This window comes from Afipia sp. DC4300-2b1 (assembly GCF_049895725.1).
Taxonomy (GTDB): domain Bacteria; phylum Pseudomonadota; class Alphaproteobacteria; order Rhizobiales; family Xanthobacteraceae; genus Afipia; species Afipia broomeae.
In genome coordinates this window covers 223,326-279,509 of the sequence record NZ_JAFCSX010000003.1, presented here as the reverse complement: position 1 = coordinate 279,509, position 56,184 = coordinate 223,326, and the positions used below count along the sequence as shown (strand labels likewise).

The following is a 56,184-nucleotide window of genomic DNA, read 5'->3' as shown; positions in this document are numbered from 1 at the left end:
GGCAAGGTGCTGGTGGCGTTTCTCGCCGAGACCTTGAGAGAGCCCTGCGCCGTCATCACCGAAAAGAGCGCCACGCGAATTTCCGGTCACATCGTGCGCGGCGACGCGCCGGTGGATGAAGATCAGCGCACCCGGCGTGCGTCTGTGGTGTCGCTGGTGCGCGATATCATCGCGGCGTTTAACTCTCCGAGCGATGGATTGCTCGGGCTGTTCGGCGCCTTCGCCTACGATCTTGTGTTCCAGTTCGAGGACCTCGTGCAGAAGCGCGCGCGCGAGAAGGACCAGCGCGACATCGTTCTCTACATTCCCGACCGCATTCTGGCCTATGACCGCGCCACCGGACGCGGTGTGATCCTGAGCTATGAGTTTGCGTTCGGCGGTCAGTCCACCAAGGGCCTCGACCGCGAGACCTCTGAGAGCGTTTACGCCAAGACCAAGCGCGAGGGTTTTGCCGATCATGCACCCGGCGTCTATCAGGAAACCGTCGAGATCGCCCGCAAGGCGTTTGCACGAGGCGATCTGTTTGAAGCGGTGCCGGGCCAATTGTTCGCCGAGCCTTGCGAGCGGACGCCGGCGGAAGTGTTCCAGCGCCTGTGCAAGATCAATCCGTCGCCTTACGGCGCCCTGATCAATCTCGGCGACGGTGAATTTCTGGTGGCGGCGTCGCCGGAAATGTTCGTCCGCTCCGACGGCAAGCGGATCGAGACCTGTCCGATCTCGGGCACCATCGCGCGCGGCGTCGACGCCATCAGCGACGCCAAGCAGATTCAGGAACTGCTCAATTCGCAGAAGGACGAATTTGAACTCAATATGTGCACCGACGTCGACCGCAACGACAAGGCGCGGGTATGCGAGCCGGGCACCATCAAGGTGCTGGCGCGGCGGCAGATCGAGACCTACTCGAAGCTATTCCACACCGTCGACCACGTCGAAGGCATGCTGCGTCCGGGCTTCGACGCGCTGGACGGCTTCCTGACTCACGCTTGGGCCGTCACCGTCACCGGTGCGCCCAAGCTGTGGGCGATGCAATTCGTCGAGGACAATGAGCGCTCGTCGCGGCGCTGGTATGCCGGCGCGCTCGGCTTCCTCGGCTTCGACGGCAGCATCAATACGGGCCTGACCATCCGCACCATCCGCATGAAGGACGGTCTTGCGGAAGTCCGCGTCGGCGCGACCCTGCTGTTCGATAGCGATCCCGTTGCCGAAGAAAAGGAATGCCAGACCAAGGCGGCAGCGCTGTTTCAGGCGCTGCGCGGCGATCCGGCGAAACCTCTGTCCGCCTTCGCGCCGGATGCCACCGGTTCCGGCAAGAAGGTGCTGCTGATCGATCATGAAGACTCGTTCGTGCACATGCTGGCGGATTATTTCCGGCAGGTCGGCGCGACGGTCAGCGTCACGCGGCACAATCACGCGCTCGATGTGCTGAAGAACAACGAATACGATCTTCTGGTGCTGTCGCCAGGCCCCGGCCGCCCCGAAGATTTCGGTATCTCGAAATTCATCGGCGCGGCGCTGGAGAAGAAGCTTCCGGTGTTCGGCGTCTGTCTCGGCGTGCAGGCCATCGGGGAGTATTTCGGCGGCAAGCTCGGGCAGTTGTCCACGCCTGCGCATGGCCGTCCCTCGCGCGTTCAGGTGCGCGGCGGCACGCTGATGGGCAACCTGCCGAATGAAGTCGTGATCGGGCGCTATCACTCGCTGTATGTCGATCGCGACGGTATGCCGGACGTGCTGCAGGTGACTGCCAGCACCGAGGACGGCATCGCCATGGCGATCGAGCACAAGACGCTGCCGGTGGGCGGCGTGCAGTTTCATCCCGAGTCGCTGATGTCGCTCGAAGGCAATGTCGGACTGCGGATCGTGGAAAACGCCTTCAGGCTGGGGCAACCCGGTTAGAACGTCATTGCGAGGAGCGCCAGCGACTAAGCAATCCATGCGTTGCGACCCAATAATGGATTGCTTCGCTTCGTTCGCAATGACGAAAATGATTTTGTGGGATTAGCATCCGATGACTCTCTCTGATGATTTGAAGGCCACCGTCCGCGCCATTCAGGACTACCCGAAGCCTGGCATTGTTTTCCGCGACATCACGACATTGCTTGGCAACGCGTGGGCGTTCCGCCGTGCGGTCGATGAACTGGTGCAGCCCTGGGCCGGCTCCAAGATCGACAAGGTCGCCGGCATGGAAGCGCGCGGCTTCATTCTCGGCGGCGCGGTGGCGCATCAGGTCTCGGCAGGCTTCGTGCCGATCCGCAAGAAGGGCAAGCTGCCGCACACCACGGTGCGCATTGCCTATTCGCTGGAATATGGCCTTGATGAAATGGAAATGCACGCCGATGCCATCAAGCCCGGCGAGCGCGTCATCCTGATCGACGATCTGATCGCGACCGGCGGCACGGCGGAAGGCGCGGTGAAGCTGCTTCGCCAGATCGGCGCCGATGTGGTGGCGGCCTGCTTTATCATCGATCTGCCGGAACTCGGCGGTGCGGCCAAGCTGCGCGCCATGAATGTCCCGGTGCGAACACTGATGACCTTCGACGGTCACTGACAGATCGATCTTCAGCTACCAGAATGTGAATGAATTCAGATTTGTCTATTTACGTCATTGCGAGCGAAGCGAAGCAATCCACCTTTGAGGAGAATGGCTTGCTTTGTCGCAAAATGCTCCTCGCAATGAAAATTTCAACAAACTCGATTATCTAAAATGGAATAATCCTGATCTATCCCAGCTTGTGCAGGATCAGGTTCAGTTCCAGCTCGCGGAAGCGGGTGTAGTTGTTGCGTACCCATTGATGCAGCTCCGACGACTGGTCCTTGTTGTCGCGCAGATAGTGCGTGAACGAGAAGTTCAGGCGTCCGATAATTGATTTCAGGAATGCGGGCAGGGCCGCGACCCTGAACGGCCGTACGCGGCCGAACGCTGCGGGCAATTCGCCCCACAGCACATGCTCGTTTTCGACAGGCACGATCGCCGCATTCGGAAACGTCTCGCGCAGCATGGTCCAGGCGACGATGGACGCGCGGTCGCGATCGGGAATGAAAAGAACGATCGGATCGACGCCGCGGCGGTCCGCTTCCTTCATGAAGCCGATTTCCGCGATCATTTTGAAGAAATCGTCGAAGGCATGAAAGCCGAGATCGACGACCTTCGGCACGTTGTCGTTGACGATCAGCCGGTCCATCAGCGCCATCTGCCCGAAGGTGTCGCTGATCGCCGCGGTCTCGGTGATGCGAGGCAGATAGTTGAGCAGCGAGGGCTCGCGCAGGTTGATGTCGAAGGCGATCACCTTGCCGCGCTGAAGCACCAGAAATTCGGTCAGCGCCCGCGCGATCAGCGTTTTTCCCACCGCGGGGCGGGGGGAACAGACGATATAGACAGGCGTGCGGCGCATCGGCGCGATGTCCGGCTGGTGTCTTGAATCCGGCGTCAGATCTCGCTGGTCGGCGCCCGAGACGTATTGGACTTGTCCTTCGAGCCGACGATCTCGGTCAGCTTGATGCGGTCGAATTCGCCCCACACATTGCCGAGCCAGTGGCGGACATAGCCGCGCAGCACGAACGAGTAATTCGCGGGCTCGTCCTTGGTGCCCTTGTTGGCGACGAACTTCAGGAACGGCACCGAAGCGACTTCGACCTGCTCGTAGGCCATCTCGTTGAGCTTCGGAATCGTGATCTCGGTCGCATTCTTGATGCGGTGGAAATACGAATTGTAGGTTGCCTGGTCCCACTCGAAGAAGCTGGTGTTGTTGATGAAGTTCTTCACCAGGAAGTACTTCGCGCCGTCCATGAAGTTCGCGGTCTCGGCGATTTCATCCAGCGAGGCGATCGACGGGCCGAGGATATGGAACACGGCAAAAGTGATCTGGCCGGAGCGGGCGGCATCCAGAAAGCCGATGTCGCGAAGCGCCGCGAGGGTCGGGGACAGCAGTCCTGCGCGGACGTCGATGACGGTGACGCTGGTGCCCGACGAGTTCAGCGTATCGAAAATCTTCATCTGATCGGACGTCGAGGTGACGTCGACGATCTGGGTGATGTCGGGATGAAAGCGCATCAGCGTACCGCGCGGCGATTCGGTATCGAAGGCGCGGGTCGGGATGTTGTTTGCGTTGAAATAGTCGAGGACGGTGCGCGAAACGGTGGTTTTACCGACCCCACCCTTGTCCGCGCCCACTACGATCACTGCCGGTTTCGCCATAAGACCTCTTTAACCCACCAAGCACGTCGAATTGACGACGCAGCTTAGCCTGCTTTCCGCCGGACCATGGCAGAATCGAGGGATAATTCAATTCTTGACCGGGCAGTTATGCTGAATAACCAACGGCTTCTTAACGGCGGGGGTTACCTGCGGCCCCATGGTCCGGGAATCGGGCCTGCCGGGGACGGCGCTGGCTGGGGGGAACTGCCCCACGGCCCCGCATGGGGCGCTTCGGGCCGGGTATCCGGGCTGGAATCCGCCGAGGGGCCGCCGCCATCACCGGCTTCCGCGCCGCTGCCGGGCAGAGGCAATGGGCCCGGGTCGCGCCCGCCGGCATATTTCACCAGCGCCTTGACCCGCGAATCGACCGACGGGTGGGTGGCGAACAGGTCCGCGAAGCCTTCGCGCGGATTGTCGATGCACATTTCCATGACGGCGGAGGTCGCGCCCGGCAGTTCGCCGCGGCCCTCGATCTTGCGCAGCGCCGAGATCATCGCATCGGGGTCTTTGGTGAGTTCGACGGAGCCCGCGTCCGCCAGCAGTTCGCGCGAGCGCGACAGGGCAAACCGCACCACCAACGACAGGCCCCATGCGAGGCCGATCAGGGCGATCGCCAGAAGCACGATGGCGAACGCGCTGCCGCCCTTCTTGTCCCCGTCCGACGAGGAGGACGAGGACCGGCTGCCGCCGCCAAAACTCCAGTTGGAGTTGAAGAAGATGCGGAAGAACAGTTCGGCGAAAAAGCCGATCACGCCCGCGATGACCACGGCGATCACAAGCAACTGCACGTCGCCGTTGCGGATGTGGGTCAGCTCGTGCCCGAGCACCGCTTCCATTTCCCGGTCGTTGAGCGCATTCATCAGTCCGGTGGTGACGCTGATTGCGTACTGGCTGCGGTCAAGGCCGGTGGCAAAGGCGTTGAGCGCGGGGCTGTCCACGATCTTCAGCTTCGGCATCGGGATGCCGCGCGAGATGCAGAGATTTTCCAGCAGATTGTAGAGCCGCGGCTGCTCCTGCCGCGTCACGTCATGGCCGCCGGTGACGGCATCGATGATGTTCTGATGGAAGAAATAGGCGATCACGATCCATGCGGCCGCGCCGATGGTGGCGAACGGGAAGGCCTTGACGAGGTCGTGCGCCGCGAGGGTGAGATAGTCGTCGAACGGACGGTTGCTGTTGAGCGCCACTTCGGCCAGCAGCGCGCCGGCGAACACCATCACATAGACGAGCAGGAACAGGCCGCCGAGCAGCAGCATCGAACGAAACTTGTTCGATGCGATATGCGTGTAGAGACCGTACGCGGCCATGATGCGCTGCCCGTGCTAGCCGGATTGAGACGCTTAAAACTTGACCGACGGCGCCTGTTCGAGCTGTCCGCGCTGCTCGCCGAGATCGAAGAAGTCCTTCTTCGTGAAGCCGAGCGCGCCGGCGAAGAGGGCAGCCGGCAACTGCTGGATGCCGGTATTGTATTCCTGAACCGCGTTGTTGAAGAAGCGGCGGCTGGCGGCGATCTTGTTCTCGATGTCGGACAGTTCGGTCTGCAACTGCTGGAAATTCGCGTTGGCCTTGAGGTCCGGATAGGCCTCGGACAGTGCGATCAGGCGGCCGAGCGCAGCCGAGAGCTGGCCTTCGGTGGCGGAGACCTGCGCCGGGCCCTGCGCCGACATGGCGGCGTTACGGGCCTTCACGACGTCTTCCAGCGTGCCGCGCTCGTGGGTGGCGTAGCCTTTGACGGTCTCGACCAGGTTCGGGATCAGATCGTGGCGCTGCTTGAGCTGCACGTCGATGTCGGCGAAGGCCTGCGACACCCGCTGCGCCAGCGCGACCAGCCGGTTATAGGCGCCGAACACGAACAGAGCGATGACGACGATGACACCGAGTAAAATCCAGCCGGACGACATGAGAAAAGCTCCATGGGGACAACGAATGGCACGCAGCCTACCTGAAAGGCAGACGCCCGTCAGTGCCCGCGGCCAGGGTGCCGCGCTATTTGGTCGTCCTTGGGGAGATCTGGTTCAATGAAACGGTCAGGATGTTTCTTTCACCTCTCCCCGTCGGGGAGAGGTCGGCGCGCGATAGCGTGCCGGGTGAGGGGATCATATGTCAGCTTTGACATTTAACCCCCTCACCCCAACCCTCTCCCCAACGGGGAGAGGGAGTTAATCTTCCGATGCCGTGACGTCTGTTTGTGAAACGCTTACGGCTTGGCGATATGCCAGGCGCCGTTCAGAAAGCCGTCGCCGGTGGTGTCGCCGGGCTTGGTGTCCTTCGCAAAAGTGTAGAGCGGCTTGCCCTTGAGCGCCCACATCTTGCTGCCGTCGTCGCGGGTGACGATGGTCCAGTCACCGGACGGCTTGGCGTCGGCACCGGCCATCAGCGGCGGCCAGTTGGTCGCGCAGGGGCCGTTGCAGGCGGACTTGCCGGCGCTGTCCTTGTCGAAGGTGTAGAGCGTCATGCCCTTGGCATCGACATAGGCCTTGCCTGCCGGAGTGTCGGCGACCTTTGCAGCCTGCGCGAAAGCTGCGGTTGAGGCGAGCAAGAGAGAGACAGCCGCAATCGCGGCAAATGTTTTGGACATCGCTGGTGTACTCCTGATGATTTTTGCGTCGGACGCGAACGCGTCATCAGGACAAACTCCGACAGGAGAGAATTATTCCACGCCGATGCCATTCTCGGGGAAAATCGCATCGCCCCAATTCCATTTCTTTGCGCGCTTGTAGGCAGCCTTGTCCCGATGCGGGACGCTTGCAGCCTCCATTATTCCCTCAGGCGTGCAGATTTTTGCCGTGACCGCTATCTTGGTCACCAGCGGTTGCGCCAGCACGCGCGCGGGTCTTGGCGCAGGCGCCGTCCGCGACAGAACCACGTAGGCGAATTTTTCATCCTCATAGGGAAGGTCCGCGCCCTTCAGGTGTTTATGCGCGCGCGAGCGTTGCAGGCGCTGCGTGAAGTGACACCAGTCGGGCCTGGTCAGCGGACATGCAGCATCGTGCGGACAGGGCGCGATGACATGCGCGCCCTTCGCGATCAGGCGGTCGCGCAGATCGATGACGCGCGCATAGCCCGCCGGCGTACCGGGCTCCACGACCAGCAGCGTGTCGCGCGTTTTCGCCCACATGGCGTCAGCGAGGGCCGCACGTTCCCCAGCGCCCAGTTCGTTGATGACGTAGCTGGCGACAACGAGATCTGCTTCCGGCGCCTCGGCAAGCGCCTTGCGCGCGTCGCCGGAGTGATAGCGCATCGCGGCAAGGCGCAGGTGCGGCTGTGCGAGTTCAGTTGCCAGATCGCGCAGCGCCGTATTGGCGTCGAGCAGTGTGAACGTATTCAGCGAGGCGAAGGCTTCGCTCGCCGCCCACGTCGCCGTGCCCGGCCCCGCGCCGACATCGAGCAGGCTTGAGGGGGCGAAATCCGGACGGATTTCCGTCAGCGCATTCAGGCTTGCCGCGATTGCGGCATAGGTCGCCGGCATCCGTGCCAGCGCATAGGCCAGCGCGTCGGCACCTGTTCGGATAGTGCCCGAGCCGCCGCCATCGCGATAGGTGCGCGAGATCGCATCCGCGCGCTGTGCAGCGTCGTTGCGCGACAGGCCTTCGGACTTGTGTGTAAGGGCGGCTCTCAGTTCGGCGGGAAGATCGGGGGAGATCATGGCGGCGGGGCCTTTCGACCTGTCTTGCCGTCATCCTGAGGAGCGAGCGCTTGCGAGCCTCCAAGGGTGACGGCAATAACGCACTGCGCGCATCCTTCGAGGCTCGCCGCAAGTGCGGCTCGCACCTCAGGATGACGGACCTCCCTCATAGGGGAGGGTGAAGCAGTCAAGCTACGTTCTGGTCGAGAACCTTCATCGCGCCGTCGAGATCGACCGACACGAGCTGCGACACGCCGCGTTCCGCCATGGTGACGCCGAACAGCCGGTTCATGCGCGCCATGGTGATCGGATTGTGGGTGATGATGATGAAGCGCGTCTCGGTGGACGAGGTCATCTCATGCAGCAGGTTGCAGAACCGCTCGACGTTGTGGTCGTCCAGCGGCGCGTCGACTTCGTCCAGCACGCAGATCGGCGAAGGATTGGTGAGGAACACCGCGAAGATCAGCGCCAGCGCCGTCAGCGCCTGCTCGCCGCCGGAGAGCAGCGACAGCGTCTGCGGCTTCTTGCCGGGCGGCTTGGCGATGATTTCGAGACCGGCTTCGAGCGGATCGTCGCTCTCGATCAGGGTCAGTTCGGCCTGGCCGCCGCCGAACAGCTCGGTGAACAGCCGCTTGAAGTGAGCGTTGACCGTCTCGAACGAGGTCAGCAGGCGCTCGCGCGCTTCCTTGTTGAGGCTCTGGATGCCGGTGCGCAGCTTCTTGATGGCTTCGACCAGATCGTCACGCTCGGTGGTGAGGTTGAGATGCTGGGCCTCGACCTCGCGCAGTTCTTCCTCGGCGCGCAGGTTGACGGCGCCGAGGCGCTCGCGGTCGCGGCGCAGCTTTTCCAGATCGGCCTCGACATCGGTCACGGCCGGAAGCTCGGTTTCCGGGATGATCTCGGCGAGAGCGGCGACGCCGTGCGGCTCGACCTCCAGCATGTCGCGGATTTCACGTTCGATGTCTTCGAGGCGGCGGCGGGTGCCTTCCATGCGCTCTTCGGAGCGGGCGCAGGCCTCGCGTGCGGAGGACAGCGCGTCGAGCGAGGCGCGGGCCACGCGGTCGGTTTCCGCCATCGCTGTTTCGGCTGTGGCCAGCGCATCGGCGGCCATGCGGCGGTCGGCTTCGGCATGCTCGATTTCGCTGATCAGCGCGCTGCGCTTTTCGGCGAACACTTCCGGTGCGTTTTCGAGTTCGGCGCGCTCGGTGTTGACCTCGACGATGCGGGTCTCGACGGTCGCGATCTGCGACGCGGCGTTTTCCTTGCGGTTCTGCCACTCGCTGCGCTCGGCAAGGATGGCCTGCACACGGCGGTCGGCGAGTTCGGCTTCGCGCGCCAGCGCCTGCGCCTCGGCGCGCACCTGCGCGGCAAGACGTCGGTGGCCGTCCATGTCGGCGCGGACAGTGGCGAGCTTTTCTTCGTTCTCAGCGCTCGACGGCAACTCCTCCAGGGCGGCGACGGCGGCTTCGTGCGCGCTGTGCGCCTCGGAGCGATCCGCGGTGAGGCGGGCGGCGCGTTCGTCGAGAGCCGAGCGGTGCGAGGCGTGGCGATTGATTTCGCGCTCCGCATTGGCATGGCGTTCGCGCGCGGCATTGGCTTCGCGCTGGGCATTGCGCGCAGCTTCACGTGCGGAGCTTTCGGCTGCGGACGCAGCCTTGAGTTCGGCCTCGGCATTTTCCAGCGCCTGACGCTTGGCGGCCGCATCGGCCCGCGCCTGCTCGATCTCGGCTTCGATGTCGACGAGACGGGCGCGCTCGGCGAGCCGCCGTGCCGCGCCGGTCGGAGCATGGGCCGCAGCGACGAACCCGTCCCAGCGCCACAGGTCGCCCTCGCGAGAGACCAGCCGCTGGCCGGTCTTCAACTGCGGTGCAAGCTGCGCGCCGCGTTCGCGGCTGACGATACCGATCTGCGCCAGACGCCGCGCCAGTTCCGGCGGCGCGGTGACATGAGCGGCGAGCGCTTCGATGCCTTCGGGCAGCGACGGATCGCCTTCGATCACGCCGAAGCTGGACCAGCGCATCGGTGCGGTCGGATCGACCGGCGCGTCGAGATCGTCGCCGAGCGCGGCGCCCAGCGCCTTCTCGAAACCCTTGGCGACGTTGACGCCGTCGATGATCGGCGGCCACAGGTTCTTGGTCTCGCCGTTGACGATCTTGGAGATCGTCTTGGCTTCGGTCTCCAGCCGCTGCACGCGCTTTTCAGCATCGGCAAGCGGGGCACGCGATGCTTCCAGCCTGGCGCGGGCGCTGACATGCGCAGCCTCGCTGGCTTGCGTCGTGGTTTCGGAAATCAGCAACGTCTCCGCCGCCGCTTCCATTGCGGCCGCAAGTTCATCGAGGTCGCCGAGGCCGCCGGTCTCCGCGGCAAGCTTCTCGACTTCGCTCTGGACGTTGACGATGTCCTGATCGAGCCGCGCGAGACGGTCGCGATGGGTGCGGACATTGGCTTCGATCTGGTTGCGCTTGGCGGTGAGATCGGCGAGCGCGGTTGTCAGTTCGGAGAAGGTGCGTTCGGCCGCGGCAAGGGTCGCTTCGGCTTCGACAACGCGCTCATCGGCGCCGCTGCGCTTTTCGACGCGCGACCTGATCTCGTCCTTGAGCACGCTGTCTTCGGATTCGAGCCGCGCCAGCGCGACGTCGGCGTCGGACAGTTGCCGCTGCTCGCGTTCGATGTCGGCGGCGAACTGCGTCAGGCGCCGGTCGAGTTCGGTGACGCGCTCCCTGGCCCGCGCTTCCTCGCGGTCGAGCATTTCGCGGGCATTGGTCAGGCGCTGCAAACCGGCAGCGGCGCGCGCTTCGCTCTCGCGCAGGCCCGGCAGTTCGGAGGCGCGGATCGCCTGAATGCGTGCGGCTTCGGCCTGCTGGAGGGTGCGTTCGGCCTGTTCGCGGACGTTCAGGTCGTGGGTCTGGCCGGCCTCGGCGACGTCGGCATGGGACTGAATCCAGCGCAGGTGAAACAGCATGGCCTCGGCCTTGCGGACCTTGGCGGCGACTTCGCGATAGCGGATCGCCTGCCGCGCCTGCTTCTTCAGGCCTTCGATCTGGCTCGCCAACTGGCCGATGACATCCTCGACGCGGGTGAGATTGGTCTCGGCCGCCTTGAGGCGCAGTTCGGCTTCATGACGGCGCGCATGCAGACCGGCGACGCCTGCGGCGTCTTCCAGCACGCGGCGGCGCTGGTCGGGACGCGCCTGAATGATTTCACCGATCTTGCCCTGGTGGACGAGGGCGGGCGAGCGTGCGCCCGTGGCGGCGTCCGCAAACAGGATCTGCACGTCGCGCGCGCGCACATCCTTGCCGTTGATGCGATAGACCGAGCCGGCTTCGCGCTCGATGCGGCGGGAAATTTCCAGCATGTCCTGATCGTTCACGGCGGACGGCGCCGAGCGATCGGAATTGTCGATGGTCATCGCCACTTCGGCGTGATTGCGCGCCGGGCGGTTGCCGGAGCCGGCGAAGATCACCGCGTCCATGTCGGCGGCACGCAGCGACTTGTGCGAGGTTTCGCCCATCGCCCAGCGCAGCGCTTCAACGAGGTTCGATTTGCCGCAACCGTTCGGACCGACGACGCCGGTCAGGCCCGGCTCGATCAGAAAATCGGTCGGCTCAACGAAGGACTTGAATCCATGAAGGCGAAGACGGGTGAGTTTCATGCAATCGGTGCTCTGTTGGCCGGGGAACTACCGGAGTCGGAATTATCCAGCCGGGGCAAGGTCATAGCAGGCCTGTGCCAGTATAACTGAGTCGCGGAATGCGCCTCGAACTGTCCGCACAATGGCGAGGCTGGCCCTGCAGGGCAACCGGCCCGCAAGGCTTTTCCCAAGGGATTTAAAGGGATTTCCGAGGGATTTCAGTGTGTTTCGGGCGAATGGTCCGTGGAACCGGACCGGTTCTGCCCGCCATGCTTAGCTCTTCAGCAACGGCTTGATCATCTTTTCGAAGGCTTCGAACGAGGTCTCGCCCTTCACCACGGTTCCGTTGACGAAGAAGAACGGCGTCGAGTTGACCTTGAGCTTGGTGTAGGCGTGCTCGCGCACATCCAGAATGCCCTTCTGGATTTTCGGATCGCTCTGCACGCAGTCCTTGATCATCTGCTCGCTGAAACCGGCCTGCTTGCCGACGCGGTTGATGGTGCCGAGCGCGTCCGAGGCCAGATCGTTCTGCTGCTTGAACAGGATGTCGACGATCGCGAAGTATTTCGGCGCATCGTCCTTGGCGACGCAGCGCGCCAGCGCCGAAGCGGCGAGCGCCACCTGATCGAGCGGGAATTCGCGGAAGATGAAGCGCACCTTGCCGGTATCTATGTAGTTGGTCTTGATCTGCGGGAACACGTCCTTGGTGAACGCCGCGCAATGCGGGCAGGTCATGGAAGCGTATTCAATGATGGTGACGGGGGCGTCCTTCGAGCCGAGCGCCATGTCGCCGAGTTCGCCGGCCTGGTTGATCTCGGCGGCGGTCTGGGCGCTGGCCGGGCTGAAAAACTGCCACGGCGAAAGGCCGAGTGCGGCAGCGGCGCCAGCGAGGGACAAGGCGGCGGTGAAGGTGCGGCGCGTGATGTTCAACGGTCTGCTCCGGAAAGTCGTGCGAACGGCGTTGTCACGCCTGATGGGGAACGTTTCGCTAGCTTGAAACCATGATTGTGGCAATGCCGGGCCGAAGCCAGGCGCCGTCACATAGGGCTCAATTTCGCTTGATCGATGCGCCCAGCCGCGCCAGCGCCGCGCGCAGATCGCCGTCTTCCACGGTGCCGAGCGAGGCCTCGACCTCGGCGACGGCGCTCGGGTCGGGCGCTTTCCGGACCCGGGGCTTCGGCCGTTGCGACAGCGGCGCCTGACGCAGCGCGATCCGGCCCACCGCGTTCCAGCCGAAGAAGCGGTTGACCCGCTCCAGAATGACGTCCGAAGTGTGCTGGATTTCCAGCGCCATCGGGCCTTCGACCCGCAGCACCAGCGTCGCCGGTTCAGGGACCTGGTTCTCGACCGGCCGCGGCCACTGGATCTTCAGAGGTTCCGAATGGGCCGCCACTTGGGCGCCGACGATCTCGGCCCACCGCGTCACCAGTTCGCGCGAGGCAAAGCCCTGCTTGACGAAGACATCGTTGATCGCACTGCCGAGCAGTGCGGATAACGGCTTCGCGGTGAGGGGACCGGGCTTGTTCATGAGCGGGTGTCGTCGGTACATATTGTCCCATGACCTTATCAGGCGCTGCCGCGCGGCGGAAGAAATCTCAGGACAGTGCTGAAGCCGATCGTCCGGCGCTGTTGCTTGCCTGGTACGACCGCCATCGGCGGCAACTGCCGTGGCGCGCACTGCCGGGCCGCGCCAGCGATCCCTACCGGGTGTGGCTTTCGGAAATCATGTTGCAGCAAACCACCGTGAAAGCGGTCGGGCCATATTTCGAGAAATTCACCGCGCGCTGGCCGACGGTGGCGGCGCTCGGCGCGGCCTCGCTCGATGATGTTTTAAGAATGTGGGCGGGGCTTGGCTACTACTCCCGCGCGCGCAACCTTCACGCCTGCGCTGTCACGGTTCTGCGCGACCATGGCGGCGCATTTCCCGATACCGAAGAAGGCCTGCGCACACTGCCGGGCGTCGGGCCCTACACGGCGGCTGCGATTGCCGCGATCGCGTTCGACCGTCAGACCATGCCGGTGGACGGCAATATCGAGCGCGTGGTGTCGCGGCTGTTCGCGGTGGAGGAGCCGCTGCCGAAATCGAAGCCGCGAATTCAGGAACTGGCTGCGACGCTGCTCTGGGATTCACGCGCCGGCGACAGCGCGCAGGCGCTGATGGATCTCGGCGCCACCATCTGCACGCCGAAGAAGCCCGCCTGCGCGCTCTGTCCGCTCAACGACAACTGCGCCGCGCGCGAGCGCGGCGATCAGGAGACGTTTCCGCGCAAGGCCCCGAAGAAGACCGGCACGCTGCGGCGAGGGGCGGCGTTCGTGGTGACGCGCAGCGGCGAACTGCTGGTTCGCACGCGGCCGGAAAAAGGACTCCTCGGCGGCATGACGGAAGTGCCGACCTCCGAATGGCTGGCCGGTCATGACGACAGGGATGCGCGCGAACAGGCTCCGGCGATCAATGTGCCGCGCTGGCATCGCAAGGCGGGCGTGGTCACGCATGTGTTCACGCATTTCCCGCTCGAGCTTGTGGTCTACACCGCGAGCGTTGCCGCACGCACCCGCGCACCACAGGGCATGCGCTGGGTGCCGGTCGCGACGCTGAAGGATGAGGCGCTGCCGAACGTGATGCGCAAGGTGATCGCGCACGGATTGGGCGATTAGCCGGTTCCTGAATCGCAATTGTCATTTTGTGGCTTTACACTCGTGTGTTATTTGGCAGGCTCCGTGAGCCGGCCCTGCTCGTTTCCCGCAACATAGGACGAGGAACAAATGCGCCAGTTGTCATTAAAGTTAGCGGCATGTTTTTATTTTTTCATTCCTGGATCTCATTTCGCGTCGGCGGGGCCAGCGGAAGATGCGGCGGGCGTTGTCACGAAATGGGAAAAGGCATTCAACGCGGGTGAGGTGGATGACATCGTCAGGATGTACACGACCGAGGCGACGCTGTTTGGTACGCTGAGCCCTTCGATTTCGTCGGGCCCTGAGCCGTTGAAGGCCTATTTCGCCGCGAGCGCAAAAAATCGCACGCAGGTGAAGCTTGTCGATGCGCCGACGGTAACGAAACTTTCGGACAGTGCCTTTGTTCTTGCCGGGATCTACGAATTTTCGGGCACCAGAGCCGACGGCCAGAGTTTTTCAGCTCCGGCGCGCTACAGCCTCGTTGTTGTCGATAGCGGCGGCCAATGGCGTATTGCGCACCAGCACTCATCGCCGCGACCGAAGCCGCAATGACGCTGCCAGAGTCGTGCATGCTTGCGATAGACGTGATGCTCACGTTTGATCCGCCGGACAAGCCGTCCCGCGTCAGAAAGGCCGAATTATGCCGACGCGCGGGATAACGGTCAGAACGATGGCGCAGGCAAGCGCGCGCTTGTCGTCTTCTGCAATCAGCGCGACCGGACCGCTGGCGGGCAACTGCTTGACCGCATGCAGCATCAGCATCATGCACACCGCCCAGCTCGAAACCCAGCGCGCGTAATCGAACACCGTGATGCAGATCACGAGATAGCCGAGGCTGATCAGCACCAGCGCAGCCAGCACCACGCGGCGGTGATGAGGTGATGTCAGCGCGCGGATCGAGTCGCGGAAGTATCTGATTAGCGGCGTATGGAGCGCGATCAGGATCGGATACGCCCATGCGGTCGACAGATTTGTCGGCATGGTCTTCCAGGTCTCGCTGATCTCATCAGGCAATGTCCTGAACCAGATGTAGGCAAACGACAGCGCGTCGGTTGCGGCGCCGCCGTTGCCCATCCGGCTGCGCAGAAATTGCGAAAACTCTGCCTGGGACACCGGGACGTTGCCGTAGATCTGAACGGCGACGAAAACCGCCGACACAAGTCCCGCCATCGCAGCGCCCACCGCGATGTCGGGCTTTGATAGATGGCCGTTGCAATAATACCGGATCACGACAATCGCAGCGATGGCCGGAACATAAAGCAGCATATGGATGTGGTGAATCAGGATGAGCGCAATCGAGCCGCATGCCGCCAGGACGACAAAGGCAATCGAGCGCGCCGGGATCAGCAGCATCACGATCGCGAACATGCATCCGTAGATGTCGAAATAGCCGATGGTCTTGACGAAGTTCTTCAGGAAGAACGGCGAGCCCATGATGAAGACGAGCAGCGGCGCGCTCGCCTGCGAAAAGCCAAATGTCTTTTTAAACAGGAGCAGATAGAGCCCGGCGGTGGCAAGCAGCGCTGTGCCGCCGAGCACGTAGACCAGCCATGGCGGGACACGGTCGGCGCCGAGCGAGACGATTGCGCCGATCAGCGCGCGCTTGGTGAAACCGAAATGATAGCCGACCAGGAGATGGACATACTCCATATCGGGGACGTCATGGGCGATCTTGTAGATCGCGTAACCGATGATGATCGCGGCGTTGATCGCAACCAGCCGCCGCCAGTGGATGAAAGCGCGGCTGATCCCGGGAACCTGCCGCGCCTCCCGATTCATCCGGCGCTCGACAGGAACGATGTCTCGGGCCTCGGCACGATCGGCGGCTTGGCGTTGAGCGCGTCGACCTGAAAGCCCGCGACCCGCTTGTAGGTGTTGGCAACGTCTTCCAGTTCCTGCTGCGACATGACCTCGGTTACGACATTGAAGCCGTTGGGCGCGCGCTCCTCGACCAGTTGCATCACCTGCTCAGGGCCGTTGCGGCGGTTGAGCTTGACGAGTTCGGTGGTCGCGGGACGGCGCTCGGCTTCATAGGCCTGAAGCGCGGTTGCGGTTTCGCCGTGCTTGAGGATTTCCCGTGTCAGCACGCGGGCGTCGAGAATGGCCTGCGACGCGCCGTTGGAGCCGATCGGATACATGGGATGTGCGGCGTCGCCCATCAGCGTGATGTTGCCAAAGGTCCAGCGGTCGATCGGGTCGCGGTCCACCAGCGGATATTCGTAAGCGTGCGCGCAATTGCGGATCAGGCCGGGCACGTCGAGCCAGTCGAACGTCCAGTCCTCGAACCAGGGCAGGAATTCGTCGAGCTTGGCTGCGCGGTTGTAGTCCTCGCGACGCCACGAGTAAGTCGGCGGCAGCAGCCGTTCGGCGATCCAGTTGATGCGGAATTTGCCGTTCGGCAACGGCGCATTCGAAATCGGATAGCAGACGAACTTCAGAACCTCGTGGCCGGCCATGATCATTGTGCGGCCGGAGAGAAACGCGTCGCTCTCGGTGATGCCGCGCCAGAGAATGCGGCCGTTCCAGATCGGCGGGCCTTCGTCGGGATAGAGCCTGGCGCGAATAGCGGAGTGAATGCCGTCGGCGGCGATCAGCAGCGAGCCATCGTAGGTGCCGGCATCCTTGCCGGTGGCCTTGTCGATGAAATTCGCCGATACGCCTTCGGGCGAGTCGGTGAAGCTCGTGACATGATGACTGTTGAGCAGATTATCCGCGCCGAGTCGCTCAACCACGGTGTCGAGCAGGATCTGGTGCAGCGTGCCGCGATGGATCGAGAACTGCGGCCACTTGTATCCGGCCTCTATCCCGCGCGGTTCGCTCCAGATCGGCTTTCCATGCTTGGAGAAGTACGACAGTTCCTTCGTCCTGACGCCGGCGGCATCGAGCTTGTCGAGCAGGCCGAGTTCGATCAGTTCGCGCACTGCATGCGGCAGCACATTGATGCCGACGCCGAGCGGCTTCAGTTCCGGCACGCTTTCAAACACGCGGCACGGAATACCGATCTGGTGAAGGCTCAGTGCGAGCGTCAGCCCGCCGATCCCGCCCCCCGCGATAAGAACCGTCATGATAAGCTCCTGTGACTGACCTGCGTCATGACATGGGACACGATGAGCGTGCAACTGCGAAAAAAAGTATGGGACTAACGCGGGGCCTTTCCATCAATCCGCCCTAAACTTTTTCCTATTCCGAGCATAATGGTTCGCAGCCAGATCGAACCGGGGTCCATCTGCGCGCGTGTCGGATAGAACATGAATTGTTCGTCGATCCCCGGATCGAGCGGCGGCGCGACCGTCGTCAGCGACAGTTGCTTCGACAGCGCGGCGATCAGACGCCGCGGCACGAAGGCGACGAGGTCCGTGCGCGCGGCGACATGCAGCGCTTCGATATAGCTCGGGACCACAAGCGCGATCCGCCGCTCCTGGCCTTTGCTGCGCAGCCAGGTGTCGATCAGATCCTCGCTCTGCCCGCGAATGATGACTGCGACATGCCGCGCCTGGAAGAACGTCTCCTTGTTCTTCAATCGCGCGCCCGCAGGATGTCCGCGCCGCACCGCCAGCGCATCGGAGTCGGTGTAAAGCAGTTGCCGGTGAAATCCCTTGAAGGCATCGCCGATGCTGATCACCATGTCGATGGTGCGGGCGAATTCCGCGGTGAAGATCGCGGGCCCGCGCCACGGCACCACGTCGATCCGCACACCGGGCGCCACAGCATCCAGCTTCTTCATCAGCGGCGGCATCAACAGTTCGACGGCCAGGTCCGGCATCATCAGGCGAAAGCGCCGCTCGCTGCGCGCGGCATCGAACTCGTCCGGCATGAACAGGCCGCGCACCTGATCCAGCGCCTGCGCCAGCGGCGCACGCAGCGCCTGCGCGCGCGGCGTCAGTTCCATCCGTGCACCGGTGCGCACCAGCAGCGGATCGCCGAGCACATCGCGCAGCCGCCTCAGCGCGTGGCTGGCCGCCGGCTGCGACAGGCCGATCCGCACCGCCGCGCGGCCGACATTGGCCTCGAGCAGCAGCGCGTCGAGAGCGACCAGCAGGTTGAGATCGAGCGAGGCTAAATTCATATGGTGAATATATATCATACCAAGCATCGATTGGAAGAATGCCGATGCCAGGCCCATCATCCCTCCATCAACTCAAGCACAGGATGGAACCGATGAGTGCCGAAGCCAACAAGAAACTGATCCAGCAGATTTTCACCGACAGCGCGAGCCGCAGCGGGACGACCTTCATCGATCATCTCGCGGACGATGCGGTGTGGGTGCAGACCGGCCAGTGCTCATGGTCGGGCAGCTTCAAGGGCAAGGATGCCATCACGAACGGCCTGTTCGCGCATTTGCGAGCCTTGCTGGCGGATCGCCCGCGGACGCTGGCGTTCAACTTCATCGCCGAAGGCGACACCGTCGTGGTCGAGGCAAAGGGCGACAATGTCACAAAATCCGGCGATCGCTACGACAACGAGTACTGCATGGTCTGGCGTGTTCAGAACGGCAGGATCACGCAGATCAAGGAGTACTGTGACACGGCTCTGGTCGAGCGGGTGCTCGGTCCGTTTCCGAAATCGCAACTACGGGCGGCTGTCTGATATGCAAAACGCCGCGCCGGTGTTGCCGGCGCGGCGCAATATCCAGAATTCCAGAACCTCAGCCCGCGGCCATCTCGCTGCGGATTTCGGCGCGCAGCTCGTCGATCAGCTTGAGACCCTTCTTGGTCTCGACGTGCCAGAACGACCAGCCGTTGCAGGCTTCGGCTCCCTGAGCCAGCGCGCCCATGCGATGGATCGAGCCGACTTTGTCGCCGAGCATGATGGCGCCGTCGGCGCGCACCAGGGCGGCGTGCTTCTTCTTGGAATCGACCAGCTTGGTGCCGGGCACGATCATGCCGCGCTCGACCAGTTCGGAGAACGCGACACGCGGTGCACCGCGCGCGGTCATGAACGGAGCCAGTGTTGCTTCCGGCAGCGGCTCGATGGCGGCGATGCGCGCTTCGGCTGCTTTCGCGTAGGTCTGATCGCGCTCGAAGCCGACATAGCGGCGGCCGAGGCGCTTGGCGACAGCGCCGGTAGTGCCGGTGCCGTTGAAAGGGTCGACCACGAGGTCGCCGGGCTTCGATGACGAGAGCAGCACGCGCGCCAGCAGGCCTTCCGGCTTCTGCGTCGGATGCACTTTCTTGCCGTCGCCGCCCTTGAGGCGTTCGTCGCCGGTGCAAAGCGGGATCAGCCAGTCGGAACGCGCCTGCACGTCCTCGTTGGCCGCCTTCAGCGCTTCGTAATTGAAGGTATAGCCCTTGGCGTTCTCGTCGCGCGCCGCCCAGATCATCGTCTCGTGGGCATTGGTGAAGCGGCGGCCGCGGAAATTCGGCATCGGATTGGTCTTGCGCCACACGATGTCATTGAGAACCCAGAAGCCGAGGTCCTGCATGATCGCGCCGACGCGGAAAATGTTGTGATAGGAGCCGATCACCCAGATCGTCGCCGACGGTTTCATGATGCGGCGGGCCGCAAGCAGCCACGCCCGCGTGAAGTCGTCGTAGGCGGCGAAGGAGGAGAACTTGTCCCAGTCGTTGTTGACCGCATCGACATGCGATTCGTCGGGACGCTTGAGATCGCCCTTCAATTGCAGATTGTACGGAGGATCTGCGAAGATCAGGTCGACCGAGCCGGCCTGCATCTTTGACATCTCGGCGACGCAATCGCCGACGACGATATGCGAACTGGGCATTTCAAATTGAGTGCGGGGCGCCTTTGCAGACGCCCCGCGACGCGACACTACCATGACTCAAAACCTGACTCAGGCGACGCAGTCGGCGACGCGGGACCAACAAATCCGACTGTCATCACCATGAATGCCCAAGGTAAAAATCGGCTTAATCGCAAAAAGGTTTGTGACGAATTCGAAATTGATTCCGAAGCGTCGCGCGCATCGCGAATTGCAAGACGCACATGCGCCGCTGCAACGCAGCCAACGGCTGGAATTGCCGGTGCAGCGCGTGTTTCACCGCAAAATTCAGCCCGCATTCATGTCACGGAGTGGAAACACATCGAAATGCCGCACTAGGCAATTTTTGCCGGGCGCGGTATGAATCGTTAACAGATACTTTGCGGCTCCGTTGCGTGTCGCCATGACGCGCTTGCCGGTTGAGGAGATTTCCGATGCGTTACGATGACTTTCGCCGCAGCGACAACATCGATGACCGCCGCGACGACAGCGGCGGTTTCGGCGGCGGAGGCGGCGGCGGTTTCGGATTTCCGATGGGCGGAGGCGGCGGACTGGGCATCGGCACCGTCATTGTGCTCGGCCTGATCGGCTGGGCCGTGGGAATCGATCCGCGCATTCTGATCGGCGGCGCGGAAATTCTCACCGGCGGCCAGCAGGCTCCCACCTATCAGACCGACCGCCGCACCAGCAGCCCGCCGAAGGCCGGGGCGCCGACGGACGAGATGGGCAGCATGATCGCGGGTGTGCTCGGCGAAATCGACGACCGGTGGAGCGAAATCTTCTCGGCCAGCGGGCAGACCTATCGCGGTCCGCGTATCGTCCTGTTCCGCAATGCCACTAATGGCGGCCGCTGCGGCATGGCGCAGTCGGCCATGGGCCCATTCTATTGTCCGCCAGACAAGCAGATTTTCCTCGACACCGGATTCTTCCGCGAAGTCGAGACCCGGTTCCGCGGCTGCTCCGGCAATGCGTGCAAGTTCACCGCGGCCTATATCATCGCGCATGAAGCCGGCCACCATATCCAGAACCTGCTCGGCATCCTGGACAAGGCGCGGCAGATGCAGGAGCGGGCCGGCAGCAAGGCCGAGGCGAATGCGATCCAGGTCCGCGTCGAACTGCAGGCGGACTGCCTCTCCGGCGTCTGGGTCAATCGCGAGGAGAAGAAGCGGCCGGGCTTCCTCGAAGCAGGCGACATCGATGCTGCGTTGCAGACCGCGTCTGCGATCGGCGACGATACGCTGCAACGGCAGGCCCAGGGCCGCGTCGTGCCCGACTCGTTCACGCACGGATCGGCCGCGCAGCGCAAGCGCTGGTTCATGACCGGCTACCAGCAGGGCAGCGTGCAGGCCTGCAACACGTTCGCGCCCGGTGTTCAGCTCTAGTTGGCAGGATTCGTCATCCTGAGGTGCGAGCCCTTGGCGAGCCTCGAAGGATGACAGCGTGCCGTCGCCCCTCGAGGCTAGGCGCTGGAATCGCCTCGCACCTCGGGGTGACGGCTCAAGGAATAGAACGCGATGTCTTCAATCAACGAAACTCAGCAGTTCATCCCGCTCAATATCGCGGTGCTGACCGTGTCCGATACGCGCGCGCTCGCCGACGATAAATCGGGAACGACGCTGGCGGACCGGCTGACGGCGGCCGGCCATCGTCTTGCCGCGCGTGACATCGTCACCGACGACGTCGAGGAGATCCGCGCAAAACTGAAAGCATGGATCGCCGATCCCGGCGTCGATGTAGTCATTACGACCGGCGGCACCGGTTTCACCGGCCGTGACGTGACGCCGGAAGCGGTCGAGCCGCTGTTCGAGAAACGGATGGATGGTTTCTCGATCGCGTTTCACATGCTGAGCCACGCCAAGATCGGCACCTCGACGATTCAAAGCCGCGCCACCGCCGGTGTTGCCGGTGCGACGTTCATCTTCTGTCTGCCGGGTTCGCCCGGCGCCTGCCGGGATGGCTGGGACGGCATTCTCGCGGCGCAGCTCGATTACCGCACCAGGCCGTGCAATTTCGTGGAGATCATGCCGCGGCTGGACGAGCACTTAAAGCGCGGCAAGGCGAAGTAGGACCGGCAACTATCGTCGGCTGAGAGTTTTTGCCAGCCACGCAAGGACCGCGCGCAAGGCGTGGCGACGTGCTGCAAGACGAAGGCGCTTCGCGTCAATCTTGTGAAACGCGATGAGGTCCGGCGTGATGCGCCGCGCTGGTTCGCGACGCGAGGACATCACAGGTCAAGCTCCCAGGTCTCGCCGATCAGGTCGTGACCGAAACTGTGGTGCGGTTCGGTCGCGACATGCACGAACCCTGCTTTCTGGTAAATGCCGCGCGCGGCAAGCAGCATGCTCTGGGTCCACAACGTGATCTTGCGGTAGCCGCAGCTCCGCGCGAAGGCGATGCACTCGTCCACCAGCCGCTTGCCGATCCCGAAACCGCGTCCCGCCGGATCGATCAGCAGCAGACGAATCTTCGCCACGCCATCGGTGTGCTTCACCAGAAACACGGAACCGACCCGCTGGCCATCGATCTCGGCGATCCAGCAGCGCTCGCGGACGGGATCGAAATTTTTCAGGAACTGCGCGGCGATTTCCGCGCAGAGGCCCTCGAACGAAATGTCCCAGTTGTATTCGCGGGCGTAGAGGGCGCCGTGCTGCTGCACGACCCAGCCCATGTCGCCGGGCCGGTGGGTGCGAAGCGTCACCTCGGGTCGCGTGGCTGTATTATCCAGCAACCGCTCGATCGTTGTCATCGCGGCGACAAGGCGCTGCCCGCCGCCCGCCGGCAATGCCGCGATCATCTTGCTGACTTCATCATGGGACGCGCGTTCGAGGCGGGAGAACGCCTGCTTGCCTTTGGCGGTGAGCGCCAGCTCGAATTGCCTGCGGTCGGCGGGGACCGGCTTGCGCGTGATCAGTCCCTGTTCTGTAAAAGCCTGAACGATGCGGCTGAGATAACCGGCGTCGAGGCCGAGTTCGGCGCCGATCTCCTTGGCGAGGGCGCCACCGCGATGCGCCAGTTCGAACAGCACGCGGGCCTCGGTCAGGGTGAACGGGCTTTCCAGCAGATGCTGTTCGAGCACGCCGATCTTGCGGGTGTAGAAGCGGTTGAACCGCCGGACCGCGGCGATCCGGTCGTCATTCCCGCCATCATGAAGGGTGTCCATCGGCCAACATGCCTCGTCCTGGTATGACGGGCATTCTGGCATGATTGTTGACGGGGTCAACTAATAAGTTGACGGAGTCAAATATTATCAGGCGGCGACGAAAATCCGGGTCCGCAGCACGGCGCGGCCGGTGCGGCCGAGCTTCGAGATCAGTTTGGCCTCGGCCCGGCGCGCGGCAGGGGCATAGCCGCCGACCCGCTCATAATGATCGCGGGAAATCAGCAGACCCTGATCGGTGGACGGGCCGGCAATGAAGCGCGCGAGCGATTTCACCCCGTCACGCACCGTGGCGTCCTCATAGGGTGGGCGCGCATAGCGGAAGATGCCGGCCCGCTGACGGCCGCTCAGGGACACGCTCTGAATGAACTGCGAGGTTTCGTCGATCCAGCCGGAATCCAGCACGGCGCCCGGAAGCAGGAACAGCAGCCAGGGAGACCGGCTTTGCTCGGCGCCCGCCGCGAGCGCCGCAGCGCGCGAGCCCTCGAACTTCAGGAAATTGCATCCGGCAACATCGGCCACCCGCTCGATGGTGTCGGTCTGCGAGCGATCGACCAGCACCACGTCCCTGATGATGCCGGCCGCGGCGCCCGGCACCAGGGCCGCGAGGGTGGCAACAACAGGTTGCTCGACGCCTTCGGTGGGAATGACAACGCTGATCATGACTTGGTGAAATACGTGATCGCCGGACGACAGATGCGGCATCGTTATCATCTTGTCACACTCAGAACAGCCCGTCCGGTGCAGCTTTTTGCGGCATTCATTAACGGCTGCGATCCGGGAACGAGCCCTCGCGAAGCGGCACACCGGAGGGCGGCCTCCGGAAAAGAATCTGTGCGGGGCGATATTGAAGTTCTTGTTTTGTTCTAATGTGATGCTATGTTCTCGCCATGAGCCATGCATCCCATGCCCTCAAACACCCGCCGGTGACGCCCCCCTCTGATCCGGCGGGTGGTTCTTCTCCCTTTGCCGAGATCGAAGTGGCGATCGACAGCCAGCGGCGCAGGGGCCGCGGCGCGCAGTCCAACGTCAGCGGGCGCTATGAGGCGGAAGCGCGCGTCACCTTCGACGACGGCTGGCAGAGCCTCGAAGACCTGCCGCCTTTCAAAACCATGGTCGCGGTCGATACTGCGCGCAAGGTCATCACCCGCAACGACTCGCCGGACATCGGCTTCGACCGCTCGATCAACCCGTACCGGGGATGCGAGCACGGCTGCGTTTATTGCTTCGCACGTCCGACCCACGCCTATCTCGGATTGTCGCCGGGGCTCGATTTCGAGTCCAAATTGTTCGCCAAGCCCGACGCCCCGGAACTGCTCCAAAAGGAACTGTCCGCGCCGGGCTACGAGCCGCGCATGATCGCGATCGGAACCAATACCGATCCGTATCAGCCGATCGAGCGCGAGCACAAAATCATGCGCGGTATTCTCGAGGTGCTGGAACGCACCGGGCATCCGGTCGGCATTGTCACGAAATCCGCGCTGGTGACGCGCGACATCGATATTCTGGCACGGATGGCGAAACGAAATCTCGCCAAGGTTGCGATCTCGGTGACGACGCTGGATCCGAAACTCGCGCGCACCATGGAGCCGCGCGCGGCGACGCCGCCGAAGCGGCTGGAGGCGCTGCGCCAACTATCGGAAGCCGGCATTCCGACCACGGTGATGGTCGCGCCCGTCATACCGGCGCTGAACGATTCCGAGATGGAGCGCATTCTGGACGCAGCAGCGCACGCCGGCGTGAAGGAAGCGAGCTACGTTTTGCTGCGGCTGCCGCTCGAAGTGCGCGATTTGTTCCGCGAGTGGCTGATGGCGAATTATCCGGATCGCTATCGCCATGTCTTCACCCTGATCCGCGACATGCGTGACGGCCGCGACTACGACTCGCAATGGGGGACCCGTATGAAGGGCACCGGGCCGATGGCCTGGATGATCGGGCGGCGGTTTGAGATCGCCTGCGAGAAACTCGGCCTCAACAAGCGGCGCTCCAAGCTGACGACCGCGCACTTCGCGCGGCCCAAGCCCGCAAACGAGCAACTGGATCTGTTCTGACTGCAAAGGGCGCTGTGTGATGAGTCTCCCCAAACCGGTTGCGCGATTAACCGTCGTGACGCTCGGCGTTAGCGACATGCGCCGGAGCATCGCGTTTTACGAGTCTCTGGGCTTTGAGCGAAAGCTGCGCGTGACAGGCGAAGAAGTCGCGTTTTTCGACACCGGTGCGACGGTTTTGGCGCTGTATTCATGGGACAAGCTGGCGCTGGATGCCGGTCTGCCGGCGCAGCCGCAGCCTGCAGGCTTTCGGGGAATCACCCTGGCGTGGAACTGCCGCAGCGAGAGCGAAGTCGATGACGTGCTGGCGTTCGCTGTCGCTCAAGGCGCGCGGCTGCAAAAGGGCGCGCATCGCACCGGTTATGGCGGGTATTCGGGATATTTCACCGATCCCGACGGCCATCCGTGGGAAGTTGTCATTGCCGCCGGCATTGAGGTCGGGGATGACAGGCGTGTTCATCTGCCGGAATAATAGTGGGGATTAGCGGTTGCGCGTTCTACCTTAAGAACGCAAGCATAGCCGCATGAGTCGAACAAAGCCCTCCGCAGTTCCAGTTGCTGCAAGGAAAGCAAAGCGAACCGGTGTCATTGCCGTTACGCCGCCGAGCTTTCGCCGTGAGCGCGCGCTGATAAAGCGCGGCGTCTGGCCGGTGGCGGGTTGCGACGAGGCGGGGCGGGGACCGCTGGCCGGTCCGGTGGTGGCCGCCGCCGTGATTCTCGATCCGAAGCGAATTCCGAAGGGCATCGACGATTCCAAGCGCCTGACGCGGGAGCGCCGCGAGGAACTGTTCGAGGAAATCTGCGCGACCGCGCTGGTGTCGGTGGCGATCGCGCCGCCGTCGCGGATCGATCGCGACAATATCCTGCGTGCGTCATTGTGGGCGCTGGCGCGCGCAGTGCGTGCGCTGCCCGAGGCGCCGAAACATGTCTTTGTCGATGGCCGCGACCGGCTGGCTGTATCCTGCGACTGCGACGCGGTGATCGGCGGCGACGGCATTGTGATGTCGATCGCTGCCGCCTCCATTGTCGCCAAGGTCTCGCGGGACCGGCTGATGTGCCGGCTGGCGCAGGATCATCCCGGCTACGGCTTCGAGCAGCACATGGGGTACGCCGTTCCGGCCCATCTCGAAGCGCTCGACCGGCTCGGGCCGACGGTCCATCACCGCCGCTTTTTCGCGCCTGTCGCGGCGTCGCGCCGCAAGCACTTTGGGGAAGACGATATCCCGGCGCCCGCGCAAATCGAGATGCTCATATCGTCCGACGAGGCCATCGCGGCGCTCTGAGCGGTTCGGTTGCCTGATCGCTTCGTGCACTCTATCAGTGACGGGTTCCTCGCGAGGCCGGTTCAAACTTTTTATGCGCTTCACATCCCTGATCGTTGAACTGGTCCGCGCGCGGCCCCGCCTGATCTTCTGGCTTGTGGTGCTGGCGCAGGCGGCGCTGTGGCTGTTCCTGCCGTGGCTGCTGTATGGAAGCCCGCCGGGCGAGGTGGCGACGGTGCTGGCGTTCGGCCGGGAGTATCAGGTCGGCACCCATCTCGGTCCGCCCGCGGCGTTCTGGCTTGCCGATGTCGCATTCCGCCTGTCCGGCAATCACATCTTCGGCGTCTATCTGCTGTCGCAGCTTTGTTTCATCGTGACGTTCTGGGCGCTGTTCGCGCTCGGCCGCGCCATTGTCGGCGCGCAGCAGGCGGTCCTCGCGGTGCTGCTGACGGCGACCATCACCGCTTTCGCCTTTCCCGGCGCCGAGTTCGGCCCGCTGATCCTGGCCCGGCCGCTCTGGGCGCTGACGCTGCTCCATACCTGGCAGATCGTCGGGCAGGGGCGGCGCAGGGCGTGGTTCATGCTGCCGGTCGAGATCGGTTTGCTGATCCTGACCACCTCGGCGGCGCTGCCGCTGCTGGTACTGCTGGCCGTCTTTGTGCTGGCGACGCAGAAGGGCAGGCGTGCGCTGCTCTCGACCGATCCGCTTTATGCGGCCGTCGTGGTGTTCGTGGTGGTGCTGCCATATCTGGTGTGGGTGCTGCGCGCGGACGTGACGGTGTTGCCGTCATTGCCGGCGGTGGCGCAGTTGCAGGACCGGCTGCTCGGATGGGCCGGACTGCTGGCCGGACTGCTGTTCGCGCTCTCCGGTGTGGCACTGCTGCTGATCGCCAATTCGCGCTACTTCGTCCGCAAGGCGGACGATCCGCCGCTGATCTTCCGTCCGCCGCTCGATCCCTTCGCGCGGCTTTATGTATATGTGTTCGCGCTCGTCCCGCCCTTCGCGCTCAGTTTCATCGCCGCGCTGTTCGACCGGGATCAGATCATCGGCGGCGACGGCATCGCGCTGCTGCTGACCGGCCTCGCCATCGTCGTCGCCGCCAGCGACCTGATCGCGCTGCGGCGGCAACAGCTCCTGCGCTCGGTCTGGCTGGTCATCATGGCGGCGCCTGTTGCCGCAATCCTCGGCATCACTTTTATTTTGCCCTGGATCGGAAGCGCCGAGGTCAAGACCTCGCTGCCGGCCAGCGAGATCGGACGTTTCTTTGGCGAGAGTTTTGAGCGGCGCACCGGCCGTCCGCTTGCTGCGGTGGCGGGCGATCCGCAGATCGCGACGCTGATCGGCTTCGCCGCAGCATCGCGCCCGCATGTGATGCTCGATGCAACGCCGCAGCTGACGCCATGGATGACGCCGGCGCGCTTCAACGAGAGCGGCGGCGTGGTGGTCTGGCGCGCCGCCGATACCGCGGGCACGCCGCCCGACGACATCCAGAAACGTTTTCCCGGTCTCGTGCCGGAAGTGCCGCGCGCCTTCGAGCGCACGGTCAGAGGCCGTCAGCCGCTGCTGCGGATCGGCTGGGCCATTGTGCGGCCGCGGCCGCGATAACAGCGAGGCGAGATGAGCGAACCGTCGCAGACGTCACTGGAAGCAATCGTCGATCGCCGGTTCGGCCTCACCCAAAACGGCACGAACGTCCGCACCGAGTTCGTCGCGGGGTTCACGACATTCCTGACCATGGTCTACATCGTGTTCGTCAATCCGGTGATCCTCGCGAACGCCGGCATGGATAAGGGCGCGGTGTTCGTCGCGACCTGTCTGGCGGCAGCGGTCTCCACGTTCGCGATGGCGTTTCTGGCGAATTACCCGATCGCGCTTGCGCCCGGCATGGGGCTCAACGCGTTCTTCGCGTTCACCGTGGTGCTCGGCTACAAGTACACGTGGCAGCAGGCGCTGGCCGCGGTGTTCTGCTCGGGCGTGATCTTCCTTGTGCTGACGTTTTTTCGCCTGCGGGAATATGTCATCGACGCCATCCCGCGAAACCTGAAATTCGCGATCTCCGCCGGTGTCGGACTGTTCCTCGCGATCATCGCGCTTGAGCAGGCCAAGATCATTATCGCCAGTCCCGCGACGCTCGTCACTGCGGGACCGCTCGGCATCGCCCATCCCGCGCCGGTGCTGTGCCTTTTGGGTTTTGCGTTGATCGTGGCGATGAATGCGCGGGGCATCGCCAGCGGCACATTGATCGGCATTCTTGCGGTATCGTTGCTCGGGTTGCCGCTGGGATTGACCAGCTTCAACGGCGTGGTGTCGCTGCCGCCGTCACTTTCGCCGACATTGCTGCAACTCGATTTCTCGCGCGCCACCGAACTGACGTTCCTGATCGTGGTGTTCAGCTTTCTGTTCATCGACGTGTTCGACAATGCCGGAACGCTGATCGGCGTGACGCATCGGGCTGGTCTTCTCGACAAGGACGGCAACCTGCCGCGCATGAAGCAGGCGCTGATGGCGGACAGCTTCGCTGCGATGTTCGGCGCGCTGATCGGCACCTCGACCACCACGAGCTACATCGAAAGCGCATCCGGTGTTGCCGCCGGCGGGCGCACCGGGCTGACGGCGGTGTTCGTCGCGCTGTTCTTCCTGCTGGCGCTTTTCTTCGCGCCGCTGGCCGGCATGGTGCCTGCCTATGCGTCAGCCGCCGCATTGCTCTATGTCGCCTGCGTGATGACACGCGGTCTTGCGGACATGGCATGGGACGATGTGACCGAGTACGCGCCCGCGGTGGTCACCGCGATCGCGATGCCGCTGACCTATTCCATCGCCACCGGCATCGGGCTCGGCTTCATCACCTATGCGGTGATCAAGATTCTGGCCGGGCGCTTCTCGGACGCGAAGCCCGCGGTGATGCTGCTGGCGCTGGTGTTCGTTGTAAAATTCGCGGTTGGTTAGACCGCCGCCCGCCGCTGCGTGAATGCAGCGACGGCAAGACCTGCCAGTGCCAGCGCGACCGCCGGGAACACCACGATGTTGACCATCGACCAGCCATGGCTTGCCAGCAATTGGCCGGATGAGAACGAGCCGATGGCCACGAGGCCGAACACGATGAAATCGTTGAAGGCCTGAACCTTCTTTCCTTCCTGCGGACCATGGGTTGCGACGATCAGCGCCGATGCACCGACGAAGGAGAAATTCCAGCCGACGCCGACCACGAATAGCCCCACCCAGAAATGCATCGCGGTGATGCCCGACAGGCCGATGATTGCGGCTGCGGCTTCAAGCAACAGGCCGATGACAGCGACCCTCGCCGCTCCAAAGCGCGAAATCAGCGAGCCGGTGAAAAAGCTCGGCCCGAACATCGCGACGATGTGCCACTGGATGCCGAAGTTGGAATCGCTCAGCGACAGGCCGCAGAACTTCATCGCCAGCGGCGCCGACGTCATCAGGAAGTTCATGCATGTATAGGAGACAGCGCCGCAAATCACGGCAGCGATAAACCGGGGTTTCCGGATAATCTCCGTGAGCGGTCGGCCTCCGGTCATCTGCGCAGCGACAGGCTTTGGCGCATTGACACCGGCCAGCACGGCCATTGCGATAAGCGCGACAACGGCCTGAACCAGAAAGCTCACCGCGAACAGGTATGGCGGCCACAGATCCATGGTCCACTGCACAAGCTGCGGACCGAGAAAACCGGCGAAAACGCCGCCGGCCATCACCCATGAAATCGCCTTCGGCCTGTAAGCGATGCTGGCGCTGTCGGTCGCGGCAAAGCGATAGGATTGCGAGACCGCGCCATAGACGCCGCCAAGAAACGTCGCGAAGCAGAACAGAACAAATGAGCCGTAAAGGATGGCGATGGCGGCGATGAGTCCGCATAGCGCGCCGCTGCCGGTGCCCGCGATGAACGCCGCCCGTCGGCCGTAAGCCTGAGCGATCATGCCGGTGGGCAGCGTGCCGGCCGCAAGGCCGAGCGTGTAGATCGACAGCGGCAGGGTCGCGAGCGAAATGCTGGGCGCAAGCTGCGCGCCGACAATCGAACCGGTCGCAAACACGACAGCGGCGTTCGCGCCGGTCAAGGCCTGCGCGGCCGCAAGGCGGCGGACATTCGCCCGCGCCACCGTGTCGTCGATTGCCGCGTCCGCAGTATGCATATTCACATTTAGCGCCCCGAACGGCTGTGTAATTGCGCAGCACCCATGGCTTATGACCTGAACCGGTCGCCTGCGTCATCAGCATCCACTGCATGGCTGTGGTGTGACATCTGATCGGGATTGCGATCGAGGGACGCCCGCTACCCATTCGGTGTATTGCGGCCATTCTGGCGTGATCGATATGTACAGTTCAAAGGAGAAAGCGATGTCTCACCTTGGAAGCTGTTTTTGCGGCGCAGTTAAACTCGAGGTGACAGGGTCACCGGAGGCGATGGGTTACTGCCATTGCAACTCCTGCCGAACATGGTCCGGCGGGCCAGTCAACGCCTTCAGCCTGTGGAAGCCGGAAGCTGTGCGGATCGCGTCGGGAGCCGAGTATGTTGCGACGTTCCAGAAATCTGAAATGAGCCAGCGTCAGTATTGCTCGAAATGCGGCGGACATCTGATGACCAATCATCCGCCCATTAGCCTCGTGGACGTTTTCGCTTCGACGATCCCGACACTTGCGTTCATCCCTGGCGTGCATGTGAACTACGCCGAGACGGTGATGCCGATGCGGGATGGTTTGCCCAAGTTGAAAGACTTCCCGGCCGAACTCGGCGGCTCCGGCGAGATGATCGCGGAATAGCGGCTTGGGTTAGCCTGCGGCCAGTGCCTTCTGCACGGCGCGCAGATCCTGCCAGGTCAGCCGCTTGTAGATCGGCTGCCGCAGCAGGTAGGCCGGATGGAAGGTCGCCATCGCCTTGATCTTGCGCGTGCCGGTGTCGTAGTCGAACCACTTGCCGCGCGTCTTCATGATGCCGTCCTTGAGGTCCAGCACCGCCTGCGACGAGGGCTTGCCGAGGCACACCAGCACGTCGGGATTGACCAGTTCGATCTGCCGCCGGATGAACGGGAGGCAGATCTGCGTTTCCTGCGGCGACGGATCGCGATTGCCGGGCGGCCGCCACGGAATAATGTTGGCGATATACGCTTTGCTGCGGTCGAGGCCGATCGACGCCATCATCAGGTCGAGCAGCTTGCCGGAGCGTCCGACGAACGGAAGCCCTTCGAGATCCTCGTCGCGTCCCGGCGCTTCGCCGACAAACATGATCTTCGCTTCGGGGTTGCCGTCGGCGAACACCAGCCGCGTCGCGGTGGATTTCAGCGCGCAGCCGTCGAAGCGTTCGAGCAGCGCGCGCAGCTCCTGCAATGATGCGGCCCTGGGCGCGATCTCGCGGGCCGATGTGATCGCCGCGTCGGGCGCGGGCGCGGGGTCAGCGAGCACCGGTGCGGGCGTAGGGTTCGCAGTGCGGAACAGCGCGGGCCTGGCGGCGGGCTTTTCGTCGACCGCAGCCTCTTCCGACAGGCGATTGACGGGAGTTTCCGACAACGCGCAATCCACTCCAGCCTCTAGATAAAAGGCTAGAAGTTCGCGGGCGGAGGGCATGGGTTCGGGTGTGGTCACGGTGGCCAATCTAGATCGGATCGCGGTGCAGCGAAACGGGGTTGTTCTTGCGCCAAAAATCGGGAAGAACGATGATTAGAAACATTCTGAACCACCCAATTTTGAGATGACAGCATGAGCACCGAAGAGCTTCCGCCGCGCGAGTCCATGGAGTTCGACGTTGTGATCGTCGGCGCAGGCCCGTCCGGCCTGAGCGCCGCCATCCGGCTGAAGCAGATCAATCCGGATCTCAGCGTCGTTGTCGTCGAAAAGGGTTCCGAGGTCGGCGCGCACATTCTGTCCGGCGCGGTGATCGACCCGGTGTCGCTCGACAAGCTGGTCCCGGACTGGCGCGAGGACGCCGACTGCCCGCTCAAGACCCAGGTGAAGGACGACCAGTTCTTCTGGATGACGGGCAACTCCGCGATCAAGCTGCCGAATTTCATGATGCCGCCGCTGATGGACAACCATCATTGCTACATCGGCTCGCTCGGCGACGTCTGCCGCTGGCTCGGCCCGCGCGCCGAAGCGCTCGGCGTCGAAATCTATCCGGGCTTCGCGGCGGTTGAAGTTCTTTACGGCGAGAACGGCGAAGTGCGCGGCATTGCGACCGGCGACATGGGCGTCGGCCGTGATGGCAAGCCCAAAGACAGTTTCACCCGCGGCATGGAGTTGCTGGGCAAGTACACGCTGTTCGCCGAAGGCGCGCGTGGCTCGCTCACCAAGCAACTGATCGCGAAGTTCGGCCTCGACAAGGATCGCGAGCCGTCGAAGTTCGGCATCGGTCTGAAAGAGGTCTGGCAGATCGATCCGGCCAAGCACAAGAAGGGACTGATCCAGCATTCGTTCGGCTGGCCGCTGAACATGTCCACCGGCGGCGGATCGTTCCTCTATCACTACAACGAGAATCTCGTCGCGGTCGGCTTCGTGGTGCACCTGAACTATAATGATCCATATCTGTCGCCGTTCGAGGAATTCCAGCGCTTCAAGACCCATCCCAAGATCAGCCCTGTCTTCGAGGGCGCCAAGCGCATCGCCTACGGCGCGCGTGCGATCACCGAGGGCGGCTACCAGTCGGTGCCGCGCCTGACCTTCAAGGGCGGCGCCCTGATCGGCTGCGCGGCGGGCTTCGTCAACGTGCCGCGCATCAAGGGCGTGCACAACGCGATGGGCACCGGCATGCAGGCGGCAGAACATGTCGCCGCAGCGCTGGCTGCGGGCCGCGCCAATGACGAGATCGTCGAGTACGAAAACACCTGGCGTGAGTCAGCCGTCGGCAAGGACCTGTTCAAGGTCCGCAACGTCAAGCCGCTGTGGTCGAAGTTCGGCACCGTGATCGGCGTCGCGCTCGGCGGCCTCGACATGTGGACCAACACGCTGTTCGGCTTCTCGCTGTTCGGCACCCAGTCGCATGCCAAGCCCGATCGCAAAACGCTCGATCCTGCGAAGGTCCATCAGCCGATTCCCGGACCGAAGCCTGACGGCAAGCTGACCTTCGACAGGTTGTCGTCGGTATTCCTGTCCAACACCAACCACGAGGAGGATCAGCCGATCCATCTCAAGGTCGCGGACATGAACCTGCAAAAGACCTCTGAGCACGATGTGTTCGCGGGTCCCTCGAACCGCTATTGCCCGGCGGGCGTTTATGAGTGGGTTGGCGAGGGCGCGGATTTGCGGTTCCAGATCAACGCGCAGAACTGCGTCCACTGCAAAACCTGCGATGTGAAGGACCCCAACGGCAACATCACCTGGGTTCCTCCGGAAGGCGGCGGCGGGCCTAATTATCAGTCAATGTAAGCACGATTGCGCGAGAACCGCTGATCGCCACGATTGCGCCATACTAGATAGGCTCGTCGGCCGCCTCGCATCCTTGCGGATGCGGGCCAAACAAGCCATTGTCCCGGTGCTGCTGACCTGACCGGTCGCACCCTTAATCAATTCATGGAGCCGGCGAGCGTGATCCTCCAACGTCGTTTCAGCCGCGTGGCCGTCGCCACTGTCGCGTTCGCATCGGTCCTTGCATCCGCCGGTCCGCTTGCGGCCCAGACCCGCACCAGCGCCGGCGAAGACACCAAGCAGGGAACGTATCCGAGCGGGCGTGACCTGCTCGGCCTCACGGTATCCGGCAGCTACCTCGCCGCGCGTCACGCCAGCGTCGATCGCGACGCGACCGCGGCTGCGGCATTCTATCGCGCGGCGCTGCGTTCGGACCCGAAGAACAATGAACTGCTCGACCGCGCCTTCATCGCCTCGCTTGCCGACGGCGACATCGACGAAGCCGTCAAGCTGGCCGACCGCATTCTCACCATCGACAAGAACAATCGCGTCGCGCGGCTGGTCGCGGGCGTGCGCTCGCTGAAGCAGAAGCAATACGGCGCCGCGCAGCAGAACATCAATCAGTCGGTCCGCGGGCCGATCACCGATCTGGTCGCGACGCTGCTGTCGGGCTGGGCGAGCTACGGCGCGGGCAATACGCAGGCCGCGATCAACGCCATCGACAAGCTGGCGGGTCCGGAATGGTATCCGATCTTCAAGGACCTGCATTCGGGCATGATCCTGGAACTGGCCAACAAGCAGAAGGAAGCCGGCGTCCGCTTCGAGCGCGCCTACAAGCTCGACGACTCGGCGCTGCGGGTGTCCGACGCCTATGCGCGCTGGCTGTCGCGCAACAAGGACGCGGCCGCGGCTACCGCCATCTATGAAGGCTTCGACAAGAAACTCGCGCGCCACCCGCTGGTGGTGGAAGGCATTCGCGAAACCAAGGCCGGCAAGAAGCTTTCGCCGCTGGCTGAAAACCCGCAGCAGGGTGCTGCCGAGGCGCTCTACGGCATCGGCGCTTCACTGACGCGCCGTGGCGGCGAGGATCTCGCGCTGGTCTATCTCCAGCTCGCGCTCTATCTCAACCCGAACCATTCGCTCGCGCTGCTGTCGCTCGCCGATCTCTATGAGTCGGTGAAGAAGCCGCAGATGGCGATCAAGGTCTATGAGCGCGTGCCTGCGACGTCGCCGCTCAAGCGCAATGCGCAGATTCAGCTCGCCACCGATCTGGATGCGGTCGACCGCACCGACGAGGGCATCAAGATCCTGAACGCCGTGGTCGCCGACGATCCCAAGGATGTCGAGGCGATCATGGCGCTCGGCAACATCCAGCGCGCGCGCAAGAAGTTCGCAGATTGCGGCGAGACTTACGGCAAGGGCATCGAGGCGCAGTCCGGCGCCGAGAAACAGAACTGGGTGCTCTATTACTTCCGTGGCATTTGCTTCGAGCGCTCGAAGCAGTGGGCGAAGGCAGAGACCGATCTGAAGAAAGCGCTCGAGATGCAGCCCGAGCAGCCGCATGTGCTGAACTATCTCGGCTACTCGTGGATCGATCAGGGCGTCAATCTCGATGAGGCCATGAAGATGATCCGCCGCGCCGTCGATCAGCGGCCGGATGACGGCTACATCGTCGACTCCCTCGGCTGGGCCTATTACCGCATCGCCGATTACGAGAACGCCGTGAAGCATCTCGAACGCGCGATCGACCTCAAGCCGGAAGACCCCACCATCAACGATCACCTCGGCGATGCCTACTGGCGCGTCGGGCGGACGCTGGAAGCGAGATTCCAGTGGGCGCATGCCCGCGACCTCAAGCCAGAGGCGGAAGAGCTTCCGAAGATCGAAGCCAAGCTGCGTGACGGCCTGCCCGAGGACACGTCCAACGCGGCTGCCGCCGAGAAGAAAAAGGAAGACGGCCGGGGCGGCTGATCGCAGTTCTGCGGCTCTTTAAATACGTCCTTCGATTGCCGGACTTGACCCGGCAATCGATCTTCCTTGATAAGCATGGCCTATCGCATGGCTGCGCGGACGCGCGGACAGCGCAACGCTGGCTGGAATGGCAATGCTGACTGAAACCGCCCGCGCCAAGGTCAATCTCACCTTGCGCGTCCTCGGCCGCCGCGCCGACGGCTATCATGACCTCGAAAGCCTGGTGGTGTTCGCCGACTGCGCGGACACGCTGACACTGACGCCGGGGCCCGACCTGACCCTTGCGACCGGCGGCCCCGGTGCGCAGGACTGCGGCGAAATGTCGGACAATCTGGTGGTGCGCGCAGCGCTGTTGCTTGGCGAGCGCATTCCGGGGCTTACGCTCGGCCGTTTCACGCTGGACAAGCATCTGCCCGTCGCCGCCGGTATTGGCGGCGGCTCGGCCGATGCCGCGGCGGCGCTGCGGCTGCTGGCACAGGCCAACAATCTTGCGATCGACGATCCCCGCATTGTCGATGTCGCGCGCAAAACCGGCGCGGACATTCCCGTTTGTCTCGCCTCGCGTGCCTGCACCATGACCGGTGTCGGCGAGAATTTGTCGATGCTCGATATTCCCGCGATGCCGTGCGTGATGGTCAATCCGCGCGTCGGCGTCGCGACCAAGGATGTGTTCACAGCGCTTGGTCTGGCTAAGGGCGAACTCCTTGCCGGTGTCGGTGATGTGATGCTGTCGCCGGGATGGCCGGCGAAGGGTGCGTCATTCGATGAATGGGTCGAGGCCGTTGGCCATGGCACCAACGATCTCGAAAAACCGGCGCTGAAAGTCGAGCCGGTGATCGGCAAGGTGCTGTCGGCATTGCGCGCAACGGAAGGTGTGCGGCTGGCGCGGATGTCGGGCTCCGGCGCGACATGCTTTGCGATCTTCGAGACCATCGGTGACGCCGGTCAGGCCGCGAAAGCGATCTCAAAAGCTCATCCCGGCTGGTGGGTCCACGCCGGCGTGCTGAGCTAGCGCACTCCCGTCATTGCGAGGAGCGTCAGCGACGAAGAGCAATCCAGCTTCTCGCACGCGAAGCATTCTGAATGGATTGCTTCGCTTCGCTCGCAATGACGACAAGGCGTCTTAGTGCGACCTTGCCAAACAGAAAGCAACCACCTGCTCGAGCGCGGTCTTCATCGGTGACGACGGGAACAGCGCCAGCGCATCGACCGCCATCGCGCCGTAATGCTGCGCACGGCTCATGGTGTCTTCGAGTGCGCGATGCTTGGTCATCAGACCGATGGCGTGATCGAGGTCGCCGTCGCCGATTTCGCCCCTTTCCAGGGTGCGGACCCAGAATGCGCGCTCGGCATCGTTGCCGCGGCGAAACGCCAGCACCACCGGCAGCGTGATCTTGCCTTCGCGGAAATCGTCGCCGACGTTCTTGCCGAGCTTTGCGGCCTTGCCGCCATAGTCCAGCACGTCGTCGATGAGCTGGAAGGCGATGCCGAGGTTCATGCCGAACGAACGGGACGCAGTCTGCTCCGCCTTGGGGCGGTTGGCGATCACGGGGCCGACTTCGCAGGCCGCGGCGAACAGCTCTGCGGTCTTGCCGCGGATCACCGCAAGATATTCGTCCTCGGTGGTCGCCGTGTTCTTCGCTGCCGCAAGCTGCATCACTTCGCCTTCGGCGATAGTGGCGGCGGCGGAAGAGAGAATGTCGAGCGCGCGCAGCGAGCCGACCTCGACCATCATGCGGAACGCCTGGCCGAGCAGAAAGTCGCCGACCAGCACGCTGGCCTCGTTGCCCCACAGCATCCGTGCAGAGAGCTTGCCGCGGCGCAGTTCGCTTTCGTCCACCACGTCGTCATGGAGCAGCGTCGCGGTGTGCATGAATTCCACGGCGGCGGCGAGCTTGATATGTCCTTCGCCGGTGTAACCGGTGAGGTTGGCCATCGCCAGCGTCAGCATCGGCCGCAGGCGCTTGCCGCCCGACGAAATCAGGTGGTTGGCGACCTCCGGGATCATCGTGACTTCCGAGCCGGTTCGCGACAGAATCGTGCTGTTGACGCGTTCCATATCGGGCGCAACAAGCTCAACCAGCCGATCTATCGATGGCGTCGAGTGGCTCTCAAAGGGTACAATAACCGCCACGTCCGGTCTCCGGATGAATGTAAGGCCACAATAGAAACTGCCGTGCGGCGCGGCAAGAGCAACAACGGGCGCCCGGCGTTCCGTATTCACCCCCGGGAGACACTGCCTTGAAGGAATTGGTGCGGACCAACGATGCGGTGCTGGTGTCCGCTGTAGGCGCGTTGCTGGATGGCGCCAATATTCACCACCTCGTGCTCGACAGTAACATGAGCATCATGGACGGATCGCTGGGCGTGCTGCCCCGGCGCATTCTGGTCCATGAGGACGACGCCGTGGCCGCGCGCCGCCTGCTCACCGACGCGGGTCTGGCCCATGAACTGCGGGACAATGACTGACCCCGCCCGTACTGAAATTCCGGAAGTGACCGAGGACATGTTTCTCGGCGGCCAGTTGCGGCTGCGCCAGCCGAGGCGCGGTCACCGCGCTGGTCACGACGCGATCCTGCTGGCGGCGGCAACGCCGGCGCAGCCGGGCGATCGCGTGGTGGAATTCGGCGCGGGTGTAGGGACTGCCGGGCTCAGCGTCGCGCGCCGTGTCGCTGGGCTCGATCTGGTGCTCACTGAGATCGATGAAACGCTTGCGGCGCTGGCGCGCATCAATGCCGAGGCGAATGGCATCAAAGCAAACGTGATGGCGTTCGATGTCACCGCGGACGCCGATGTTTTCGCGGCATCGGGGCTTGGTCCCGACACTGCCGATGTCGTCCTGATGAATCCGCCGTTCAATGATGCCGCGAGGCATCGCGTATCGCCGGACCCTGCGCGGCAATCAGCGCATGTGGCGGCGGCCGACACGCTCGAGAGATGGACCCATGCGGCGCGGCGCGTGCTGACATCCGGCGGCGCACTCACGCTGATCTGGCGGGCGGATGGATTGGCGGGCGTGCTGGCGGCATTGGCGCGGGGCTTCGGCAGCGTCGAGATTCTGCCGGTCCATCCCACGCCGGGCGCACCGGCGATCCGCGTCCTGGTGAGCGCGGTCAAAGGCGGACGCGCGCCGATGGCGCTACATCCCGGTGTGGTCTTGCTCGACACGAATGGGGAAGCGGGTCACGAGATTCAGGCGGTCCTTGGCGGCAAAGCCGCTCTGCCGCTGGCGAAGGTATCGAGAACCCGCTGAATGCCCAGCAGGCAGGCAGCCTGCTTATTGGGTTACCGATTTTGGCTCGGTTTCGGGAGCCTGAGTGAAGTGGATGGCGGCGAAAAGGGCGCCAATCAAAAGGATTAGGAGATAAATCTTCATTTTTGCACCTTAGTGGCTGCGCCGTTGCAGCCTGCGTATCTGCTGCAATGCAAAGTGCGTTCCAGTTTCTTGTCGCGCTCCGGCGAAGAACCGGAGAGTTTAGAAGAAATCCCGTCCCCTCAAACATTTAGACGGAATTCGGGCACAAAGGACGTGCTTAACGATTGTCGAATGCGCTCTAGGCTCGTGATGCCAGTTACCGAATAATAAACTGTGAACATGAAGGATGTTTCATGGCTGAGAATGACGGCGATGGTCACTTTGCCGAGAGGTTGAAAAGCTTGCTGCCGGCGCGCTGGCGCGGCGGCGCGGTGGTGCCGGTTGTGCGCCTCTCCGGCGTGATCGGCGCGGTGACGCCGCTGCGGCCGGGCATGTCGCTGGCCGGCGTGTCGCGGACGCTGGAGCGGGCGTTCTCGACCAAGGGCGCGAAGGCCGTGGCGCTGGTGATCAATTCGCCGGGCGGCTCGCCGGTGCAGTCACGGCAGATCTATCAGCGCATCCGCCAGCTCGCAGCCGAGAAGAAGCTGCGGGTGCTGGTGTTCGTCGAGGACGTGGCGGCGTCGGGCGGTTACATGATCGCCTGCGCGGGCGACGAGATTTTCTGCGATCCGTCCTCCATCGTCGGATCGATCGGTGTGGTCGGCAGCACCTTCGGATTCGTCGACCTCATCAAGAAGGTCGGCATCGAGCGCAGGGTCTACACATCCGGCGAGAACAAGTCGCAGCTCGATCCGTTTCTCCCCGAGAATCCCGATGACGTTGCGCGGTTGAAGGCGATCCAGCGTGAGATTCACGACACCTTCATCGCGCTGGTGAAGGACAGCCGCGGCGCACGGCTCAAGGCGGAGGGTGATTATCTGTTTACCGGCGAATACTGGGCCGGCGAACGCGCGGTGAAGCTCGGTCTTGCGGACGCGCTCGGCGATCTGCGCACGGTGCTGCGCGCACGCTACGGCGAGAAAGTGCAGATGCCGGTGATCGCGCCTGCGGCGGGGCTTCTCTCCGGGCTTGCGGGCCGCAAGCCGGGCGCGGGAGTGGCGCTGCCGGGTTTTCCGGGTTTTTCGGAAGACCTGATTTCGGCTCTGGAAGAGCGCGCGATCTGGGCGCGTTACGGATTGTAGGGTGGGAGACCGATCATGCCGCCGCTGATCCTGATCGCTGCCGGAATTCTGGGTGGCGCAGCGCTGGTGCGCCTCGCGGTGCGTGAGGGCAGGCGCATCAATCGCGAGCTTGACGATGCGCGCAAGGCGAAACCCGCCGAGCAGGAGCGCATGCCCAAGCTGCGGCGCGATCCCGACACCGGGACCTATCGTCCGGGTTAGGCTGTCTTGAAAATCAGCCGTGCCCGCGCACGTCGTTGATGGTCATGATGCAGAGCGCGGCCATGATGGCTGCCGCGGCCAGAACCTGAAAGGCAATCATTGTCGTCCCTGTCGAACAGCACCGCCGGTTGAAATCCGGCCGTTGGTTGCAATGACGCTTTGCTAGCGGGGAGTTGCTAACGAACTGCGGACGCGGGCAGACGGCTTGCCGGGGCGGTTAAACCGGCGTTCGGGGGATCGCTAAAATTCAGCCGATTCCGGCAGGAATTGCCCCCATAAACAGGCTATCGCCTTGATTCCGTTAGCCTGCGCCGATACGGTCCGCGCGCAAATCATCCCATTCCAACGCCCGAAGATTTCCGATGGATTCCCTGCCTCCGCACATGCGTCCCGAGCGCTCGTTTCAGGGCCTGATCCTGACATTGCAGCGCTACTGGGCGGACTATGGCTGCGTCATCCTGCAGCCCTACGACATGGAAGTCGGCGCGGGCACGTTCCATCCGGCGACCACATTGCGCGCGCTCGGACCGAAGCGCTGGAACGCGGCTTACGTGCAGCCGTCGCGCCGCCCGAAGGACGGCCGCTATGGCGAGAACCCGAACCGCCTGCAGCACTACTATCAGTTTCAGGTGATCCTGAAGCCGTCGCCGCCGGACCTTCAGAATCTCTATCTGAAGTCGCTCGAAGCCATCGGCGTCGATCTCGCCCTGCATGACGTGCGTTTCGTCGAGGACGACTGGGAGAGCCCGACGCTCGGGGCGTGGGGCCTCGGCTGGGAGTGCTGGTGCGACGGCATGGAAGTTTCGCAGTTCACCTATTTCCAGCAGGTCGCGGGCGTCGAATGCGCGCCGGTCGCGGGCGAACTCACCTACGGTCTCGAGCGTCTCGCGATGTACGTGCAGGGCGTCGACAACGTCTACGATCTCAACTTCAACGGCCGCGACGGCGCCGACAAGGTGACCTACGGCGACGTGTTCCTGCAGGCCGAGCAGGAATATTCGCGGCACAATTTCGAGCACTCCGACACCGCAATGCTGTTCGAGCAGTTCAAGATGGCCGAGAACGCCTGCAGGAAATATCTCGAAGCCGGATGGAAGGATGGCAAGCGCGAGGCGCATCTGATGGCGCTGCCCGCTTACGACCAGTGCATCAAGGCCAGCCATGTGTTCAACCTGCTGGACGCGCGCGGCGTGATCTCGGTCACCGAGCGGCAAAGCTACATCCTGCGCGTGCGCGAACTCGCAAAAGCCTGCGGCGAAGCGTGGGTGCACACCGAAGCGGGAAGGGCGGAGTAACGACAATGCCCGATCTTCTCCTCGAACTGTTCTCCGAAGAAATTCCCGCGCGCATGCAGGCGAAGGCGGCGGACGACCTGCGCAAGATGGTCACCGACAAGCTGGTCGCCGAAGGTCTCGTCTATGAAGGCGCGAAAGCGTTCGTGACGCCGCGCCGTCTCGCGCTCACCGTGCACGGCATTCCCGCGCGTCAGCCGGACCTCAAGCAGGAGCGCAAGGGGCCGAAGGTCGGCGCGCCGGATGCTGCCGTGCAGGGCTTCCTGAAAGCCGCTGGCCTGAAATCGCTCGATGAAGCGAAGATCCAGCGCGATCCGAAGGGTGATTTCTACATCGCGCTGATGGAGAAAGCCGGCCGTCCCGCCATCGATGTGATCGCGGAAATCATCCCGCTGATCATCCGCACCTTCCCGTGGCCCAAGCAGATGCGCTGGGGCGAACGCTCGGCGCGGAACGGCGCGCTGACCTGGGTGCGGCCGCTGCATTCGATCATCGCGACCTTCGGCCCGGAAACCGAAGAGCCGGAGATCGTGAAGTTCGATGTCGCCGGCATCGAGGCCGGGCAGACGACCTACGGTCATCGCTTCATGGCGCCTTCGCCAATCGAGGTGCGCCGCTTCGACGATTACGTGTCGAAGCTGGAAGCCGCCAAGGTTGTGCTCGATCCCGAGCGCCGCAAGAACATCATTCTCGAGGACGCCAAGGAGCTTGCCTTCGCGCAGGGCTTTGAACTGGTCGAGGATCAGGTGCTGCTCGATGAAGTGGCCGGCCTGGTCGAATGGCCGGTGGTGCTGATGGGCTCGTTCGACGAAGAATTTTTGTCCATCCCCGGCGAGGTGATCCGCGCCACCATCCGCAACAACCAGAAGTGCTTCGTTGTTCGCGACCCCTCACTCCCTCACCCCCTGCGGGGGAGGGTTGGGGAGGGGGGTGAGCAACAAGATCCGGTGCGCGACGGACCCCCACCCCTGACCCCTCCCCGCAAGGGGGAGGGGAGCAGACTTGCGCCGAAATTCATTCTCACCGCGAATGTCGAAGCCACCGACGGCGGCAAGGCGATTGTCGCCGGCAACGAGCGCGTCATCCGCGCGCGCCTGTCGGATGCGAAGTTCTTCTACGAGACCGATCTCAAGACGAAGCTGGAAGATCGGCTGCCGAAGTTCGCGCAGATCGTATTCCACGAAAAGCTCGGCACACAGGCGGAGCGCATCGCGCGGATCGAGCGGCTTGCCGCCGAACTCGCGCCGCTGGTCGGCGCGGATGTCGAGAAAACGAAACGCGCGGCGCAGCTTGCGAAGGCTGACCTGCTGACCGAAGTCGTCGGTGAATTCCCCGAGGTGCAGGGCCTGATGGGCCGGTATTACGCGCTGGCGCAGGGCGAAGATGCGTCCGTCGCTGCGGCCATCGAGGATCACTACAAGCCACAAGGTCCAACCGATCGCGTGCCGACCGATCCGGTCGCGATAGCTGTCGCACTGGCGGACAAGCTCGACACGCTGGTGGGCTTCTGGGCGATTGATGAAAAGCCAACGGGGAGCAAGGACCCGTATGCGCTGCGAAGGGCTGCATTGGGTGTGGCTGCGATAATCTTGAAGCAAGGCGCCAAGCTACCTTTGCAAAAAATTTTAGTTCAGGCTGATCGTTTGCAGGGATTGAATATACTTCAAGCAGCGATAACAGGCGGGCGTTCTATTCCAATCTCTGCTTTTGTTGACCAAGGTATTCGTATCTTAGTGGATGATGTTACGAGTCTTCGATTGGTCTTGTCGAAGCGATTGGATGCTATCGAAAAAGCCTTTAATGAAAAAGCGCCAGCAGAAGATTACGAACTTTCGAGAATTTCCGATCTTCTTCTGTTCTTCGCAGACCGTCTGAAAGTTCAGCTTCGCGACCAAGGCGCGCGGCATGATCTCGTTGACGCCGTGTTCGCGCTTGAAGGTCAGGACGATCTGTTGATGGTCGTGCGCCGCGTGGAAGCGCTGGGCAAATTCCTTGACAGCGATGACGGCAAGAACCTGCTCGCAGGCACCAAGCGCGCGTCCAACATTCTCGCCATCGAGGAGAAGAAGGATAAGCGCAAGTTTGACGGTGCGCCGGATACGTCGCTGTTCAAGGTCGATGAAGAGAAGGCGCTCGCCGCCGCCATCGCGCAGGTGAAGGCCGAGGCGAGTGCTGCCGTCGCCAGGGAAGACTTCGCGTCCGCGATGACCGCGATGGCCAAGCTGCGTCCCGCGGTCGATGCCTTCTTCGACAAGGTGAAGGTCAACGACGACGACGCGAAGGTGCGCGAGAATCGTCTGAAGCTGCTGAACGAAATCCGCGAAGCGACGCGCGCTGTGGCGGATTTCTCGAAGATCCAGGACTGAGCGCGCGACAACGCCGATGTGCTCCCTCGCCCCGCTTGCGGGGAGAGGGTTGGGGTGAGGGGCGAGTTCTATCATGAACTCTCCATTGGCCCCTCACCCGGAGCCTTCGTTCACTTCGGCTCCGACCTCTCCCCGTAAACGGGGAGAGGTGAAAGGGGCGCTGCCGTCATGTGTGCTGTCCGCGCGTTTACCCCTCGTTAACCATGTTCTGTAAGGTTCCGGTAACTTCCGTTAACGGCCGTTAGCGAATGCCGGGGCCTGCATGACATCGATCCACGGTACCAATCCCTACGCCCAGTATGGCTCCGCTTACGCGCGTGCCGCCGCAACGCAGCCGTCGCTCGCCGATACGCTTAATGCGGCGGAAGCAGGCAACAGCAACCCGCTCGATCCTAACGCAGCAACCAATCTGACCCTGTCAGATGCGGCGAAAGCCAAGCTGGCGAGCGATGCGAAGACGCCCGATTTCACGGCGGTGACCAATGACGCGCGTGCGGTGCTCGACAAGCTCTATGCCGCCGCAAAGGTGACGAGCCCGCTGGGCGCTGACGGCAAGACCACCATCGATCTGTCGTCGCTCGACCGGCGCTCGCTGTTTGCCATCGCCACCAACAGCGGCGGCAAGTTCACGCCCGACGAACAAAGCGTCGCGTCCGGCGAACTGACCAACCGCTTCAACGCCGCGCTCGCGCCCGCCGCCGCGGCGACGTCGATGACCAGGAACTACACCGTGGTCTACAAGGCCGCGCTGGATTATCTCGACGGCGCAAGCAGCGAAGAGAAGGCCACCGCGGCATGGTCGGCGCAGCGCGCCGCCGTGCAGAAGGGCTATGACGCCGCAAAGCAGAAGCCCGACACGGCGCCCTCGGTTTCAGGCGATCCGGTCGCCAGCTATCTCGCGAAATATCCTGACGGCGCGCCGGTTGGCACCACCAAGACGTTCGGCACGGTCGCGACCGACGCCCGCGCTGCGCTGGATGCGCAGGCCAAACTCGCGGCCGAGAACAAGACGGAACTGGTCTACGATCCGTCGCGCAAATTCGGACAGCTCGTGGATTTCTCGTCGTTCGACAATCGCTCGCTGTCCGCGATCACGCTCAATCAGGATCAGAAGTTCTCCAACCAGGAGATCTACGCAGCCAGGAAGGAACTGGATTCGCGCAACCGCGCCAACATCCTCTCCTCTCTCAAGCAGAGCCAGCAGAGCGGCGATCCCACCCAGCTCAGCCTCGGCATTCTTCAGAGCTATTCCGCGATGAGCGATGAAGAGCGGCAGGCGTCGGGCTGGTCGCCGTCGTTCCGTGACAACGTGCTCCAGAGTTACAAATCCACCAGCAACATCCTGTCGATCCTGAACGGCGCGTAACAGGTCACAGCGATGATCCCTGCCTTCGCCGGGACGACGTTGCGTTGTTGATCGAAAAAACCCCGCCCGGCGGGGGGCGCCGGGGCGGGGCTGTTTGTTTGAGCGGAGCGGCGGGGACAACCTTTCCTGCTCAAACGGGGCCGAAGCTGGCTTTAATCGATCACCTGCATCACGCGGCGCGTGCGCGGTTCAACCAGAATCGGCCGATCGTTCACCACCGTGTAGCGATAGCTGGTCGCGCCGTATTGCTGCGGCACGTCGTAATAGGTCACGCCGCTTTCCGGCAGAATGGTGCCGACGCGCACGGGCGACTCGATCGCATATGACGGTACGCGCTCCTCGACAATGTACTGCCTGAAGCGCGGACGCTCTTCCTCGGTGATGATGCCGACGCCGGGGGCGAGGCCGGTTGTCACGCCTTCCTCGACAATGATGCGCTGCTGGGCCTGAGCCGCGAGCGGCATCGCCGTGGCGGTGGCCAGCAGCGCTGCTGCGAGAAGGGGATTACGCATGGCTTTCTCCTCAATTGATAAGGAGCCTGATCGCGCAAAGCGGCTTCGCTCTCGTCAATCACGCTCGGAAACCGGCACGGGCCGATCAACCAGCGGTGACAATCGCTTTTGCCGATCATCGTTCCTGCGGGACTGTGATTTCACCGGGGCATTTTCGTGGAGGTGACGCGGCTGGACGCAGTGGAAGTTTTGATCTGTCATGGAACCCACTGCTTATCGAAGCCGTTGGCTGTTGCGATGCGCGAGACGGGGATAAAATTTCGTCTCGATTCGCGCTCGTTCAATCCTTTGTCCTTTTCCTCCATGCCGGGAGACCGAAATGTCCGTCAGCGTCGCCAACATTCAGCCCATCGTTGCTCTCATCGCCGGTGTGCTGATTCTCATCATGCCGCGGCTGCTGAATTTCATTGTGGCGATCTATCTGATCCTGGTCGGGATCATCGGACTGGGCCTTATTAAGTAACGGAATATTTCAGATTGTTACACGCTGGGCGCAAAACTCCGCCATTTGCGCGAGTCTGTAACAATCTGTAACCGTCCGTGATCGAAAAAGCGGATATCGGCCGGGAGTCGCTTGCGCCTCAACGGGCAACCGTGGTGTAACGCCGCTGCCGTTTCACTCATGCAGCGTCTGGAAGCCATGGCCAAAGCCTCATCGAAGAAATCCGCCGCGAAGTCCTCTCCGAAATCAGTGTCCAAATCCAAGCCGGCCGCGAAAGCGAAGCCGCCTGCCGCGAAACCTGCCGGCAAAGCCGCGGCGAAAGCTGCCGCCAGGACATCCGCTCCCGCAGTGAAGAAGGTTGCGAAGCCCGCAGCGAAGCAAACCGTTCAGGCCGGCAAGTGGGTCTATACGTTCGGTGACGGACGCGCCGAGGGCAAGGCCAACATGCGCGATCTGCTCGGCGGCAAGGGCGCCAATCTCGCCGAAATGGCCAATCTCGGTTTGCCGGTGCCTCCCGGTTTCACGATTCCGACTTCGGTCTGCACGTATTTCTACGCCAACGACAAAACCTATCCGAAGGATCTGAAGGCGCAGGTCGAGAAGGCGCTGGTCACCGTCGGCAAGATCGCCGGCAAGACCTTCGGCGACGCGAAGAACCCGCTGCTTGTGTCGGTGCGTTCCGGCGGCCGCGCGTCGATGCCCGGCATGATGGACACCGTGCTCAATCTCGGCATGAACGACACCACGGTGGAAGCGCTTGCGGAGCTCTCCGGCGACCGCCGTTTCGCCTATGACAGCTATCGCCGCTTCATCACGATGTATTCGGATGTGGTGCTCGGTTTCGAGCATCATCACTTCGAGGACATCCTCGACACCTACAAGGACAGCAAGGGCTACTCGCTCGACACCGAACTGACCGCGGACGACTGGGTCGATCTGGTCGGCAAGTACAAGGACGCGGTGGCGCGCGAAACCGGCGCAGATTTCCCCCAGGACCCACACGCGCAGTTGTGGGGCGCGATCGGCGCGGTGTTCTCGTCATGGATGAATGCGCGCGCGGTGACCTATCGCCGCCTGCACGACATCCCTGAGTCATGGGGCACCGCCGTCAACATCCAGTCCATGGTGTTCGGCAACATGGGCGACACCTCGGCGACCGGCGTTGCGTTCACGCGCAATCCATCCACCGGCGAGAAACGGCTGTACGGCGAATTCCTCATCAACGCGCAGGGCGAAGACGTGGTGGCGGGCATCCGCACGCCGCAGGACATCACCGAATACGCGCGCAAGGAATCCGGCTCCGACAAGGCGTCGATGGAAGTTGCGATGCCGGATGCGTTCAAGGAACTGACCCGGATCTACACGCTGCTCGAAAAGCACTACCGTGACATGCAGGACATGGAATTCACGGTGGAGCAGGGCAAGCTGTGGATGCTCCAGACCCGCAACGGCAAGCGCACCGCGAAGGCCGCGCTCCGCATCGCGGTCGATCTCGCCAATGAAGGCCTGATCACCAAGAAGGATGCGATCACCCGGATCGATCCGGCCTCACTGGATCAGTTGCTGCATCCGACCATCGATCCGGTAGCCAAGCGCGATGTCATCGCCACCGGCCTTCCGGCATCGCCCGGCGCCGCCGCCGGCGAGATCGTGTTCTCGTCGGACGAAGCCGCCAAGCTTCAGGCCGATGGCCGCAAGGTCATTCTGGTGCGCGTCGAGACGTCGCCGGAAGACATTCACGGCATGCATGCCGCGGAAGGCATTCTCACCACCCGCGGCGGCATGACCTCCCACGCGGCGGTGGTTGCGCGCGGCATGGGCAAGCCCTGCGTTTCCGGCGTCGGCACAATCCGCGTCGACTACGGTCGCGGCATAATGACCATCGGCAACCGCAGCTTCAAGGCGGGGGATGTCATCACCATTGATGGTTCACTGGGCCAGGTGCTGGCCGGCCGCATGCCGATGATCGAGCCGGAACTGTCCGGCGACTTCACGACCCTGATGGGCTGGGCCGATCAGGTCCGCAAGCTCAAGGTCCGCACCAATGCCGATACGCCGGCCGACGCCCGCACTGCGCTGAAGTTCGGCACCGAAGGCATCGGGCTGTGCCGCACCGAGCACATGTTCTTCGAGGAGACACGCATCCGCACGGTGCGCGAGATGATCCTTGCCGAAGACGAGGGCTCGCGCCGCGCCGCGCTGGCCAAGCTGCTGCCGATGCAGCGTGCCGACTTCGTCGATCTGTTCGAGATCATGAAGGGCCTGCCGGTCACCATCCGTCTGCTCGATCCGCCGCTGCACGAGTTCCTGCCGCATTCGCAGAGCGAGATCGAGGAAGTCGCCCGCGCCATGAACACCGACGCCCGCAAGATCGCGGACCGCGCGCGTGAACTGGCTGAGTTCAACCCGATGCTCGGTTTCCGCGGCTGCCGTCTGGCGATCGCCTATCCGGAAATCGCCGAGATGCAGGCGCGCGCCATTTTCGAGGCCGCGGTTGAAGCCGGCAAGCGCACCGGCAAGCCGGTCGGCCTCGAAGTGATGGTGCCGCTGATCGCGACCCGCGCCGAGTTCGACATCACCAAGGCGCGCATCGACGCCACCGCGGCGGCGGTAATGAAGGAAACCGGCGTGAAGCTCAACTATCAGACCGGCACCATGATCGAACTGCCGCGCGCATGTCTGCTCGCGGGCGAGATCGCCAAGACCGCCGAGTTCTTCTCGTTCGGCACCAACGATCTGACGCAGACCACCTACGGCATCAGCCGCGACGACGCCGCGAGCTTCCTCGGCACCTATGTCGCGCGCGGCATCCTCGAGATCGATCCGTTCATCTCGGTCGACCGCGACGGCGTCGGCGAACTGGTGAAGATCGGCGTGCAGCGCGGCCGCAAGACGCGGCCCGGCCTCAAGATGGGCATCTGCGGCGAGCACGGCGGCGACCCCGCATCGATCACATTCTGCCACGAGACCGGCCTCGATTACGTGTCGTGTTCGCCGTATCGCGTGCCGATCGCGCGCCTCGCGGCTGCGCAGGCGGCTCTCGGCAAGGCTGTCGCCAGCCAGGCGTAGGTTCGCCGGTCATCACGGATTGCGTGACTCCATAGCGAGTGTCGTCCCCGCGAAAGCGGGGACCCATACTCCCTGAGTCTTCGATTCCACGTGTGATGTTCGTGTCGCTCCTTCTTTGATGACCACCACCTTGGTGGTTATGGGTCCCCGCTTTCGCGGGGACGACATTGTGGGTGCGGCGCCATTGCGGCTCGCGCAACCGGACCTGCGTCAATTTGCGTTCACTCTTTTTGTTGACGCGATCTTTACCACCTTGCTGGAGGCGCTGTTTACCAACGCTTTCGATGTGATCGCGCGTTTTCAAGCACGCGCTTGCGTGTTGCGCGCGGAACGCGGCGATTAACCCCCCGGCAACTTTAATTCGATACCAACGAAATTGATCGAATTGCACTGAATGTGCGGTTCGGTTGCGTGTGTATAAGCGTTAGTTGCGTGAGCGTATCGATGTCTGTGTTGCGTAACGGGTCGAAGGGCGCGCGGTTCGCGCCCTTCGGCTTTGTTCTCTGTCTTCTGACAGTGAGCCCGACCGAAATCGGCTATCAGGATCTCGCGTCACTGCTGGCACGCCAGCCCGGCGTCGCAGAGCGCTGGCAGGAATACATCTTCGCGTCGTCGCGCCGCATGTTGCAGGTCGCGTCCTTCAATCTGCCCCGCCCCATTGGCACCAGCACCCGTGAAGCACCGACGTATCGTCTGGCCAGCCTTGACAGCACAGGCGTGGATTTCACCGGCTCGGTCAGCCGCGATCCGCTCGGGCCTGTGCTGCGTCCGCTGCAAAAATCGGATTTCCCGAAAGTGGTGCGCTCGTCGAAGGGCGACCGTCTTCCGCTGTATGTTCCAGAGATCGCGGCCCCCATTGCCGCGCCGCAGCCGCAGCCCGCGCAGGATCAATCGAATTCCAACGCATCGGTGCGGGGCGCGAAAACGGCTGAGGCCGATGCTCCCGCGGTGAACGCAGCAGCACCGCTCGATGCCGAACTCGAAGCCGCGCTGAACGCACCGCGCCTGCAGCAATATGAATCCTCCGTTTCGCTTCAGGACCTTCCCGCCGACCATCCGCTGAACGCGCCGCGCGCGCCTGCCGATCGGGACAGCGCCGCCGCCACGCCGGAAGCGAGCCGCGACGGCTTCTCGTTCCAGACCGCGACCCTGTTCTTCGGCAATTCCTCGCTCGGCATGACAAGCGGATCGCTGGAGCGCTGGCAGCCCGGCGAAGAGCCGATCATCGTGGTGCCGGGTATCGATCCCGACATGAAGATGCCTGCGGCGTTGCCAAACCAGTCTTCAGCCCCGTCCGCCGGCGGCGAAAGCGTCGCGAGCAAGGGCGAAGTCACCGGCGAGTATCAGCGTCCGCGGACACCGGCGGAACGCCTCGGTCTCGATGCAAAGTCGCGCGCGAAGTCCGAGAAGTGCCTGACCGACGCGATCTACTTCGAGGCGCGCGGCGAAGCGGTGCGCGGGCAGATCGCGGTGGCGCAGGTCGTCCTGAACCGCGCGTTCTCCGGCTACTATCCGAGCACGGTGTGCGGCGTCGTCTACCAGAATTCGCACCGTCACCTGTCCTGCCAGTTCACCTTCGCCTGCGACGGCATCCGCGATGTGGTGAAGGAGCCGGATATGTGGGAACGCGCCAAAAAGATCGCCCGCGAAAGCCTCGATGGCCGTCTGTGGCTGCCTGAAGTCGGCAAGTCGACCCATTACCACGCCTACTGGGTTCGCCCGTCCTGGGTGAACGAGATGAAGAAGATGTACAAATACGGCGTGCATACCTTCTATCGTCCGCGCGCCTGGGGCGACGGCAAAGACGCGCCGACCTGGGGCACGGCGGCCGAGACGGCGGCGATCTCTGCAAAGCTCGCCGAAGCGGCGAAGAGCTCGGCTGAGATGTCGAGCGCGAAGTAGTAAGTTGATCCAACCGACTTCTTCACCTCTCCCCGAGGGGGAGAGGTCGGATCGCGATAGCGATCCGGGTGAGGGGGTTCGGTCACTCACGTCTGATATCTAGTGCCCCTCACCCCAACCCTCTCCCCATCGGGGAGAGGGAGCGCCTCGTGCTCGACGCAAGTGTCACGCATCGATATCCAGCGCGACATCGAAGTTCGGCGCGGAGTGCGTCAGCGCACCCGCGGACACATAATCGACTCCGGTCTTCGCGATCTCGCCGATCGACGCCAGCGTTACGCCCCCGGATACTTCCAGCACCACGCGTCTGTCGGTGATCGCGACCGCCTCGCGCAGGGTCGGGATATCCATGTTGTCCAGCATCACCACGTCGGCGAGGCCCGTCGCCAGCACCTCGCGCAACTGATCCAGCGTATCGACCTCGATCTCGATCTTGACCAGATGGCCGACATGCGCCCGCGCGCGCTCGAGCACCGGCTTCACGCCGCCAGCGACCGCGATGTGGTTGTCCTTGATCAGAACGGCGTCATCGAGACCGAAGCGGTGGTTGAAGCCGCCGCCGCAGCGCACCGCATACTTTTCGAGCGCGCGCAGCCCCGGCGTGGTCTTGCGGGTGTCGCAGATGCGCATTTTGGTGACGCCGGCATGGCGGATGTAGTCCGAGGTGAGGGTCGCGATGCCGGAGAGACGGCCGACAAAATTCAGCGCGGTGCGTTCACCTGCGAGCACGGCGCGCGCGGGGCCGGAGATCGTCAGCACATGGACGCCCTTGGCGACGGCATTGCCGTCGTGCACATGGGCCTGAATGTTGATGTCGGGCGAGAGGCGCTGAAACACCGCCACGGCCAGCGGCAATCCCGCAATCACACCGGCCTGCCGCGCGACAAGAATCGCGTGGGCATGAACCGCGGGCGGTATGGTCGCAACCGACGTGACGTCGCCGCCGCGGCCGAGATCTTCGGCAAGCGCGCGTGCCACCGCATCGTCGATGGCCAGCGGCGACAGGAATGCATCCGGATGCATCAGGGTGGCAGGATTGAGAACGTCGCTGATGCTCAAGATCAGGCTCCCGTCGAAGTGCGTTTGCGAGGCGCGGTATCGGCCACCATTGCGGCGATGTTACGCGCCTCGTCGAGCGTCGTCACGGTGCGATGCCGCTGTGTCGGGTCTTCCGCCGGGTAATCTGACCGATAATGCGCGCCGCGGCTTTCGCAGCGCGACCATGCGGAGGCGGCGACGATCAGCGCGGTGGTCGCCATGTTGCGCAGCGCGATGTTGCCGGTGGTCTGCTCGATCACCGTGAAGGTGCGGATGGCTTCCGCCAGGTCGTCGCCGTCGCGGACCACGCCGACATGCGAGCTCATCATTGCCCGCAGATTGGCCTCGCGGAGCGGCGGCATCGCACTGTTGCGCGAGATCATCCCGTCGCGCGGACGCCCTGCCGCGGCGAGGGGATTGCCGTTGATATCGTCGGCAATGCGCGCGGCATAGACCACGGCTTCCAGCAGCGAATTGGAGGCGAGGCGGTTGGCGCCATGCGCGCCGGTGGATGAGACTTCGCCGCCGGCCCAGAGCCCTTTCAGCGAGGTGCGGCCGTGATGGTCGACCGCGATGCCGCCCATGTGATAGTGCGCAGCGGGCGCAATCGGGATCGGCTGGGTCGCCGGATCGAGGCCCGCCGCGATGCAGCTCGCGTACACCGTCGGAAATCTCGCAGCGAATTTTGCGCCGAGCGCTTGTGTCGCGTCGAGGAATGCGCCGCGCCCGGCGGCGAGTTCATCGAACACCCCGCGCGCGACGATGTCGCGCGGCGCAAGTTCGGCAAGCGGGTCGCGCGCCAGCATGAAGCGCTCGCCCTTGCCGTTGATGAGCGTCGCGCCTTCGCCGCGCAAGGCCTCCGTCGCCAGCGGCGCGGGATCGCGGCCAACCATGATGGCGGTCGGATGGAATTGCACAAATTCCGGATCGGCGATCACTGCGCCGGCGCGGGCGGCAATCGCAAGACCCGATCCGCTGGCCTCAACCGGATTCGTCGTCACCGCATAAAGATGTCCGATGCCGCCGGTGGCGAGCACGATGGCGCGCGAGGGCACGATGACCGGCGCTGCCACCGCGTCGCCTGCCTTGCGCAGTTGCAAGCCGGTGACCGCATCACCTTCGGTCAGCAGGGCTTCGGCGACATAGCCTTCGATGACATGGATCGAGGGCGTCCTGAGCACCGCTTCGATCAGCGCCGCAATGATGGCCTTGCCGGCGCGGTCGCCCTGCACATGCACGATGCGGCGCGCGGAATGCGCTGCCTCGCGGCCGACGGCCAGCCTGCCTTCGAGGTCGCGGTCGAACGGCACGCCGTATTGCAGGAGATCGTGGATACGCGCACCGGCTTCGCGGGCCAGTCCGAGCGCAACCTCTTCATCGACGATCCCGCCGCCGACGGCAATCGTATCGGCGGCATGGGATTCGGCGCTGTCGCCGTCGGCAACTGCCGCCGCGATGCCGCCCTGCGCCCATGCGCTGGACGCGCCTTCGCCGAGCGGCGCGGCGGAGATCACCGTGACGGGACGTGGCGCCAGCTTCAGCGCGCAGAACAGGCCGGCGAGTCCGCCGCCGACGATGACGACGTCGGAGTTGGATAAGGCCGCGATGCTGGATGTAGTCATGGCAGATGCCTTGTGCTGTCTCTGTCATCCTTCGAGGCTCGGCACTTACGCGCCTCGCACCTCAGGATGACGCTCCGTATGTCTCCGCCGTCACCCTGAGGTGCGAGCGGAGCGAGCCTCGAAGGGTGACGGCCCTCAATTCTTCAGATTGATCATGCGCTCCACCGAGCGCCGGGCATTGCCGATGATCGCCGGATCGATGGTCACTTCCTCACGCATGTAGACAAGGCTGTCGAGAATCTTCGGCAGCGTGATGCGCTTCATGTGCGGGCACAGGTTGCACGGCTTGACGAACTCGACGTTCGGCAGTTCGGCCTGCACGTTGTCCGCCATCGAGCATTCGGTAACCATGACGATGCGCTTCGGCTGGTGCTTGCGCACCCAGTCGATCATGTGCGCGGTCGAACCGGTGAAATCTGCTTCGGCGATCACATCGGGCGGGCATTCGGGGTGTGCGATGATCTGCACGGACGGGTCGGCCTCGCGATAGGTGCGCAGTTCGTCGCCGGTGAAGCGCTCATGCACCTCGCAGGCGCCCTTCCACGCGATGATCTTCACGGTGGTTTTCGAGGCGACGTACTTCGCCAGATACTGGTCGGGCAGGAAGATCACGGTGTCGGCGTTCAGGCTCTCGACCACCTGCACGGCGTTCGACGACGTGCAGCAGATGTCGACCTCTGCCTTCACGTCCGCTGACGTGTTGACATAGGCCACCACCGGCACGCCGGGAAAGCGCTCGCGCAGCAGGCGCACGTCCGCGCCGGTGATGCTTGAAGCCAGCGAGCAGCCGGCCCGCGAATCCGGGATCAGCACGGTCTTGTCCGGGTTCAGAATCTTTGAGGTCTCGGCCATGAAGTGCACGCCGCACTGGACGATGACCTTCTCCTTCACCTTCGTCGCCTCGCGCGCGAGCTGCAGTGAGTCGCCGCCGATGTCGGCCACGCAATGGAAGATCTCCGGCGTCTGGTAGTTGTGCGCCAGGATCACCGCGTTGCGCTGTTTCTTGAGATCGTTGATGGCCTTGACGTAAGGCGCCATGAACGGCCACTCGATCTCGGGAATGACGTTCTTCACCTTGGCGTAGAGATGCGCGGTGGCGCGCTCGACCTCGGGCGTCCATTCTAGCGACGGCATCGGCAATGCGCGCGCGCGGTCCGCGTCGGTGAGGACGGCACGGGTGACGCCCACCGGCTGGCGGTGAATCGGATTCCCGAAATCGTCGGGACCGTAAATTCCTGAGATCGGCATCGCAGCCTCCTTGAATGCCTAATATGCTCATTTTGAGCATATTAGGGCCTTGAGAAATCCGGCCTTTTGGGCCGGCGTTCCAAACTCGGGCTCCCTTGAGGGACGACCGCTTCAACCTGCTGTCGTTCCCCGCTCGCGAGACGGTCACTTATTCTCATAACGAGCAAAACAAATATAACAGGTCATCCGCCGCCCCGCCAGAGGCGCGCCGGGAAAATCCCGCATGGCGGGAATGCGTCCGCCGGTCGCTCAGCGATGTGACGGTAGATGCGGACTTATTTTCACTGTGGGCATGATCCCCTCTGAAAACCGGTTCCCACTTTTCGGGATCATGCCCGAAGGGGCTTGGCAAAGCTGACCGGAGCCGCCAATCAGGGGGCCGGATTTCAACCGCACAAGAAGAGACGGAGAGAAAAGTTGGCAACGTTCAAGGCAGTCAGAATCGACAAGGCTGAAAAGGGCACCACGGCGGCGCTGACGCAGTTCGACGAGGCGGAGTTGATGGACGGCGACGTCACCGTCGCGGTCGAATGGTCCACCGTGAACTACAAGGACGGCCTCGCGATCACCGGCAAGTCGCCGGTGGTGCGCCGTTTCCCGATGATCGCCGGTGTCGATTTCGCGGGCACGGTTCTGGAGTCGTCGCATGCGGGCTGGAAGGCCGGCGACAAGGTGGTTTCCACCGGATGGGGTCTCGGCGAAACGCACCTCGGCGCCTATGCCGAGAAGGCGCGCGTCAAGGGGGACTGGCTGGTGCGTTTGCCGGACGGCATGACCACGCGCGAGGCGATGGCGATCGGCACCGCAGGTTTCACGGCAATGCTCTCCGTGCTCGCGCTGGAGAAGCATGGTCTCACGCCGAAAGACGGCCCGGTGGTTGTCACCGGCGCGGCCGGCGGCGTCGGATCGGTTGCGGTGGCACTGCTCTCCAAGCTCGGCTTCCAGGTCATCGCCTCGACCGGCCGTGCCTCCGAGCATGATTATCTGCGCGGCCTCGGTGCGT

Annotated in this window: 50 protein-coding genes (2 of these 50 running past the window's edge); 28 read left to right on the top strand and 22 right to left on the bottom strand. The window is 63.4% G+C overall.

The window, feature by feature from the left end; translation table 11 throughout:
- Together ACP7AL_RS13735 and ACP7AL_RS13730 are read left to right on the top strand one after the other, a co-directional pair.
- Positions 1–1,893, top strand: partial view of an anthranilate synthase component I gene (locus tag ACP7AL_RS13735; RefSeq protein WP_425992116.1) — the 3' portion only. The gene continues 267 nt to the left of window position 1, outside the view; only the last 1,893 of its 2,160 coding nucleotides appear in the window; the start codon falls outside the window, past its left edge; it ends in the stop codon at positions 1,891–1,893.
- A gap of 112 nt (positions 1,894–2,005) precedes the next feature.
- A complete protein-coding gene (locus ACP7AL_RS13730; protein ID WP_006018997.1) occupies positions 2,006–2,545 on the top strand; it encodes an adenine phosphoribosyltransferase in 540 nt (179 codons plus the stop codon).
- A gap of 172 nt (positions 2,546–2,717) precedes the next feature.
- Here ACP7AL_RS13730 and ACP7AL_RS13725 read toward each other — a convergent pair whose 3' ends face one another.
- The 9 genes from ACP7AL_RS13725 to ACP7AL_RS13685 form a co-directional block, all read right to left on the bottom strand.
- A complete protein-coding gene (locus ACP7AL_RS13725; protein ID WP_425992113.1) occupies positions 2,718–3,389 on the bottom strand; it encodes a hypothetical protein in 672 nt (223 codons plus the stop codon).
- A gap of 35 nt (positions 3,390–3,424) precedes the next feature.
- A complete protein-coding gene (locus tag ACP7AL_RS13720; RefSeq protein WP_024919402.1) occupies positions 3,425–4,192 on the bottom strand; it encodes a hypothetical protein in 768 nt (255 codons plus the stop codon).
- Positions 4,193–4,335: 143 nt separating this feature from the next.
- Complete coding sequence (locus ACP7AL_RS13715) at positions 4,336–5,499, bottom strand: M48 family metalloprotease (RefSeq protein WP_425992111.1); 1,164 nt, start codon at positions 5,497–5,499, stop codon at positions 4,336–4,338.
- A gap of 33 nt (positions 5,500–5,532) precedes the next feature.
- A complete protein-coding gene (locus ACP7AL_RS13710; protein ID WP_006019001.1) occupies positions 5,533–6,093 on the bottom strand; it encodes a LemA family protein in 561 nt (186 codons plus the stop codon).
- 296 nt (positions 6,094–6,389) lie between these two features.
- Complete coding sequence (locus ACP7AL_RS13705) at positions 6,390–6,770, bottom strand: COG4315 family predicted lipoprotein (protein ID WP_006019002.1); 381 nt, start codon at positions 6,768–6,770, stop codon at positions 6,390–6,392.
- Between the two features lie 72 nt (positions 6,771–6,842).
- Positions 6,843–7,838, bottom strand: a complete 996-nt coding sequence (locus ACP7AL_RS13700; protein ID WP_425992108.1) for a small ribosomal subunit Rsm22 family protein — start codon at positions 7,836–7,838, stop codon at positions 6,843–6,845.
- 166 nt (positions 7,839–8,004) lie between these two features.
- The gene (gene smc / locus ACP7AL_RS13695; protein WP_425992106.1) at positions 8,005–11,469 is read right to left on the bottom strand and encodes a chromosome segregation protein SMC; all 3,465 of its coding nucleotides are present in this window, start codon (positions 11,467–11,469) and stop codon (positions 8,005–8,007) included.
- A gap of 252 nt (positions 11,470–11,721) precedes the next feature.
- Complete coding sequence (locus tag ACP7AL_RS13690; protein WP_024576026.1) at positions 11,722–12,378, bottom strand: DsbA family protein; 657 nt, start codon at positions 12,376–12,378, stop codon at positions 11,722–11,724.
- 118 nt (positions 12,379–12,496) lie between these two features.
- Positions 12,497–12,976 (bottom strand): DUF721 domain-containing protein, encoded by a 480-nt coding sequence (locus ACP7AL_RS13685; RefSeq protein WP_425992103.1) that lies wholly within the window; start codon positions 12,974–12,976, stop codon positions 12,497–12,499.
- Between the two features lie 29 nt (positions 12,977–13,005).
- On the opposite strand from ACP7AL_RS13685, the gene mutY reads away from it, so the two are divergent.
- Positions 13,006–14,103 carry an A/G-specific adenine glycosylase gene (gene mutY / locus ACP7AL_RS13680; protein ID WP_425992101.1) on the top strand — a complete coding sequence of 366 codons (1,098 nt, stop codon included), beginning with the start codon at positions 13,006–13,008 and terminating at the stop codon, positions 14,101–14,103.
- A 108-nt stretch (positions 14,104–14,211) separates the two neighbouring features.
- Entirely contained in the window at positions 14,212–14,673 is a 462-nt protein-coding gene (locus ACP7AL_RS13675; protein WP_425992099.1) for an SgcJ/EcaC family oxidoreductase, read from the top strand.
- 72 nt (positions 14,674–14,745) lie between these two features.
- On the opposite strand, the gene ACP7AL_RS13670 is transcribed toward ACP7AL_RS13675, so the two are convergent.
- The 3 genes from ACP7AL_RS13670 to ACP7AL_RS13660 form a co-directional block, all read right to left on the bottom strand.
- Complete coding sequence (locus ACP7AL_RS13670; protein WP_425992097.1) at positions 14,746–15,900, bottom strand: hypothetical protein; 1,155 nt, start codon at positions 15,898–15,900, stop codon at positions 14,746–14,748.
- Complete coding sequence (locus ACP7AL_RS13665; protein ID WP_425992095.1) at positions 15,897–17,186, bottom strand: flavin-dependent oxidoreductase; 1,290 nt, start codon at positions 17,184–17,186, stop codon at positions 15,897–15,899. The genes ACP7AL_RS13670 and ACP7AL_RS13665 overlap by 4 nt, the downstream gene beginning before the upstream one ends.
- Before the next feature lie 74 nt (positions 17,187–17,260).
- A complete protein-coding gene (locus ACP7AL_RS13660; RefSeq protein ID WP_425992093.1) occupies positions 17,261–18,187 on the bottom strand; it encodes a LysR family transcriptional regulator in 927 nt (308 codons plus the stop codon).
- 92 nt (positions 18,188–18,279) lie between these two features.
- Here ACP7AL_RS13660 and ACP7AL_RS13655 point away from each other — a divergent pair, with 92 nt between their 5' ends.
- A complete protein-coding gene (locus tag ACP7AL_RS13655) occupies positions 18,280–18,708 on the top strand; it encodes a nuclear transport factor 2 family protein (RefSeq protein WP_006019013.1) in 429 nt (142 codons plus the stop codon).
- Positions 18,709–18,766: 58 nt separating this feature from the next.
- Here the strand turns inward: ACP7AL_RS13655 and ACP7AL_RS13650 are convergent, their stop codons facing one another.
- Positions 18,767–19,897 carry a site-specific DNA-methyltransferase gene (locus tag ACP7AL_RS13650; protein WP_425992091.1) on the bottom strand — a complete coding sequence of 377 codons (1,131 nt, stop codon included), beginning with the start codon at positions 19,895–19,897 and terminating at the stop codon, positions 18,767–18,769.
- Between the two features lie 377 nt (positions 19,898–20,274).
- Between ACP7AL_RS13650 and ypfJ the strand changes: the two genes are divergently transcribed.
- Together ypfJ and moaB are read left to right on the top strand one after the other, a co-directional pair.
- On the top strand, positions 20,275–21,222 hold the full coding sequence (gene ypfJ, locus ACP7AL_RS13645) for a KPN_02809 family neutral zinc metallopeptidase (RefSeq protein ID WP_425992089.1): 948 nt from the start codon (positions 20,275–20,277) through the stop codon (positions 21,220–21,222).
- A gap of 132 nt (positions 21,223–21,354) precedes the next feature.
- Positions 21,355–21,906, top strand: coding sequence for a molybdenum cofactor biosynthesis protein B (gene moaB / locus ACP7AL_RS13640; protein ID WP_006019016.1), 552 nt, complete (start codon positions 21,355–21,357; stop codon positions 21,904–21,906).
- Positions 21,907–22,064: 158 nt separating this feature from the next.
- Here the strand turns inward: moaB and ACP7AL_RS13635 are convergent, their stop codons facing one another.
- Together ACP7AL_RS13635 and ACP7AL_RS13630 are read right to left on the bottom strand one after the other, a co-directional pair.
- Positions 22,065–23,000, bottom strand: coding sequence for a bifunctional helix-turn-helix transcriptional regulator/GNAT family N-acetyltransferase (locus ACP7AL_RS13635; RefSeq protein ID WP_425992086.1), 936 nt, complete (start codon positions 22,998–23,000; stop codon positions 22,065–22,067).
- 87 nt (positions 23,001–23,087) lie between these two features.
- Complete coding sequence (locus ACP7AL_RS13630) at positions 23,088–23,660, bottom strand: glycosyl transferase (RefSeq protein WP_024919388.1); 573 nt, start codon at positions 23,658–23,660, stop codon at positions 23,088–23,090.
- Between the two features lie 227 nt (positions 23,661–23,887).
- Between ACP7AL_RS13630 and ACP7AL_RS13625 the strand changes: the two genes are divergently transcribed.
- From ACP7AL_RS13625 to ACP7AL_RS13605, 5 genes are all read left to right on the top strand, one after another.
- Complete coding sequence (locus ACP7AL_RS13625; RefSeq protein WP_425992084.1) at positions 23,888–25,048, top strand: PA0069 family radical SAM protein; 1,161 nt, start codon at positions 23,888–23,890, stop codon at positions 25,046–25,048.
- 19 nt (positions 25,049–25,067) lie between these two features.
- Positions 25,068–25,517 carry a VOC family protein gene (locus tag ACP7AL_RS13620; protein WP_425992082.1) on the top strand — a complete coding sequence of 150 codons (450 nt, stop codon included), beginning with the start codon at positions 25,068–25,070 and terminating at the stop codon, positions 25,515–25,517.
- 52 nt (positions 25,518–25,569) lie between these two features.
- On the top strand, positions 25,570–26,328 hold the full coding sequence (locus tag ACP7AL_RS13615) for a ribonuclease HII (protein ID WP_425992080.1): 759 nt from the start codon (positions 25,570–25,572) through the stop codon (positions 26,326–26,328).
- Between the two features lie 73 nt (positions 26,329–26,401).
- Positions 26,402–27,913 carry a glycosyltransferase family 39 protein gene (locus ACP7AL_RS13610; protein WP_425992078.1) on the top strand — a complete coding sequence of 504 codons (1,512 nt, stop codon included), beginning with the start codon at positions 26,402–26,404 and terminating at the stop codon, positions 27,911–27,913.
- 12 nt (positions 27,914–27,925) lie between these two features.
- Positions 27,926–29,254: an NCS2 family permease gene (locus ACP7AL_RS13605; RefSeq protein ID WP_425992076.1), complete on the top strand. Its 1,329-nt coding sequence runs from the start codon at positions 27,926–27,928 to the stop codon at positions 29,252–29,254.
- On the opposite strand, the gene ACP7AL_RS13600 is transcribed toward ACP7AL_RS13605, so the two are convergent.
- Entirely contained in the window at positions 29,251–30,453 is a 1,203-nt protein-coding gene (locus ACP7AL_RS13600; RefSeq protein WP_425992953.1) for an MFS transporter, read from the bottom strand. The two genes, ACP7AL_RS13605 and ACP7AL_RS13600, sit on opposite strands and share 4 nt — an antisense overlap.
- 205 nt (positions 30,454–30,658) lie before the next feature.
- On the opposite strand from ACP7AL_RS13600, the gene ACP7AL_RS13595 reads away from it, so the two are divergent.
- On the top strand, positions 30,659–31,081 hold the full coding sequence (locus tag ACP7AL_RS13595; protein WP_425992074.1) for a GFA family protein: 423 nt from the start codon (positions 30,659–30,661) through the stop codon (positions 31,079–31,081).
- A gap of 9 nt (positions 31,082–31,090) precedes the next feature.
- Here the strand turns inward: ACP7AL_RS13595 and ACP7AL_RS13590 are convergent, their stop codons facing one another.
- A complete protein-coding gene (locus ACP7AL_RS13590) occupies positions 31,091–31,882 on the bottom strand; it encodes a uracil-DNA glycosylase (protein ID WP_425992951.1) in 792 nt (263 codons plus the stop codon).
- 132 nt (positions 31,883–32,014) lie between these two features.
- Here ACP7AL_RS13590 and ACP7AL_RS13585 point away from each other — a divergent pair, with 132 nt between their 5' ends.
- The 3 genes from ACP7AL_RS13585 (at position 32,015) to ACP7AL_RS13575 (ending at position 36,638) form a co-directional block, all read left to right on the top strand.
- Positions 32,015–33,676 carry an electron transfer flavoprotein-ubiquinone oxidoreductase gene (locus ACP7AL_RS13585; protein WP_425992072.1) on the top strand — a complete coding sequence of 554 codons (1,662 nt, stop codon included), beginning with the start codon at positions 32,015–32,017 and terminating at the stop codon, positions 33,674–33,676.
- Between the two features lie 144 nt (positions 33,677–33,820).
- Complete coding sequence (locus tag ACP7AL_RS13580; RefSeq protein ID WP_425992070.1) at positions 33,821–35,626, top strand: tetratricopeptide repeat protein; 1,806 nt, start codon at positions 33,821–33,823, stop codon at positions 35,624–35,626.
- A gap of 127 nt (positions 35,627–35,753) precedes the next feature.
- Positions 35,754–36,638 (top strand): 4-(cytidine 5'-diphospho)-2-C-methyl-D-erythritol kinase, encoded by an 885-nt coding sequence (locus ACP7AL_RS13575; protein WP_425992068.1) that lies wholly within the window; start codon positions 35,754–35,756, stop codon positions 36,636–36,638.
- Positions 36,639–36,749: 111 nt separating this feature from the next.
- Here the strand turns inward: ACP7AL_RS13575 and ACP7AL_RS13570 are convergent, their stop codons facing one another.
- Positions 36,750–37,760, bottom strand: coding sequence for a polyprenyl synthetase family protein (locus tag ACP7AL_RS13570; RefSeq protein WP_425992066.1), 1,011 nt, complete (start codon positions 37,758–37,760; stop codon positions 36,750–36,752).
- Positions 37,761–37,867: 107 nt separating this feature from the next.
- Here ACP7AL_RS13570 and ACP7AL_RS13565 point away from each other — a divergent pair, with 107 nt between their 5' ends.
- The 7 genes from ACP7AL_RS13565 (at position 37,868) to ACP7AL_RS13535 (ending at position 45,348) form a co-directional block, all read left to right on the top strand.
- Positions 37,868–38,095: a DUF2007 domain-containing protein gene (locus ACP7AL_RS13565; protein ID WP_425992064.1), complete on the top strand. Its 228-nt coding sequence runs from the start codon at positions 37,868–37,870 to the stop codon at positions 38,093–38,095.
- Positions 38,088–38,879: a tRNA1(Val) (adenine(37)-N6)-methyltransferase gene (locus ACP7AL_RS13560; protein ID WP_425992062.1), complete on the top strand. Its 792-nt coding sequence runs from the start codon at positions 38,088–38,090 to the stop codon at positions 38,877–38,879. Before ACP7AL_RS13565 ends, ACP7AL_RS13560 begins: the two co-directional genes overlap by 8 nt.
- 356 nt (positions 38,880–39,235) lie before the next feature.
- Complete coding sequence (locus ACP7AL_RS13555) at positions 39,236–40,123, top strand: S49 family peptidase (protein WP_425992060.1); 888 nt, start codon at positions 39,236–39,238, stop codon at positions 40,121–40,123.
- Between the two features lie 15 nt (positions 40,124–40,138).
- A complete protein-coding gene (locus tag ACP7AL_RS13550) occupies positions 40,139–40,324 on the top strand; it encodes a hypothetical protein (protein WP_006019036.1) in 186 nt (61 codons plus the stop codon).
- Positions 40,325–40,686: 362 nt separating this feature from the next.
- Positions 40,687–41,619, top strand: a complete 933-nt coding sequence (locus tag ACP7AL_RS13545; RefSeq protein WP_006019037.1) for a glycine--tRNA ligase subunit alpha — start codon at positions 40,687–40,689, stop codon at positions 41,617–41,619.
- A gap of 5 nt (positions 41,620–41,624) precedes the next feature.
- The gene (gene glyS, locus ACP7AL_RS13540) at positions 41,625–43,982 is read left to right on the top strand and encodes a glycine--tRNA ligase subunit beta (RefSeq protein ID WP_425992058.1); all 2,358 of its coding nucleotides are present in this window, start codon (positions 41,625–41,627) and stop codon (positions 43,980–43,982) included.
- Between the two features lie 262 nt (positions 43,983–44,244).
- Positions 44,245–45,348: a hypothetical protein gene (locus tag ACP7AL_RS13535; protein WP_425992056.1), complete on the top strand. Its 1,104-nt coding sequence runs from the start codon at positions 44,245–44,247 to the stop codon at positions 45,346–45,348.
- A 152-nt stretch (positions 45,349–45,500) separates the two neighbouring features.
- On the opposite strand, the gene ACP7AL_RS13530 is transcribed toward ACP7AL_RS13535, so the two are convergent.
- Positions 45,501–45,860 (bottom strand): DUF1236 domain-containing protein, encoded by a 360-nt coding sequence (locus ACP7AL_RS13530; protein WP_425992054.1) that lies wholly within the window; start codon positions 45,858–45,860, stop codon positions 45,501–45,503.
- 319 nt (positions 45,861–46,179) lie between these two features.
- Between ACP7AL_RS13530 and ACP7AL_RS13525 the strand changes: the two genes are divergently transcribed.
- From ACP7AL_RS13525 to ACP7AL_RS13510, 4 genes are all read left to right on the top strand, one after another.
- Complete coding sequence (locus ACP7AL_RS13525) at positions 46,180–46,323, top strand: DUF3096 domain-containing protein (protein ID WP_425992052.1); 144 nt, start codon at positions 46,180–46,182, stop codon at positions 46,321–46,323.
- 159 nt (positions 46,324–46,482) lie between these two features.
- On the top strand, positions 46,483–49,371 hold the full coding sequence (gene ppdK / locus ACP7AL_RS13520) for a pyruvate, phosphate dikinase (protein WP_425992050.1): 2,889 nt from the start codon (positions 46,483–46,485) through the stop codon (positions 49,369–49,371).
- A gap of 118 nt (positions 49,372–49,489) precedes the next feature.
- Complete coding sequence (locus ACP7AL_RS13515; protein WP_425992048.1) at positions 49,490–49,714, top strand: hypothetical protein; 225 nt, start codon at positions 49,490–49,492, stop codon at positions 49,712–49,714.
- Positions 49,715–49,815: 101 nt separating this feature from the next.
- On the top strand, positions 49,816–51,273 hold the full coding sequence (locus ACP7AL_RS13510) for a cell wall hydrolase (RefSeq protein ID WP_425992046.1): 1,458 nt from the start codon (positions 49,816–49,818) through the stop codon (positions 51,271–51,273).
- Positions 51,274–51,438: 165 nt separating this feature from the next.
- On the opposite strand, the gene nadC is transcribed toward ACP7AL_RS13510, so the two are convergent.
- From nadC to nadA, 3 genes are all read right to left on the bottom strand, one after another.
- A complete protein-coding gene (nadC, locus tag ACP7AL_RS13505; protein WP_208856387.1) occupies positions 51,439–52,296 on the bottom strand; it encodes a carboxylating nicotinate-nucleotide diphosphorylase in 858 nt (285 codons plus the stop codon).
- A 38-nt stretch (positions 52,297–52,334) separates the two neighbouring features.
- The gene (locus ACP7AL_RS13500; protein WP_425992044.1) at positions 52,335–53,933 is read right to left on the bottom strand and encodes an L-aspartate oxidase; all 1,599 of its coding nucleotides are present in this window, start codon (positions 53,931–53,933) and stop codon (positions 52,335–52,337) included.
- Between the two features lie 135 nt (positions 53,934–54,068).
- Positions 54,069–55,181, bottom strand: a complete 1,113-nt coding sequence (gene nadA, locus ACP7AL_RS13495; protein ID WP_425992042.1) for a quinolinate synthase NadA — start codon at positions 55,179–55,181, stop codon at positions 54,069–54,071.
- Positions 55,182–55,598: 417 nt separating this feature from the next.
- Here nadA and ACP7AL_RS13490 point away from each other — a divergent pair, with 417 nt between their 5' ends.
- Positions 55,599–56,184 carry the 5' portion of an MDR family oxidoreductase gene (locus tag ACP7AL_RS13490; protein WP_425992040.1) on the top strand. 401 nt of this gene lie beyond the right edge of the window, so the window shows 586 of its 987 coding nt (coding positions 1–586); it begins with the start codon at positions 55,599–55,601; the stop codon falls past the right edge of the window.

Excerpts from the sequence above, each read along its gene's own strand:
- ypfJ (WP_425992089.1), top strand. The coding sequence starts at position 20,275 with ATGCGTTACGATGACTTTCGCCGCAGCGACAACATCGATGACCGCCGC.
- ACP7AL_RS13530 (WP_425992054.1), bottom strand. The coding sequence starts at position 45,860 with ATGCGTAATCCCCTTCTCGCAGCAGCGCTGCTGGCCACCGCCACGGCG.
- ACP7AL_RS13525 (WP_425992052.1), top strand. The coding sequence starts at position 46,180 with ATGTCCGTCAGCGTCGCCAACATTCAGCCCATCGTTGCTCTCATCGCC.
- ACP7AL_RS13500 (WP_425992044.1), bottom strand. The coding sequence starts at position 53,933 with ATGACTACATCCAGCATCGCGGCCTTATCCAACTCCGACGTCGTCATC.
- glyS (WP_425992058.1), top strand. The coding sequence starts at position 41,625 with ATGCCCGATCTTCTCCTCGAACTGTTCTCCGAAGAAATTCCCGCGCGC.
- ACP7AL_RS13590 (WP_425992951.1), bottom strand. The coding sequence starts at position 31,882 with ATGCCCTCCGCCCGCGAACTTCTAGCCTTTTATCTAGAGGCTGGAGTG.
- ACP7AL_RS13675 (WP_425992099.1), top strand. The coding sequence starts at position 14,212 with ATGCGCCAGTTGTCATTAAAGTTAGCGGCATGTTTTTATTTTTTCATT.
- ACP7AL_RS13630 (WP_024919388.1), bottom strand. The coding sequence starts at position 23,660 with ATGATCAGCGTTGTCATTCCCACCGAAGGCGTCGAGCAACCTGTTGTT.
- ACP7AL_RS13535 (WP_425992056.1), top strand. The coding sequence starts at position 44,245 with ATGACATCGATCCACGGTACCAATCCCTACGCCCAGTATGGCTCCGCT.
- ACP7AL_RS13575 (WP_425992068.1), top strand. The coding sequence starts at position 35,754 with ATGGCAATGCTGACTGAAACCGCCCGCGCCAAGGTCAATCTCACCTTG.
- ACP7AL_RS13595 (WP_425992074.1), top strand. The coding sequence starts at position 30,659 with ATGTCTCACCTTGGAAGCTGTTTTTGCGGCGCAGTTAAACTCGAGGTG.
- ACP7AL_RS13650 (WP_425992091.1), bottom strand. The coding sequence starts at position 19,897 with ATGGTAGTGTCGCGTCGCGGGGCGTCTGCAAAGGCGCCCCGCACTCAA.
- ACP7AL_RS13655 (WP_006019013.1), top strand. The coding sequence starts at position 18,280 with ATGAGTGCCGAAGCCAACAAGAAACTGATCCAGCAGATTTTCACCGAC.
- smc (WP_425992106.1), bottom strand. The coding sequence starts at position 11,469 with ATGAAACTCACCCGTCTTCGCCTTCATGGATTCAAGTCCTTCGTTGAG.
- ACP7AL_RS13620 (WP_425992082.1), top strand. The coding sequence starts at position 25,068 with ATGAGTCTCCCCAAACCGGTTGCGCGATTAACCGTCGTGACGCTCGGC.
- ACP7AL_RS13705 (WP_006019002.1), bottom strand. The coding sequence starts at position 6,770 with ATGTCCAAAACATTTGCCGCGATTGCGGCTGTCTCTCTCTTGCTCGCC.
- ACP7AL_RS13625 (WP_425992084.1), top strand. The coding sequence starts at position 23,888 with ATGAGCCATGCATCCCATGCCCTCAAACACCCGCCGGTGACGCCCCCC.
- ACP7AL_RS13510 (WP_425992046.1), top strand. The coding sequence starts at position 49,816 with ATGTCTGTGTTGCGTAACGGGTCGAAGGGCGCGCGGTTCGCGCCCTTC.
- ACP7AL_RS13635 (WP_425992086.1), bottom strand. The coding sequence starts at position 23,000 with ATGGACACCCTTCATGATGGCGGGAATGACGACCGGATCGCCGCGGTC.
- ACP7AL_RS13555 (WP_425992060.1), top strand. The coding sequence starts at position 39,236 with ATGGCTGAGAATGACGGCGATGGTCACTTTGCCGAGAGGTTGAAAAGC.
- moaB (WP_006019016.1), top strand. The coding sequence starts at position 21,355 with ATGTCTTCAATCAACGAAACTCAGCAGTTCATCCCGCTCAATATCGCG.
- ACP7AL_RS13720 (WP_024919402.1), bottom strand. The coding sequence starts at position 4,192 with ATGGCGAAACCGGCAGTGATCGTAGTGGGCGCGGACAAGGGTGGGGTC.
- ACP7AL_RS13670 (WP_425992097.1), bottom strand. The coding sequence starts at position 15,900 with ATGAATCGGGAGGCGCGGCAGGTTCCCGGGATCAGCCGCGCTTTCATC.
- nadC (WP_208856387.1), bottom strand. The coding sequence starts at position 52,296 with ATGCATCCGGATGCATTCCTGTCGCCGCTGGCCATCGACGATGCGGTG.
- ACP7AL_RS13550 (WP_006019036.1), top strand. The coding sequence starts at position 40,139 with ATGCCGCCGCTGATCCTGATCGCTGCCGGAATTCTGGGTGGCGCAGCG.
- ACP7AL_RS13700 (WP_425992108.1), bottom strand. The coding sequence starts at position 7,838 with ATGATCTCCCCCGATCTTCCCGCCGAACTGAGAGCCGCCCTTACACAC.
- ACP7AL_RS13580 (WP_425992070.1), top strand. The coding sequence starts at position 33,821 with ATGGAGCCGGCGAGCGTGATCCTCCAACGTCGTTTCAGCCGCGTGGCC.
- ACP7AL_RS13715 (WP_425992111.1), bottom strand. The coding sequence starts at position 5,499 with ATGGCCGCGTACGGTCTCTACACGCATATCGCATCGAACAAGTTTCGT.
- ACP7AL_RS13610 (WP_425992078.1), top strand. The coding sequence starts at position 26,402 with ATGCGCTTCACATCCCTGATCGTTGAACTGGTCCGCGCGCGGCCCCGC.
- nadA (WP_425992042.1), bottom strand. The coding sequence starts at position 55,181 with ATGCCGATCTCAGGAATTTACGGTCCCGACGATTTCGGGAATCCGATT.
- ACP7AL_RS13600 (WP_425992953.1), bottom strand. The coding sequence starts at position 30,453 with ATGCATACTGCGGACGCGGCAATCGACGACACGGTGGCGCGGGCGAAT.
- ACP7AL_RS13725 (WP_425992113.1), bottom strand. The coding sequence starts at position 3,389 with ATGCGCCGCACGCCTGTCTATATCGTCTGTTCCCCCCGCCCCGCGGTG.
- ppdK (WP_425992050.1), top strand. The coding sequence starts at position 46,483 with ATGCAGCGTCTGGAAGCCATGGCCAAAGCCTCATCGAAGAAATCCGCC.
- ACP7AL_RS13515 (WP_425992048.1), top strand. The coding sequence starts at position 49,490 with ATGACCACCACCTTGGTGGTTATGGGTCCCCGCTTTCGCGGGGACGAC.
- ACP7AL_RS13605 (WP_425992076.1), top strand. The coding sequence starts at position 27,926 with ATGAGCGAACCGTCGCAGACGTCACTGGAAGCAATCGTCGATCGCCGG.
- ACP7AL_RS13710 (WP_006019001.1), bottom strand. The coding sequence starts at position 6,093 with ATGTCGTCCGGCTGGATTTTACTCGGTGTCATCGTCGTCATCGCTCTG.
- ACP7AL_RS13685 (WP_425992103.1), bottom strand. The coding sequence starts at position 12,976 with ATGAACAAGCCCGGTCCCCTCACCGCGAAGCCGTTATCCGCACTGCTC.
- mutY (WP_425992101.1), top strand. The coding sequence starts at position 13,006 with ATGACCTTATCAGGCGCTGCCGCGCGGCGGAAGAAATCTCAGGACAGT.
- ACP7AL_RS13730 (WP_006018997.1), top strand. The coding sequence starts at position 2,006 with ATGACTCTCTCTGATGATTTGAAGGCCACCGTCCGCGCCATTCAGGAC.
- ACP7AL_RS13660 (WP_425992093.1), bottom strand. The coding sequence starts at position 18,187 with ATGAATTTAGCCTCGCTCGATCTCAACCTGCTGGTCGCTCTCGACGCG.
- ACP7AL_RS13615 (WP_425992080.1), top strand. The coding sequence starts at position 25,570 with ATGAGTCGAACAAAGCCCTCCGCAGTTCCAGTTGCTGCAAGGAAAGCA.
- ACP7AL_RS13665 (WP_425992095.1), bottom strand. The coding sequence starts at position 17,186 with ATGACGGTTCTTATCGCGGGGGGCGGGATCGGCGGGCTGACGCTCGCA.
- ACP7AL_RS13560 (WP_425992062.1), top strand. The coding sequence starts at position 38,088 with ATGACTGACCCCGCCCGTACTGAAATTCCGGAAGTGACCGAGGACATG.
- ACP7AL_RS13585 (WP_425992072.1), top strand. The coding sequence starts at position 32,015 with ATGAGCACCGAAGAGCTTCCGCCGCGCGAGTCCATGGAGTTCGACGTT.
- ACP7AL_RS13545 (WP_006019037.1), top strand. The coding sequence starts at position 40,687 with ATGGATTCCCTGCCTCCGCACATGCGTCCCGAGCGCTCGTTTCAGGGC.